General features: G+C 40.9%; 44 protein-coding genes. 22 read left to right on the top strand and 22 right to left on the bottom strand.

Annotated features, from left to right (window positions below):
- Positions 1–49 precede the first annotated feature (49 nt).
- The gene (locus tag ACM0OX_RS08435; RefSeq protein WP_414514477.1) at positions 50–898 is read left to right on the top strand and encodes a hypothetical protein; all 849 of its coding nucleotides are present in this window, start codon (positions 50–52) and stop codon (positions 896–898) included.
- 491 nt (positions 899–1,389) lie between these two features.
- Here the strand turns inward: ACM0OX_RS08435 and ACM0OX_RS08440 are convergent, their stop codons facing one another.
- Entirely contained in the window at positions 1,390–1,950 is a 561-nt protein-coding gene (locus ACM0OX_RS08440) for a single-stranded DNA-binding protein (protein ID WP_414514478.1), read from the bottom strand.
- A 296-nt stretch (positions 1,951–2,246) separates the two neighbouring features.
- Positions 2,247–3,503 carry an FAD-dependent oxidoreductase gene (locus tag ACM0OX_RS08445; protein ID WP_414514479.1) on the bottom strand — a complete coding sequence of 419 codons (1,257 nt, stop codon included), beginning with the start codon at positions 3,501–3,503 and terminating at the stop codon, positions 2,247–2,249.
- A gap of 262 nt (positions 3,504–3,765) precedes the next feature.
- Here ACM0OX_RS08445 and ACM0OX_RS08450 point away from each other — a divergent pair, with 262 nt between their 5' ends.
- Positions 3,766–5,067 (top strand): ABC transporter ATP-binding protein, encoded by a 1,302-nt coding sequence (locus ACM0OX_RS08450; RefSeq protein WP_414514480.1) that lies wholly within the window; start codon positions 3,766–3,768, stop codon positions 5,065–5,067.
- Positions 5,068–5,110: 43 nt separating this feature from the next.
- On the opposite strand, the gene cydB is transcribed toward ACM0OX_RS08450, so the two are convergent.
- Together cydB and ACM0OX_RS08460 are read right to left on the bottom strand one after the other, a co-directional pair.
- Positions 5,111–6,124 carry a cytochrome d ubiquinol oxidase subunit II gene (gene cydB, locus ACM0OX_RS08455; RefSeq protein ID WP_414514481.1) on the bottom strand — a complete coding sequence of 338 codons (1,014 nt, stop codon included), beginning with the start codon at positions 6,122–6,124 and terminating at the stop codon, positions 5,111–5,113.
- 265 nt (positions 6,125–6,389) lie between these two features.
- Positions 6,390–7,832, bottom strand: a complete 1,443-nt coding sequence (locus ACM0OX_RS08460) for a cytochrome ubiquinol oxidase subunit I (RefSeq protein ID WP_414514482.1) — start codon at positions 7,830–7,832, stop codon at positions 6,390–6,392.
- A 248-nt stretch (positions 7,833–8,080) separates the two neighbouring features.
- Between ACM0OX_RS08460 and ACM0OX_RS08465 the strand changes: the two genes are divergently transcribed.
- Positions 8,081–9,472 carry an AAA-like domain-containing protein gene (locus ACM0OX_RS08465; protein ID WP_414514483.1) on the top strand — a complete coding sequence of 464 codons (1,392 nt, stop codon included), beginning with the start codon at positions 8,081–8,083 and terminating at the stop codon, positions 9,470–9,472.
- Positions 9,473–9,545: 73 nt separating this feature from the next.
- Here the strand turns inward: ACM0OX_RS08465 and ACM0OX_RS08470 are convergent, their stop codons facing one another.
- Positions 9,546–10,298, bottom strand: coding sequence for an alpha/beta fold hydrolase (locus ACM0OX_RS08470; protein ID WP_414514484.1), 753 nt, complete (start codon positions 10,296–10,298; stop codon positions 9,546–9,548).
- Between the two features lie 67 nt (positions 10,299–10,365).
- Entirely contained in the window at positions 10,366–10,878 is a 513-nt protein-coding gene (gene fldA, locus ACM0OX_RS08475; RefSeq protein WP_414514485.1) for a flavodoxin FldA, read from the bottom strand.
- A gap of 557 nt (positions 10,879–11,435) precedes the next feature.
- On the opposite strand from fldA, the gene ACM0OX_RS08480 reads away from it, so the two are divergent.
- The 3 genes from ACM0OX_RS08480 (at position 11,436) to ACM0OX_RS08490 (ending at position 14,956) form a co-directional block, all read left to right on the top strand.
- Complete coding sequence (locus tag ACM0OX_RS08480) at positions 11,436–12,119, top strand: class I SAM-dependent methyltransferase family protein (RefSeq protein ID WP_414514486.1); 684 nt, start codon at positions 11,436–11,438, stop codon at positions 12,117–12,119.
- 317 nt (positions 12,120–12,436) lie between these two features.
- Complete coding sequence (locus ACM0OX_RS08485; RefSeq protein ID WP_414514487.1) at positions 12,437–12,739, top strand: hypothetical protein; 303 nt, start codon at positions 12,437–12,439, stop codon at positions 12,737–12,739.
- A gap of 1,065 nt (positions 12,740–13,804) precedes the next feature.
- A complete protein-coding gene (locus tag ACM0OX_RS08490) occupies positions 13,805–14,956 on the top strand; it encodes a histidine decarboxylase (protein WP_414514488.1) in 1,152 nt (383 codons plus the stop codon).
- Between the two features lie 74 nt (positions 14,957–15,030).
- On the opposite strand, the gene ACM0OX_RS08495 is transcribed toward ACM0OX_RS08490, so the two are convergent.
- Positions 15,031–18,414 carry an EAL domain-containing protein gene (locus ACM0OX_RS08495; RefSeq protein ID WP_414514489.1) on the bottom strand — a complete coding sequence of 1,128 codons (3,384 nt, stop codon included), beginning with the start codon at positions 18,412–18,414 and terminating at the stop codon, positions 15,031–15,033.
- 425 nt (positions 18,415–18,839) lie between these two features.
- Positions 18,840–19,724 carry a ParA family protein gene (locus tag ACM0OX_RS08500; protein WP_322639080.1) on the bottom strand — a complete coding sequence of 295 codons (885 nt, stop codon included), beginning with the start codon at positions 19,722–19,724 and terminating at the stop codon, positions 18,840–18,842.
- Between the two features lie 519 nt (positions 19,725–20,243).
- On the opposite strand from ACM0OX_RS08500, the gene ACM0OX_RS08505 reads away from it, so the two are divergent.
- The 3 genes from ACM0OX_RS08505 (at position 20,244) to ACM0OX_RS08515 (ending at position 21,918) form a co-directional block, all read left to right on the top strand.
- Positions 20,244–20,654: a 2TM domain-containing protein gene (locus tag ACM0OX_RS08505; protein ID WP_335180095.1), complete on the top strand. Its 411-nt coding sequence runs from the start codon at positions 20,244–20,246 to the stop codon at positions 20,652–20,654.
- 340 nt (positions 20,655–20,994) lie between these two features.
- Entirely contained in the window at positions 20,995–21,318 is a 324-nt protein-coding gene (locus ACM0OX_RS08510; RefSeq protein WP_094352173.1) for a phasin family protein, read from the top strand.
- Positions 21,319–21,396: 78 nt separating this feature from the next.
- Positions 21,397–21,918, top strand: coding sequence for an FKBP-type peptidyl-prolyl cis-trans isomerase (locus tag ACM0OX_RS08515; RefSeq protein ID WP_414514490.1), 522 nt, complete (start codon positions 21,397–21,399; stop codon positions 21,916–21,918).
- 185 nt (positions 21,919–22,103) lie between these two features.
- Here the strand turns inward: ACM0OX_RS08515 and ACM0OX_RS08520 are convergent, their stop codons facing one another.
- The 4 genes from ACM0OX_RS08520 to gloB all read right to left on the bottom strand — a co-directional run bounded on the left by ACM0OX_RS08520 (position 22,104) and on the right by gloB (position 27,322).
- On the bottom strand, positions 22,104–22,622 hold the full coding sequence (locus tag ACM0OX_RS08520; protein ID WP_414514491.1) for an alpha-ketoglutarate-dependent dioxygenase AlkB: 519 nt from the start codon (positions 22,620–22,622) through the stop codon (positions 22,104–22,106).
- A 24-nt stretch (positions 22,623–22,646) separates the two neighbouring features.
- A complete protein-coding gene (gene dnaB, locus ACM0OX_RS08525) occupies positions 22,647–25,520 on the bottom strand; it encodes a replicative DNA helicase (RefSeq protein ID WP_414514492.1) in 2,874 nt (957 codons plus the stop codon).
- A 176-nt stretch (positions 25,521–25,696) separates the two neighbouring features.
- The gene (gene rplI / locus ACM0OX_RS08530; protein ID WP_094352304.1) at positions 25,697–26,155 is read right to left on the bottom strand and encodes a 50S ribosomal protein L9; all 459 of its coding nucleotides are present in this window, start codon (positions 26,153–26,155) and stop codon (positions 25,697–25,699) included.
- Positions 26,156–26,548: 393 nt separating this feature from the next.
- The gene (gene gloB, locus ACM0OX_RS08535) at positions 26,549–27,322 is read right to left on the bottom strand and encodes a hydroxyacylglutathione hydrolase (RefSeq protein ID WP_414514493.1); all 774 of its coding nucleotides are present in this window, start codon (positions 27,320–27,322) and stop codon (positions 26,549–26,551) included.
- Between the two features lie 426 nt (positions 27,323–27,748).
- Between gloB and ACM0OX_RS08540 the strand changes: the two genes are divergently transcribed.
- The 8 genes from ACM0OX_RS08540 to ACM0OX_RS08575 all read left to right on the top strand — a co-directional run bounded on the left by ACM0OX_RS08540 (position 27,749) and on the right by ACM0OX_RS08575 (position 37,881).
- On the top strand, positions 27,749–29,113 hold the full coding sequence (locus ACM0OX_RS08540; protein WP_414514494.1) for a glycosyltransferase: 1,365 nt from the start codon (positions 27,749–27,751) through the stop codon (positions 29,111–29,113).
- 122 nt (positions 29,114–29,235) lie between these two features.
- A complete protein-coding gene (locus ACM0OX_RS08545; RefSeq protein WP_414514495.1) occupies positions 29,236–30,399 on the top strand; it encodes a glycosyltransferase family 4 protein in 1,164 nt (387 codons plus the stop codon).
- 41 nt (positions 30,400–30,440) lie between these two features.
- Positions 30,441–32,681, top strand: a complete 2,241-nt coding sequence (locus ACM0OX_RS08550) for an ATP-binding cassette domain-containing protein (RefSeq protein WP_414514496.1) — start codon at positions 30,441–30,443, stop codon at positions 32,679–32,681.
- Between the two features lie 68 nt (positions 32,682–32,749).
- Positions 32,750–33,967 (top strand): glycosyltransferase family 4 protein, encoded by a 1,218-nt coding sequence (locus ACM0OX_RS08555; RefSeq protein ID WP_414514497.1) that lies wholly within the window; start codon positions 32,750–32,752, stop codon positions 33,965–33,967.
- A 31-nt stretch (positions 33,968–33,998) separates the two neighbouring features.
- The gene (locus ACM0OX_RS08560; RefSeq protein WP_414514498.1) at positions 33,999–34,958 is read left to right on the top strand and encodes a glycosyltransferase family 10 domain-containing protein; all 960 of its coding nucleotides are present in this window, start codon (positions 33,999–34,001) and stop codon (positions 34,956–34,958) included.
- A 3-nt stretch (positions 34,959–34,961) separates the two neighbouring features.
- Positions 34,962–35,942 (top strand): Npun_R2821/Npun_R2822 family protein, encoded by a 981-nt coding sequence (locus ACM0OX_RS08565; protein WP_414514499.1) that lies wholly within the window; start codon positions 34,962–34,964, stop codon positions 35,940–35,942.
- A gap of 3 nt (positions 35,943–35,945) precedes the next feature.
- Complete coding sequence (locus ACM0OX_RS08570; protein WP_414514500.1) at positions 35,946–36,836, top strand: Npun_R2821/Npun_R2822 family protein; 891 nt, start codon at positions 35,946–35,948, stop codon at positions 36,834–36,836.
- A 16-nt stretch (positions 36,837–36,852) separates the two neighbouring features.
- Positions 36,853–37,881, top strand: coding sequence for an Npun_R2821/Npun_R2822 family protein (locus ACM0OX_RS08575; protein ID WP_414514501.1), 1,029 nt, complete (start codon positions 36,853–36,855; stop codon positions 37,879–37,881).
- Between the two features lie 58 nt (positions 37,882–37,939).
- Here the strand turns inward: ACM0OX_RS08575 and ACM0OX_RS08580 are convergent, their stop codons facing one another.
- From ACM0OX_RS08580 to ACM0OX_RS08590, 3 genes are all read right to left on the bottom strand, one after another.
- Complete coding sequence (locus ACM0OX_RS08580) at positions 37,940–38,314, bottom strand: hypothetical protein (RefSeq protein ID WP_414514502.1); 375 nt, start codon at positions 38,312–38,314, stop codon at positions 37,940–37,942.
- A 29-nt stretch (positions 38,315–38,343) separates the two neighbouring features.
- Positions 38,344–40,068, bottom strand: coding sequence for an ABC1 kinase family protein (locus tag ACM0OX_RS08585; RefSeq protein WP_414514503.1), 1,725 nt, complete (start codon positions 40,066–40,068; stop codon positions 38,344–38,346).
- A gap of 476 nt (positions 40,069–40,544) precedes the next feature.
- Positions 40,545–43,205, bottom strand: coding sequence for a M1 family aminopeptidase (locus ACM0OX_RS08590; protein WP_414514504.1), 2,661 nt, complete (start codon positions 43,203–43,205; stop codon positions 40,545–40,547).
- Positions 43,206–44,311: 1,106 nt separating this feature from the next.
- On the opposite strand from ACM0OX_RS08590, the gene ACM0OX_RS08595 reads away from it, so the two are divergent.
- The 3 genes from ACM0OX_RS08595 to ACM0OX_RS08605 all read left to right on the top strand — a co-directional run bounded on the left by ACM0OX_RS08595 (position 44,312) and on the right by ACM0OX_RS08605 (position 48,112).
- The gene (locus tag ACM0OX_RS08595) at positions 44,312–45,988 is read left to right on the top strand and encodes a DUF3352 domain-containing protein (protein ID WP_414514505.1); all 1,677 of its coding nucleotides are present in this window, start codon (positions 44,312–44,314) and stop codon (positions 45,986–45,988) included.
- Positions 45,989–46,230: 242 nt separating this feature from the next.
- Positions 46,231–47,151 carry a class I SAM-dependent methyltransferase gene (locus tag ACM0OX_RS08600; RefSeq protein ID WP_414514506.1) on the top strand — a complete coding sequence of 307 codons (921 nt, stop codon included), beginning with the start codon at positions 46,231–46,233 and terminating at the stop codon, positions 47,149–47,151.
- Positions 47,144–48,112 carry a PrsW family intramembrane metalloprotease gene (locus tag ACM0OX_RS08605; protein ID WP_414514507.1) on the top strand — a complete coding sequence of 323 codons (969 nt, stop codon included), beginning with the start codon at positions 47,144–47,146 and terminating at the stop codon, positions 48,110–48,112. Before ACM0OX_RS08600 ends, ACM0OX_RS08605 begins: the two co-directional genes overlap by 8 nt.
- Positions 48,113–48,343: 231 nt before the next feature.
- Here the strand turns inward: ACM0OX_RS08605 and ACM0OX_RS08610 are convergent, their stop codons facing one another.
- The 7 genes from ACM0OX_RS08610 to psbD all read right to left on the bottom strand — a co-directional run bounded on the left by ACM0OX_RS08610 (position 48,344) and on the right by psbD (position 56,346).
- The gene (locus ACM0OX_RS08610; RefSeq protein WP_414514508.1) at positions 48,344–49,216 is read right to left on the bottom strand and encodes a 6-carboxytetrahydropterin synthase; all 873 of its coding nucleotides are present in this window, start codon (positions 49,214–49,216) and stop codon (positions 48,344–48,346) included.
- A 149-nt stretch (positions 49,217–49,365) separates the two neighbouring features.
- On the bottom strand, positions 49,366–50,067 hold the full coding sequence (locus ACM0OX_RS08615) for a J domain-containing protein (RefSeq protein ID WP_414514509.1): 702 nt from the start codon (positions 50,065–50,067) through the stop codon (positions 49,366–49,368).
- 15 nt (positions 50,068–50,082) lie between these two features.
- Positions 50,083–51,045, bottom strand: a complete 963-nt coding sequence (gene cysK, locus ACM0OX_RS08620) for a cysteine synthase A (protein WP_414514510.1) — start codon at positions 51,043–51,045, stop codon at positions 50,083–50,085.
- An 84-nt stretch (positions 51,046–51,129) separates the two neighbouring features.
- Positions 51,130–51,567 carry an RrF2 family transcriptional regulator gene (locus ACM0OX_RS08625; RefSeq protein WP_414514511.1) on the bottom strand — a complete coding sequence of 146 codons (438 nt, stop codon included), beginning with the start codon at positions 51,565–51,567 and terminating at the stop codon, positions 51,130–51,132.
- 413 nt (positions 51,568–51,980) lie between these two features.
- Positions 51,981–53,723, bottom strand: coding sequence for an iron uptake porin (locus ACM0OX_RS08630; RefSeq protein ID WP_414514512.1), 1,743 nt, complete (start codon positions 53,721–53,723; stop codon positions 51,981–51,983).
- 490 nt (positions 53,724–54,213) lie between these two features.
- Positions 54,214–54,495: a 4a-hydroxytetrahydrobiopterin dehydratase gene (locus ACM0OX_RS08635; protein WP_414514513.1), complete on the bottom strand. Its 282-nt coding sequence runs from the start codon at positions 54,493–54,495 to the stop codon at positions 54,214–54,216.
- 795 nt (positions 54,496–55,290) lie between these two features.
- Positions 55,291–56,346 (bottom strand): photosystem II D2 protein (photosystem q(a) protein), encoded by a 1,056-nt coding sequence (psbD, locus tag ACM0OX_RS08640; protein WP_012409998.1) that lies wholly within the window; start codon positions 56,344–56,346, stop codon positions 55,291–55,293.
- A gap of 346 nt (positions 56,347–56,692) precedes the next feature.
- On the opposite strand from psbD, the gene ACM0OX_RS08645 reads away from it, so the two are divergent.
- Together ACM0OX_RS08645 and ACM0OX_RS08650 are read left to right on the top strand one after the other, a co-directional pair.
- Positions 56,693–56,965, top strand: a complete 273-nt coding sequence (locus ACM0OX_RS08645; RefSeq protein WP_012410874.1) for a hypothetical protein — start codon at positions 56,693–56,695, stop codon at positions 56,963–56,965.
- Between the two features lie 13 nt (positions 56,966–56,978).
- Entirely contained in the window at positions 56,979–57,656 is a 678-nt protein-coding gene (locus tag ACM0OX_RS08650) for an ABC transporter ATP-binding protein (RefSeq protein ID WP_114082780.1), read from the top strand.
- Positions 57,657–57,671: the final 15 nt, after the last annotated feature.

The following is a 57,671-nucleotide window of genomic DNA, read 5'->3' on the forward strand; positions in this document are numbered from 1 at the left end:
ACAAAATCGAGCTGCGAATTTTGGAATCACTGAGAATAGTAGTCCAGCATTGGCATTCTTTCAAGACAAACTTTACCTGACTTGGCGTGGAGCAGAGGAAGGTCTCTACTATGCTAGTTTTGATGGCAAAAACTGGTCTGAACAAAATCGAGCTGACAAATTTGGAATCAGTCAAAATAGTAGTCCAGCATTAACAGTCCATCAAGACAAACTTTACATGGCTTGGCGTGGAGCAGGTGCTGGGAAGGAAAAAATCTACTATGCCAGTTTTGATGGCAAAAACTGGTCTGAACAAAATCGAGCTGCGAATTTTGGAATCACTGAGAATAGTAGTCCAGCATTGGCACTTTTTCAAGATAAACTTTACCTGACTTGGCGTGGAGCAGAAGAAGGCATCTACTATGCTAGTTTTGGTGATAACAACTGGTCTACGCGTAGAAGATCCCCCAATTTTAGAACTCTAGTTGATGGTGGAATCTTTATCAATAATCCTGCTATGGATCTTTTCATAAGAGCTAAAAAACTTTATCCTGAGGCAAAAGAATTTGTGCTAGTTTCTTTGGGTACTGGTAATTTTCTCGAATCCCATCCAGAGTTAAAAAGAGTAGGTTTTTTGGGTTGGCTCAGACCTTTAATTTCTTATATGATGAAAGGTGTTTCAATCACAGTAGACGACCACTTAAAAAAATTACTTAGCGATTCAGATGATTCGATAAAAAGTAATTTAAATGAGGAAAGCTCATACTATCGATTCGAGCCACGTTTTGACGAAAATATTGCAATGGATGCAATTGATAAACCAGATATTCAGAGGCTGGAAGTGTTAGGGAATAAATTAGTAGAAAACAATAAAAGTAAGATTGAGCAACTTGTTAATCGACTTAAATTCAATCCATAGAGTATTGCATCCATAGAGCATTGGGAGGGGAGCATCTCACTTTTGTAAAAAGCCCTAGCGAATGGAATTCGCGGCTACACGAGACTTTACCCACCTACGCGGGTTTCCAATTTCTTAAGTCCGCGTAGGCGGACTTATTTTGTATAGCTGCGATTTCTAATCGCCAGGTATATTTGCAAAACTGAGATGCTCTCCATTGGGAGTTTACCGCTCCCTGTTTTCCAAACCAACTCCCTGTTTTTCAAACGTTTAATACCATTTATTTGTAAAGCTGCGCTAAATTTTCTTTCTTTGTATCCTACCCTTCGGAAATGGCTTTGCCGAATGCACTCTTTGCTGTTCGTTCATCATATACTTTGGCGCATCTTCATACAGAATTGGTATAAGCGATCGCAGACAAAAAAATAGCACATCCTAAAAGATGGCTATTTGTAGAAATTGTCTAATCCTAATGTTAGTTAGCAAATTGAATACACGCTCAACTACCAAATTTAAAAGGGAATATCATCTGGATCTGGTTCTTCCGCTTTCACTGCTGGATAAGTGGTTCGTTCATAATTTGTGGGTTGGGGTACGGGTTCGTAACTTGGCGCTTGAGTAGTAACGCCAACAGGATTTGTCGCTGGACGTGGTGACTCGTAACTGGGAACGTCTTTTTGTGCAGGACGAGATGCTGAAGATGGTTGTCGTGGAGCAGTTTCAGTGAATGATGGAGTTACGGTTGCTGAGGGTAATGGATCGGTATTAAAACTACCTCCAACAGATTGAATTTGCTGCACTGTCAATTCAGCGCGTTTTTCTTTAAAACCTTCCATCGCAACAGTATTCATAGTTAAACGTCCTACCAAGATGACGCGATCGCCTTGGTGGTAGTTTTGCTGAATTTCTGTCGCTAAATTCCCCCAGCCGACAACTTTCAGCGTGGCTGGCGGATCTTCTGGTTTCTGGGAATTGGGAAACTGCACTAGCATTTCCGTGACTCCCAGATTATCCGCTGTATAGCGGAGTTGCGGCTCGTTAATAATTTCCGCCATTAAAACGCAACTGTTCATTAAAATTACTCCTGACTGCAAAAAGTGCTGATTGAAAAAGAGGGGGTTTTTCTATGTAGTGCCAACTAATATCTAGATATGTTTAATTGTTTGCATTTTTTAATAATATTTGAACAAATTTTTTACATCCACTCTGAGTTTTTAGTTATTTCTAGCATAAAAGCCAAGCGATCGCTTTGAACAGCATTGAGTATACCGTTCGCCACCCTCGCTTGACTAAATTGAGCATTCAATTCTGCATAGAGTAGTATAATTGTACCACTTGTTGATTAAATAGAAAAAATTCTGGCCAAAAATTAAGCCTTGACGTGAACTGGAAAAACACCCAAGGCGATCAACCTGCCTGGAAGGTCGCGCAAGATGGGTAAGCGCAAAAACGCAGGTGGTACAAAGGTACGATTTGAGGTGATAACCGGGGCCAATACCCGCTTTTGGATCAAAGTTTGAAACGCCTGAATGATGCGTGTGGGCAACTCGCGTTGACCTTGTACTTTTGCTAGGTCACTAAGTTGTACTTGTCCGTTTTTGAGCGGTTTGCCAAGTACATTCGCCGCGACTACAGCATCCTGAATCGCGTAGTTAATGCCAACTCCACCAACGGGGGACATTATATGAGCGGCATCACCGATGAGTAACAGTCCCGGATGATACCAACGTTTGACGCGGCTGGACTCGACTGAGAGAAAAGCTATTTGTGACCAATCATGTAAATTTTGGATGCGTTGTTGGAATTCTGGCACTACTTCCACAACAGATTTTTTTAATTCCTCCAAACCCTCAGCCCGCAGTTGTTGATAGCCTCCTTTAGGGATGACATAAGCAAGTTGCCACTCATCGCCACGGTCAAGCATGGCGATTAGCTTACCTTGACCAAACCGCCCCATTCCCCCCTCTGGGTCTTCTGGCTGACGCGGTAGGCGAAACCAGAGGACATCCATTGGCGGTGAGGTTTCGATTGACTCAAACTCACCCAAGTGGCGTAAACGTGAGTGGCGACCATCTGCACCCACTGTCAGTATTGCCCGGATTTCATGCCAACCACCGCCTCCTCGATAGCGGACACCTTGAATCACGCCATTTTCGGTAATTAATTCCTGCACATTCGCACCCATCACCAGATGGAAACTAGGATATTTTTGTGCTTCTTGGGTGATGAACTCCAGGAATTTTACCTGGGGAAGCATTGTAATGTAGGGATAATGGGTTTTTAGATGACTAAAATCTGCGAATGTGACAGTATCTTGAGGAGTTTGAATACTAATTTGGCGCATTTTGGTATGGGGAAATTCTAGCAAGCGATCGCTAAGTCCCAATTCCTCCATAATTTCCATCACCGATGGATGAATCGTATCGCCGCGAAAGTCGCGATCGAAGTCTTTGTGTGCTTCCAGCAGCATCACAGAAATGCCTTGACGCGCTAACAACAGCGCCAATACTGCTCCTGCTGGGCCCCCACCCACAATGCAACAATCTGTGGTTTGTACGTCTACAATGTCATGGACAGGGTTAATGCTTGGGTCTTGAGAAAGATTTTTAGGTACATCGGTAGTCATCACAACACCTCCTGACAGCCCTAAAATTTAGAATAGTTTGCTTTTTATGGTAAAAACTATTTTTTTAACTTTTCGTATTTACATAGAACGTGTATTATGATGGGCGCTAAACTGTCATTGGTCATTAGTCATTAGTCATATTGTCCAATGACGCCAGTTGCTTCAACGGATAGCGCAGCGTTAGCGAGTACTCGAGCGTCGGGAACCTCCGCAACGCACTGGCTCCCCAATGCCCAATGCCCCATGACAATAATTAACAGTTGTGTCCCAAGTTATTTTAGAAAACGTTTATAAAAGTTTTTCCTCGCGTAAAGGGGAAAGTGTTAACTCACAAACCCAATCTCCTCTCACAACTGATGCAGCGCAAGAGCAGTCGGGAAGTGTCAACGTCTTGCGGCGGATTAACCTGACGATCGCAGATGGCGAGTTTATGGTGCTGGTGGGCCCTTCTGGTTGTGGTAAAAGCACTCTGCTACGGTTAATCGCCGGCTTAGAAGTGATGACTGGCGGTAATATTTGGATAGGCGATCGCTTGATCAATGACCTACCACCCAAAGAACGCGACATCGCAATGGTGTTTCAAAATTACGCCCTCTATCCGCACATGACGGTGTATGACAACATCGCTTTTGGGTTACGCCGCCGCGGAAGCAGAGGAGCAGAGGAGCAGAGGAGCGGAGGAGAAAATACTTCCTATCTTCGGACGTGGGCGGAAAATCTTTTTGTGGGGACGACCAGAAAGTTACCTAAAGGACTGCGCTACACTTCTGACAAAGAACGAGCGGTGGATGAACAGGTGCGTAGTGTTGCTCAACTGTTGCAAATCGAAACATTGCTGCATCGCTTACCCAAACAGCTATCTGGGGGACAAAGACAACGGGTTGCATTGGGACGAGCGATCGCACGTGACCCCCAAGTATTCTTAATGGATGAACCGCTTTCTAACTTAGATGCCAAACTGCGGGCGGAAACCCGCGCCCAAATTGTCAAATTGCAGCGTCAATTGGGGACAACGACAATTTACGTTACCCACGATCAAACAGAAGCGATGACGATGGGCGATCGTATTGCGATTATGTCTGAGGGTAAAATTCAGCAAGTTGCTTCTCCCTTAGAACTTTACAACCGCCCTGCCAACCTTTTTGTAGCAGAATTCATTGGTTCACCACCGATGAATTTTATTCCTGTAGAATTTCATGCCCCACAGTTGATTACTCATTCCCAGTTACGTTTCACCCTCCCAGAAATCTGGGGAAAAGCTTTACAAAAATATGATCGGAAAACTCTAATTTTAGGCATTCGTCCAGAACACTTCAACTTGAGTATGCCTGCTACCAAAAATCTACCCGTGCAAGTAGATTTAGTAGAAAATCTCGGCAATGATTCCTTTCTTGCTGTTAAGATTGCCGAACCAGGATCTCAACCTGCTACTACAGCAAAATCCCTACAAGTGCGAATCCCACCAGACCGATTTGTACAACCTGGTGAGCAACTTTGGTTATCTCTAACTCCAGAGAAAATTCACTTTTTCGACCCGGAAACTGAGTTAGCGATATTTCCCTAGAATCAATCTAAAATCTAAAATATAAAATCCAAAATTGTGTCACCTATTCCCCATAATGTGTGCCTGCCACTTTCCCTCGAAACACAATGTAATTGTAGATGTTGTAGAACAACATAATGGGAATCAGAAATCCAATGAAGATAATCATGAAGACTAATGCACTAGGTGCTGCCGCTGCCTGATAAATGGTAATACCTGGGGGAATGATATAGGGAAAAACAACTAATCCTAACCCGACAAAGGTAAGTAGGAAAAGCAGCACTGTCCAAACTAGGGGAGTAGTTTCTGCTTTGCGGTTCAGGCTTTGAATCAATAACCCAATCAGCAGCACACCTAACACTGGAATGATTGAAAATAGATACACTTCTGGCTGATGAAATAACTTTGCCCTGGCATTTTCATACACAACAGGAGTGGCGATCGTGATTAAGATTGCACCTAAAAGCGTTGTCCAGGCAGCGAGTTTGGCTGTGCGGTAATGGGACGCTTGTAGTTCTCCCTCAGTTTTTAAGATGAGATAGGTGGAGCCAATCAATACATAACCCTGGATCAATGTCAAGGCAACTAAGAGCGATCGCCAATCGAGCCAATCCCACATACTGCCGATAAAGTGACCCGCTTCATCCACCTTAATGCCTTCTAAAATGGTGCCCAAGGCGAATCCTTGAAATAGCGCCGCCATGAAACTACCGACTCCAAACGCCACATTCCAAAACACTTTGTTTGTAGAATGCTCTCGAAATTCAAAGGCCACAGCCCGAAAAATCAAGCCAAAGATCATCCCAAAAATGGGAATGTAGAGCGCATTCAAAATGGTGCCATAAGCAAGAGGAAATGCCCCAAACAATGCGCCCCCCATCAACACCAACCAGGTTTCATTAGCATCCCAAATATTACCCAAACTCGTCATTAAGATGTCGCGTCGGTCGTCATTGGAACTGGTTAGCGATAGGATACCTACGCCTAGATCAAACCCGTCTAACATGACGTAGAGAAATAAAAACAGAGCCAAGATAACAAACCAAACTTGTGCTAGAAAGTGTTCTAGATTCTCCATATAGTTACCTATTGATTTACCCAAGAAAGGCAGAGGGCAGGAGGCAGGAGGAAGAAAATATATTTTTTGCCCTCTGCCACTTTCTTTTAAAGCCCCTAAATTTATTTATGAAGAGAGTGACAGCAGATTTTTTTCAAGACACTCAGTGTAATAAAAAAGGTATTCTTGTTTCAAACCCCGAAATTTATTTATGGGGTTTACCTTCTACCTTCTGCCTCCTGCCTCCTGCCTCCTGCCTCCTGCCTCCTGCCTCCTGCCTTCTTATCTATTGCTCTGCTTCGACAGGACGTTGATCTGGAACAAATTCAGCTGGAGTAGTTTCTGCCGCAGGTTCGGTGTCAATGCCTGGAACCGGAAGTTCCAGATTGGGGCCTTGACGAATGATTCGACTACCAAAGAATAAAGCACAAATAAACAGGGCTGTATAAACTCCAGCAAAAATCACCAGAGATGTTAAAACCTCACTAGCAGGTAGGTGAGAAACTCCATCTGCCGTGCGAATTTGCCCATAAAGTACCCAAGGTTGCCGCCCAACACAACGCACAATCCAGCCTGATTCGACAGCAATGTAGCCCAGTGGAGCCGCCAAAATCCAGATTCGCAGTAGCCATTTCTGTTGAGCGATCGCTTCTGCTGAGAGTTTGCCCCGCAACCACTGAATCACACTGAGTCCCATCAATCCAGCTAAGAAGAAGCCAATGCCGCTCATAATACGGAAAGAATAATAAATCAAACCCACCATCCGGGGGCGATCTTCTGGCTTCCAATGTTTCAGTCCCAGAACGGGTTTAGAGAGGTTCTGTTTGAATTCCAAAATGTAGCCTAAGCCGTTGGGAATTGAGATTTCCCAGTCATTTTTCTCAGTCTTATTATTAGGTAATGCCACCACACTCCAGGGTGCGGGCTGTCCGGCTGGACTAGTTTCCCACTTAGCTTCCATTGCGGCTAGTTTGGTAGGCTGATAATCAGCTACCTGTTCGGCGCTGAGGTGTCCGATATAGATTTGTAATGGGGTGACTGCGATCGCAGTTGCTAAGACAATTTTAAGCGATCGCGCAAAAAAAGCCTCATGACGCTTGTTGAGAATATACCAGGCGCTAATTCCCCCAATTACAAACAGCGAAGTTTCCAGCGTCGCCAAAAACATGTGCGAGACGCTGTTGAGCATGAAGGGATTTAAGATTGCCTGAAAGTAATCATCAACAACAAACTTCCCGTTGACCATTTCCCCACCTGCCGGGGTCTGCAACCAAGAATTTGCCGCTAAAATCCAGAAGGTAGATAGGTTTGCGCCAAAGGCAACCATAATCGTGGCAAAATAATGAATCACTGGGTTTACTCGTTCCCAACCAAACAGCATAATCCCCAAAAATCCGGCTTCTAACATGAATGCCATCGAAGCCTCAAAGCCTAAAATGCTGCCAAAAAAGTCACCCACGGCTTCAGAAAACGGTGCCCAGTTCGTGCCAAATTGAAACTCCATCGGCAAACCGGATGCTACACCAATACCGAAGTTCAACACATATAACTTTGCCCAGAAACGAGCATGGTGGTAGTAATCGGGATTGCGTGTTTTGAGCCACATTCCTTCGACGATGACCAGATAAATCCCCATCCCAGTGGTGAGAACAGGCCATAGCATGTGAAAGATCGCCGTCAGTGCAAACTGCATCCGTGAGAGGGCAACGGTGTCCGAGAGAAAATCCATGAACTAACCTCTGAATTCGTTTAAATCTTTACTTGCACAGCATCTTTGGGTTATAGCCGAATGCATTAAAGATACCACTGGGAACACAAGAGGAGTACGAAAATTTTCTCCGTTATAACTTAGTCTGCCTACACGACCATTTTGTGGTACGCGATCGCGGTGCGACAAAGTTTGGAGTACCTCAACACGACTTTGGAGTACCTCAAAACGACTTCTAGGTATAATTTAAACTATTAGCCATATAAAGTATGACTACAAATTCGCCTGATCCTGAAGATTATCAATATCAATTTGGTGGTAGTCTTCCTGCTAATGCACCTACCTACGTCACACGCCAAGCTGATGCAGATTTGTATCAGGCTGTGAAAGCTGGAGAGTTTTGTTTTGTTTTGAACTCTCGACAAATGGGTAAATCTAGTTTGCGTGTCCGCACAATGCAAAGGTTACAGGGTGAAGGAATTGCTTGTGTATCTATTGATTTAACCGCAATTGGGACATCTGGGCTAAAGTCTGAACAAGAGAATTTAGTCTACAAGGGAGTGAGTCAGTTTATTAAGCAACAATTGTTAATTAATCTAGGCACGGTTGAACAACCAACACCAAAAGTAAAACAGAACAACTCCTCAGTGACTTGTGAAAACCCTGATGGTCAAGTTCCTCTTAACTCCCCCTTTTATATCGAGCGTCCAGAGGTGGAAATTAAATGTTATGAGTCCATCCTCCAACCAGGGGCGTTAATCCGCATCAAAGCGCCGCAAAAGATGGGTAAAACTTCCTTAATGAGTCGCATTCTTAACCATAGTAAACAAAAAGGTTATCGCACAGTTTCTCTTAATTTATGGAGTCAAGAAAATCTTACCGATCTCAATAATTTTTTACAGGCATTCTGTGCAACTCTGAGTTATGAATTAAGGCTAGAAGATAAAATAGATCAATCTTGGAAAAAACGCTTAAGCAGTCAAGTTAACTGCACTAACTATTTAAAAGACTATTTATTAAAAAATCTTGATGTTCCCCTTGTATTAGGCTTAGATGATATTGATAAAATTTTTCCTTATCCCGAAATTGCTCAAGAATTTTTTGCTCTACTCCGAGCTTGGCATGAAAACGGTAAAAACGAGGAAATTTGGCAAAAATTACGTTTAGTAATTGCTCATTCTCAAGAAGTATATGTTTCCTTAAATGTCAATCAGTCCCCCTTTAATGTGGGCTTATCTGTCGAAATAGGAGAATTCAACGCCACACAAATAAAAGAATTAGTCCAACGACATCAATTAAATTGGTCAGATACAGAAATCGGACAATTAAGGGGAATGATTGATGGTCATCCTTATTTATTAAGGACTGCTCTTTATCATATTGCCACAGGTAATTTAACTTTAGAACGGTTTTTGAAAGTTGCTCCCACTGATGAGGGATTATTTAGAGGCTTTTTACATCCCTATCTTTCATTGCTGGAAGAAGACAAATTGTTAAAAGCAGCGATGAAAAAAGTGATTGAGAGTGATATTCCTGTGAAGTTAGACTCTGAACAAAGTTTTAAATTACGCAGTCTGGGCTTAATTGAATTTAAAGGAAATGAAGTTCAATGCCTTTGTAATTTATATCGCCTTTATTTCCGAGAACGCCTATCCGAATGATTACACCCAGCTTGAGAGGATGAACTATCAATAATGAGTGGTAAAATGATTAGCGATCGCACTCTCAAAGTTACTAATTTGTAGAAGCACTAAAAGATAGTGCAGATGCTTCCAGTAAATGCGGATGGTGGTGTTGCCAAAAACTCAAAATCTCTTCACCAACCTGTTGAGGATAGAAATAGTGAAAAAAATGATATCCTTCTGAGCATTCCCAGAGTTTATCTTCTGGCTTCAACCAATTTAACCAGTCATGCAATACAGTTGAGTTGACTACCGGATCAGTCTTGCTACCACATACCATCATTGGCATAGAAACTCCACCCTTGGGTAAATAAACCAACTTAAATAAAGAGTGTGACGAGGGAGATTGTTCTAAATCTTTATCTAAGGCAGCAACTAACTTTTTAGTAGTATGAGGTGGTTGATTTCCAAATAGACTGCGAACGGTACTTGCTAAAACTAGCTCACGGCTAATGCTAAAAAGCTGTCGTTGAAAGTAATAGTGAGCTTGCCAATTGTTTGCAGGTTGAGCCGCTACACCCAGCAGAGTGAGCGATCGCACTTTTTGCGGAAATCGCCGCGCAAAGGTTAAAGCGATCGCACCACCCATACCATGACCGGCTAAATGCACGGGGCGATCGCCCCATTCTAAAAACTCATATAGCAAATCCACAGCTTGATCTATGGAACTCGCTTCATCTTTGGTTTGCTGGTATTCCCACTGGGCGACATTTATATACCTAGATAAATATTCAAGTAATGGTTTATCAAAACGCTGCAAAACAGGACTGGCACTTAACCATAAAATATCAAATGAATCAGACATAAATACCTATAACTTCTAAATTATCAACTTCAATAAAGGCGCACAGCTAGCTGTGCGCCCCAAATCTCTACAAACCAAATTCTGTCTTCAACTGAGCAACCCAAGTTTTAATTCGCTCATCTGTTAGATCGGATTGACTACCTTCATCAAGTGCTAATCCAACAAACTTGCCATTTTTCAAAGCTCTAGATTGATCGAATTCATACCCCTCAGTTGGCCAGTAACCAACAGTTTTACCACCTCGTTGGGAAATTTTTTCTTCCAGAATTCCTATTGCATCCTGGAAGTTATCGCTATAGCCATATTGGTCTCCGTCACCAAAATAGGCAACCAGCTTACCACTAAAATCTATTTGATCTAGATCGGAGAAAAAGCCTTCCCAATCGCTCTGAAGTTGACCAATATCCCAAGTAGGAGAGCCAATAATCAGCAAGTCATACTCATCAAAAGTGCTACTATCCGCCTCGTAAATGGGATGTAATGTCACAATATCATCACCAAACTCATCCCGAATTTTTTCAGCATCAGATTCAGTGTTGCCAGTTTGAGTACCGTAAAACAAACCAATTTTTTTTGACATATTGACACCTGATAAATAGTTGTGTGCTTTACTGAAAAGTCGCCCTGAGAGGTTGGTTAATCCAGCGTTTCCTGCCCATCAAGGCATCGACTCCAGTGTTTGAACAGCCACGCAAGTCAAAAGCCTTATCTTTTCAGAAAGTTTGCAAATAGCTGAAATACATTGCCTACTTAATGAGTATTAGTCTCAATAACTCTGAAGATATACTACCAGACTTATTGAGAGTCTTTTTCATTTAATTGAGTAAAGTTTTATTAAGCATTTCAGAAAAAAACCGAAAACTAGACGAGGCAGCAAGAATTCTCCTACCTTAATTGATCGGAAACCTCGCACTTACTCGAATAGAAGTAGTGAGATGAACGCCTGAACAAAAAGCATTTCTCAGTTACTGGAATTTAGACTAAAAGCGATATAAGACTTGATCTTGGAAGAGTTATGTGATACTGTTTTTTGGCTGACTTAAATACGGTAACTGTGTCGAGTTACTGTATTTTATATTAAGAGTGAATAATGCACTCTGCAAGAAGATAGTTTAAATTAAACGGAAATTGCCCCTTATGCCAAAAGACTGGTTTGAATGGCACGATCTCTACAATAGTGAACCAAAATTGCAGCAGCGACTGCAAATTGTTCGGGAATATATTTCTCATAGTTTGGATGTATCTTTACCGGGAATCATTCGTGTAGTCAGTGTTTGCGCGGGTGATGGGAGGGATTTATTGGGAACGCTATCAAACCACTCCCGTGCAAAAGATGTGTATGCACGACTCGTTGAACTAGACCCGAAGTTAGTGGAACGTGGAAAACTAGCTATAGAATCAGCTGGTTTGGCAAAGCAAATTGAGTTTATTAATGGCGATGCAACAAATTCTTCCAACTATGCAGGAGCAGTGCCAGCAGACATTGTGATTGTGTGTGGTATATTCGGCAATTTAGCTGACGAAGCTGAACTGAATCGCTTACTTCGGAACCTAAGTTTATTAAGTAAAAAAGGTTCCTCGATCATTTGGACTCGCGGTGAGACTAAAGGTATTCGCCATTCTGATACTGTCCGCAAACTTTTGCGTGAAGCTGATTTTGAAGAAGTTAGTTTTAAACTCACTCCTACAGGAGATATGGCAGTAGGACTTCATCGTTATCTCGGTGAAGGTTCGGCTTTACTAGAGAATCAACAGTTATTCGTGTTTTCCGGCACCCCAAATAGAGCAGCAGAGCCAGTTTTTCAAACCTCTGGAGAATGAATCAGACTCTTTTCTAGAAGAATTTACTGATATCAGTTTTCAGCTATTTAATCAAGAAAATTGATAAATATAGGACTTACGCAAAAACCCTCTCAAACTCTCATTCCTCCGTGAACTCTGCGCCCTCTGTGGTTCGTTTTCCGTTACCCGTGCGTAAGTCCTAAAATAGTGCGATCGCTGCTAAAAATATCGATAAAGCATGTGGAGACGCGATAAATCGCGTCTTACGATATCCTCACAAAATATCTCTGATAATTACTAGTTTCAAAAATCACCTCGTTAAAGGAAGCTAGAGGGAGTAAGTTTTTTGTGCATTTATGAAATTAATCCAAATACTAAAACTAGCCGTCGTTCCTATTTTGACTGTATTGAGCTTTGTTTCTACATCAAATACAGCACTAGCTGACTATTTAACTAGTGAGGGATCAGGAGGTAATTACCGTTATGAATTATGGTCTACAGATGATAATAATAATTACTATTTGAAAATTTGGCTATATGAACCAAGTCCACAAAGTGACCCATACACCACAACTACAACATTTTCTTCTAGTAGAGAAGCTTTAATTTATTTTGATTGTAATTACGCTAATAAAAATTTACCAGAATGTTCTCAATGATCATTTGAAACCCCCCTCAATATAATTCGTAATTGTTAATTCGTAGTTCGTAATTAAAGAAATTAATTAACCTAAGTTCGAGGTAAGGAAAAGGACAGGTAGTAATCTGAGAATAACAACAAATTCAGTAACCTGCCCTATGTTTAGTCCCGTTAATTTTTGCGTTAACGTTCTTTGTGGATTAATCGCTTATTGTCATCAACCTAAGAAACCTAGCCTTCAACTGGAACGGCTTTTACCTACTCAACTACTTAACCCGAACTCAGGTTAAATAGTTGAGTATTTTTTTATTTAGAAGTCCCTTACAGCAGTTTTGTTTTATATGAAGTACAAAGCTACGGTTTTGAGGCAGGAGCAAGGAAGTAGACAGTTGATGGGCAAGTCCTGCATTTTGTACCTCATTTACTTGAAAACAGCTGTAATACCATTTCACGAAATGCTTGATACAAATGATTTATCTCTAACTCTTTCCCCCTGCCCCCATTCGGCTCCGGTTCCATCAAGCGACTTGTCATGAGCGCAGCCTCTCGCAGAGAAGGGCGTAGTCGAAGTAAGTAGAGATGCTCGGCACAAGTCACGGCAAGCCTGCTATCCTGCTGCTTATTTGTATCAACCTTAAAGTGAAAAAGAATATAGAGACGAGCAGTGCTAAGTCTCTATTATGGTTCTGTATAACGCATATTTAATTTCTGGAAATGTCTTTTTAGCTTGATGAAGTCCGCTTATGCGGACTTCGTTTGTATAGCCTAGTCATTCCCAGAAATTACGCAACTGGCACAAAGTTAAATATGTGATTAAATCAGGTTGCAGTCAACGACTGAAAAGATATTTTACGTAATACGCATTATGGTTATCTCGTATTATGCAGAAGTTCTCAGTGTAATATACTTTGGTAGAAAAAATTTGGGTATTATTACTGAATCTTTGTCAGTATTTTCACTGTATTATCTACAGTTAAAGAGCCAAACCAATAGATTATTAAGAAAATCTAAAGGTATGGATTAATACGTAGAATGTAGTTTAAAACATCCATTAACTCAATCAAAATTTAAGAGATACAAAGATATGTCAAATAAAGTCGCTAAGGAATTGGCTGATTTTCTGCTGCAAATTGAACAGCGATCGCAGCTTCATGCAGGCTATCCATATAATTTAAGTTGTGATTACAGTGCGATCGCTAAATTTTTCAATCTTCTATTAAATAATGCTGGAGATCCATATATTGAACCAGATTTTGGTCTCCATTCTCGTAAGTTTGAGCAAGAAGTATTATCTTTTTTTGCCCAACTCTATAAAATTCCAGAAAATGAGTTTTGGGGTTATGTTACTGCTGGCGGAACTGAAGGTAATTTATATGGAATATTCTTAGCAAGAGAAATCTATCCCGATGGTATTCTTTACTCATCACAAGATTCTCATTATTCCATACCAAAAGCAGCAAAACTATTCCGCATTCAACATAATATTGTTAACTCACAAATTAATGGAGAGATGAATTATGAACATTTTGAAAAACTCATTAGCGAAAATCGTAATTATCCTGCGATCGTCAATTTGAATATTGGGACTACTGTCAAAGGCGCAATTGATAACTTAGACAAAGTTCTCGAAATCTTAGAACGCAATCAAATTAAAGATTACTACATTCATTGTGATGCTGCCCTTTCAGGATTAATATTACCCTTTCTAGATGGCGCTCCACAAGTTAACTTTCAAAAACCCATAGATAGTATAGCTATTTCTGCTAAATTCATTGGTTCACCCTTACCTTGCGGCGTAGTTTTAACCAAGAAAAAATGGGTAGAAAAAGTTGAAACAGAAATTGAATATATTGGATCATCAGATACAACAATTCTCGGTTCTAGAAACGGTCATACCCCTCTGATTCTCTGGTATGCAATGAAAACAAGAGGTTATGATGGATTAGCCAAAGAAGCAAAGACTTGTATAGATAATGCGCAATATCTTTTCCAACAACTTAAAATCAGAGAATATCCATGTATGCTCAATAAATTTTCTAATACCGTAGTGTTTCAAAAACCTTCTCAAAGGTTAATTAAAAAGTGGCAGTTAGCGATTTATGAAAATTGGGTACACATTGTAGTCATGCAAAATATCGATCGGCACAAAATTGATACTTTTGTTAACGAACTTTTGTTAGAAGAAGGGTTGCAGGGTAACGTAGACAATTTCCAACTACAATCAGCGCTACATTAAGAATAGATTGTCAAGTGAAATTTATTGCCCAGTTTGACAAAGTGTTTCTCTAAACAGAATTTGCTCCCAAGATTTTATCTTTTTAAAAAGTTTTTTCCGCACAAATTAGCAGCAAGTAGTATTTCTACTTCTGCCTGTTCCATAGGTGGTAAGAAAAAATACCCTTGCCCATAATCACATTGTAAAGCCTTCAATTGTGCTAATTGGTCTACAGTTTCTATGCCTTCTGCTGTTACAGACATATTTAAATTATGAGCTAATGTCACAATCGCTCGAATAATTTCTAAATTTTCTCCTCGACTACCTATACTGGTGACAAAAGAGCGGTCAATCTTAATGGTTTTGATTGGTAGGCGATGTAGATAACTCAAGGATGAATAGCCAGTTCCAAAATCATCCATGTGCATTTCAACATTCAGCGCTGTTAACTGGGAAAGCACAGTGGTAGCTAATTCAAAATTATCCATCAACAAGCTTTCAGTAATCTCCAATTTCAAACAGCATGGCTCCAGTCCAGTTTGCTGCAAAATATGTTTAACCTGTTTAAACACATCAGGTTGCGTAATTTGTTTACCAGAAAAATTTACGCTAATCGTCAGAGGTTGTGAGGTTGGAAATTGTTTATGCCATTTGTGCATTTGGTGACAGGCTTCATAAAGCACCCATTGACCAATACTAATAATCATTCCAGTTTCCTCAGCCAAAGGAATAAAATCTTGAGGGGAAATAAGTCCTCTTTCTGGATGATACCAACGTATCAATGCCTCGAATCCAATAATTTTGCCAGTTGTTAGTGAAACAATTGGCTGGTAATCAAGGCGAAATTCTTCTTGTTTGAGCAGCGCATTTCGCAGAGCAGTTTCTAACTCTAAGAGCAAAGCTGCACCCTTGTGCATCTTTGGATCAAAAACCTCATAACGTGCCTTACCAAGTGATTTGGCACAATACATTGCCACATCAGCATCGCGTAAAATCTGCGCTGCTTGTTCATAATCCGCTCTACTTAAAGCAATGCCAATACTAACATTAGTAAACACCCGATGCTCATTTAATTGAAATGGTAAAGCTAGCACCTTTTTAATTCGCTCGGCTACTTGTATTGCGGTGTTGATATCTTCAATTTCCTCAATTAAAATTGTGAATTCATCTCCGCCAAAACGAGCTACTATATCTCTGCCTCGCAGAACTGACTTGAGCCGATGAGAAATTGAAATCAAAAGTTGATTTCCTAGTAAATGTCCAAGGCTGTCATTAACAACTTTAAAGCGATCTAGGTCTAAGAAGAGTACGGCAAATAAATAATTATTTTGCTGTTTAGACTGTTCTATTGCCTGCTGCACCCGCTCCATAAATAATTGTTGATTAGGTAATCCAGTTAGCCCATCATGAAGACTATTGTGCAGTAATTGTTCTTGTGCTTCTTGACGTTTAACAATGTCTTGTTGAAGTTGTTGATTAACTCTAATTAGTTCAATAGTGCGTTCTAACACCAACTGCTCAAGTTGATAACGATACTGGACTAATTCTTCTTCTGCTATCTTCCGCTTGGTGATGTCACGAACAATAACAATATATTCTCGTAGCAGAGAATTAAATGGCTGGGAAATCGTCGATTCAACAATTCGCAAACCTTGGTTAATTTTCAAGCTTTGCTCACTTCTAGTAGACCATTGCTCCGGTTTGCCACGATAGCATATTAGAAGTTGATTCAAGTTTTGCCCAAGCAACTCTTGAATACTTGTTTGAAATAATTCTTCAGCAGCGGCATTTGTTTGAGAAATTTTCCCATCTTCATCTAATACTAAAACAGTATCTGGAACAGTATCTAGAGTAGTGATAAATAGGTTTCTTGCTTGTTTGCGTGCTTCATCAATAGCAATAATTTGTGGTAAAGTTGTCCAGCAAGCGATCGCAACCCCTGTAAAAGAAAGTGTCACTAATAAAATCGCTAGGAAAGAATTTTGAGGATTATTAGACAGTCTATCTAAAAAATCGCGAATAACCCAACTGATTGTGGCAGTAATACAAATCAATGATACTAAAACAATCACTTGTAATACTACAAAATCTGGATTATTTCTACTAGACTTAGTATCGTAACGCTGTGTCCACCAATTTGGGTTTAATGGCGCAAATCTTAAGCGACGTAGCACTAAATCTCCGCTCATCAAAATAATGGGTAATAATAATCCCGCTAAGAAATCTCTCCAGTTCCAAGCTAAACCTCCCACTATTAGAACTACCGCCTCTACCAAGAAAAAACTAAGTGACCACCAAGGCCATAACACGTATGTTTTGCCACGACACATCCATAATCCCAGATGTAGACCCATAATAGACATGAGATAACAGGTGCCTGCTACTGTGACAAGTTGAGGTACATTTCCCAAATTTAGACAAAGCAAACTGAGGATAAAGGTAACTAAAATAGCAGGCCCAAGGACACCTTGACGGGAAACTAATGTAAATATAGGAGCAAGCTGTCTGTCTAAGGCAAGCTGGTATAATATGCGAGGAGAGTTAGAAACTGCTGTAGCAGAACTTAGAAGGCAAGATATAGTAATCAGAAGTGTTGCTAGAAAGGGGGCAAATTCACCCCAAAAAGGCTTAGAAGCTGCTACTAAATTTAAGAACGCATCGTCACCTATTGTGGGATTGGGAGCCGAACACATTAATACCCAAGAACCACCTAGAAACACCGGAGGAATTAACCAAGCAGCTACGGTTAAAAACTTTAAAGTTTTATATGGATGGCGACTATCAGCAACAAAAGAAGAGGTGGTTTCACAAGCATAAATTGAATAGCTAGCTAGAAAAAACCACTTTGCCCATTCTTGAAAGCTCAGACTATGTGTGCTAGTTGGGAGAAAATTAAAATTAGCAGATGAGAAAGCTAACCATATTACGCCTTGAACACAAAACAATAACAGTAATAAAATCGCTGGGAATACAAAAAATAAATGTAGAAGCGCTAAAGCACGAGTACCACTGAACGCTAAAATAAATGGAATCGCTGTAAATAAGACTTTTAAGAAAGTTTCTGGACAAGCAATACCTAATGTTTCAAAATTGACTTTAATTAGGTTGGTGAGAATAATTGCATACAGTGCAGGTGCTGCTGCCCAGCTAAAAAAGTATCCTAATGCGACGTAACGGCCTAAGCCAGGGAAGTTCTTTAATAGCCTTGTGGTATAGTTTGGTGTTCCTCCAGCAACATCCGACCAATGCCTACCTAGACTTTGTACCTGCAAGTTAAGCAAAAAAGAAATAATCGTGCCAAAAAACCAAACTAAGATAGCTTTCGGCCCTAACGCTGCATGAATGATTGGGGCAGTACCAATCCATCCAACATGACCAGTTAATCCAAAGCCCCAGGTTTCGAGATAACTTAGAGTCCGTGGTAGGCGCATTAGCAAGTGCTGATTGTTCTCCGCCCGTGCAGAATCGTTACTAACCATTGTTTCTTAGTGAGATTTACTGACCTTTTCACTCAATAGCTGAATCTCACCGATTATAGCTTCCGTATAACTGCTGAACTTTAGAAAAGGATAACTCATTTGTCACTGAATTGGGAATTTTAGATTTTAGATTTTAGATTTACTCCATACCTAAAGTATTTTTCTTCAAGAAAGAATTTTAACTTTAGGATTTGAGATTTGTTCCATGTAGCTTGTTTCTCGCAGAGTAAATAGAAATTCTCTTTTTTCAGACCTTTGTGAAAATCGAAAGGTTCAGATTTCCGACTTAATTTAATAGACATCTCCAGAAATTAATTATTTATTGCCTGAAACCATTGTAAAGACGTAGCACTGCTACGTCTTTACATTCATATCTCTAATTTCATAAATCAGAAATCATGTTGTTCATCAATGATTAACTGGAGCTATAGCTTTTGCAACAACTCCTGAGTTAATTGCAAGAAAGCTTTTGAACCTGCTGATTGAGGAGCATTTAAAACAGCTGGCATAAAACTATCAACAGCTTTAGCAACATTGACATCAACCGGTATTTGTACCTTACAAATTTTATCGACACCAAAATCTTCGACAACGCGGTGCATTACTTGTTTATAGTATCTACCAGTGAGCAGGTTAGCGCTGGACATACTAAATACAATTCCCAGCATTTTTATATCTATCTTAGTTTCATGTCCGTGACTGTCTTTTAATTGGGCAATCCGTCTTTCTAGCAATTGAATACCCACTACAGATAATGGTTCGGGTTTAGCAGGAAGTATGTAGAAATCGCTGGCGGCTAAAGCACTACGAGTCAAGAGATTATAGCCAGGGGCGCAATCGAGAAGGATAAAATCATATTCTTGACGTACTGGTTTTAAGATGTTATTAATTAAGACCCTTTCAAAGCGATTCCAAATAGTTTCAAAGTCCTGTTCGCCTAAAGCCGTTGCTTGCTGATGCAGCATTTCTGAAACAACAAATTCATCATATAAATCGATATCTCCTGGTAATAAATCTAGTCCAGGAAGATTACAAACCTGGGATTGAACAATATCCTGAATTGTGAATTTTGCTTGTGGATCTGGATTGATAACTTCGTCTATCAGATACCTAAATGTCTTACTTTGTTTACGAAGCTTGGCAAAATCTAAAGGCGACATCAAACTGAGTGTGGCGCTAATTTGGCTGTCTAAATCAAGAACCAGCACCCGCTTGCCATGATTTTTAGCTAAACAGGTAGCTAAGTTGACCGTGAGGGTGGTTTTACCTACACCACCTTTCATATTGGCAGTAGCAATTACATATCCCATTGATTGAGTCCTCTATTGACGCATTCCCATCTACTAGTCTGTCAAGAAATAATTGAGGGTGTGGATTGTTGGTAGTTAGCGCTAAAGCACAAACTACCAACCGATCAAATCAAACTTGACAGACTACTAGGTAGCGTACACCCCTGCTGATATCTTAAATCTTCCATTAAATTTAATATTTTTGGAAATTCAAAATATTGATTTCAGCGATGTTTACTCGATTGAGGCAGCAAAATGTAGTTGGGTTTTTACCTGGAATTGTTCTACCAGAATCCTTTGCTCCATAATGACAATGTTTGGCTTAATGCCGTAACAGCGATCGCTCTTATCAAAGCAATTATAGAGGTATTGACAAATACAGTAGCCCTAAATCAATTGTGAGAAAATAATAGTGTTGTGAATATCACTAAGTATTGGGTGCAAAATGTGGATGCATTTGCTAATTGAATTGAACGAAGCGGATTGATAATTTCGTGAAATCAAAGGCGCATTTACACACAAACTTATAAGGTAATTAAAATGACTTACGATTCAGAAGATGTAGAACAAATCCTGCAAAAAGCACTCAGTCGTAAAGACAAAGGTGAATTTTCACGAGAACAGCTTTTAGAAATGGCATCTGAGTTAGGTATTTCTTCTAACATTTTGGAAGCAACTGAACAAAAGTGGTTGGCTCAACAAGAAGAGGAACGTTTACGACACAGATTTAATACTTTCCGACGCAGAGCCTTTTGGACACACTTTGTTTCTTTCCTAGCAGTGAATTTATTCCTCATTCTCTTAAATTTAATCACTAGTCCTAGTTATTTTTGGGCTATTTTCCCAGTATTAGGATGGGGGTTAGGATTATTTTTTCATTGGTGGAGTGTTTATCAGAGTAAATCAGAGGATTACGAAATCGCTTTTCAAAAATGGCGTACACAAATTTAACTTCTTCTTTAACGATCGATCTTAGATATTCAGCGATCGCTGTTGTCTAAATTTGTGCCTCCTTCTAGATAAAATCTTCCCATAAACTACTCACATTCACCGCCAGGGGTGAGTGTGAGCTTTGTAATTTATAGGGAATTGCCTATAACATCGTAAATTAGGTAAATTTGGGCAACCTTAAACTTGAGGAGTTGTATAATCACGACCTTCGATCCTTATCCTTGTGCTTGCCAATTTGCCAAAATAGAGCTGTAGGCTAGAATAACTACGCTTTAAGAAGCTTGATTGCCTAAACTCAGGAGCAAGGGTCGGCTGGTTAATAAGATAAAAGGAAGAGAGTATGGACAACAACAACTGGTTGCAACAGCTAATGATGGTAGGCCTTGGTACAACGTCTATAGTCGCAGAAAAACTGCGGCAAGTCAGCGATGATTTAGTCAAAGACGGTAAGCTCAATCCTGAGCAAGCCAAGGCGGTAATAGATGATATTGCCCAACAGTTAAAGTCGGAACAGGGAAACTTCGATGTGCAAATGCAACGGCAAATGCGAAATATGATGCAGGATTTGGGGGTGGCTCGCCAGTCAGAAGTGGACGAGTTGAGGGGTAGAATTGACCGTTTAGAGCGGCAATTGCGCGATTTAGAAAATAAGCTTTGGCGTTAGAATGTCCTTTCTGATTTAAACTAAATGTGTCTTGTTGGTAATCTTTTTGCCAGGATACCTAAGTAAGGAGAACTGATTTTGAAACCAATTTTCCTCAGCGTGGCCTTCATGCTGGTGTGTGTTGTGCTTTTGGTTGTGGGGCAAGTAAGCAGTAAACAGAATACTGCCATTGCTGCCGAGTTAATCCAAACGCCGCCAGCTTCCACAACTGTAACTGAAAACAATATCTTAATTGCGAGTAATACTATGTCTGATGCTAATGCCGTAACCACTCCCTCTGGATTAAAGTATGTGGAGTTAAAAGAGGGGACTGGAGCGACTCCTAAACCTGGACAAACGGTTGAAGTTCACTATGTCGGCACTCTAGAAGATGGTACTCAGTTTGATAGTTCACGCGATCGCGGCCAGCCCTTCAGCTTTAAAATCGGTGCTGGACAGGTAATCAAAGGTTGGGATGAAGGACTTAGCACCATGAAAGTAGGTGGCCTTCGTAAGTTAATCATCCCATCTGAATTAGGCTATGGCGCTCGTGGTGCTGGTGGCGTGATTCCACCCAATGCAACTCTAATTTTTGAAGTGGAATTGCTGGGAGTAAAATAGCGACTAGGGACTGGGGATTGGGTACTGCGGACAAGGGAGAATTATTAAAATAAGTTTCTATTCTCTCTGTTCTGAATGCCCAATGCCCTATCAGATAAATTAGGTATTTAAGAAGATAGATGGGGCAGAAGTATAGCTAGAAAATATGAGAAAAAGTATCTGTAACTTTGATCGGATTGCCGCGACTATACCAACAATCTAAAAGTCAAACTGATACGTCCTAATGTTTCTGGTTGCTTAATAATTCCATGCTTCCAGTATTGCTGTGTCTTCTGAGGCATAAAAAGTAGAGAACCACTTTTGAGTAAGTAACTATGTTCAATGCTTTTGTCTTGTTTATTCTGAAATGTAATTATTCTTTCAGCCCCTAACGAAATAATAGAGATACCAGTATCGTCCATTAGTTCATCAATTGAGTCGGAGTGAAATCCCATTGTTGAGTTACCATTTGTATAGTAATTTACTAAACAATTGTTTGGTCGAAACCCAAAGTTTTTTTCAAGCCTATCAATAATAGGAAGTAACTCATTCAGCATCGGGCATGAGTCGTAAGAAATGTTTGAGTAGTTATATGGTGAACCAAAGCTAGCTGTTTTTCGTGCCCGTATACGCTCATCCCAGTTAATTATGGATATAAGACTATCAAATAGAGAATGACTATTTGGCAAAAATACATCATTAATGAGTAAATCAGGCTCATTCATTGCTCAAATAATTACTTAGTCTGACTAAATTTTTAAATTTTGAAACTTTGTAAATTGTGGATTAAACAAAAGTTTTGCAGTACCCGTAGGCCCGTTGCGATGTTTAGCTATAATTACTTCTGCAATGCCGCGATCGGGAGTATCGGGAGAGTAATATTCATCGCGGTACAACATGATTACTAAATCCGCGTCCTGTTCAATCGAACCTGATTCTCTTAAATCTGACAACATTGGGCGTTTGTTAGTACGCGCTTCTACCCCGCGGCTCAACTGAGATAAAGCAATTACTGGAACAGATAATTCCCGCGCTAAACCTTTGAGTTGACGCGTAATTTTTGACAATTCTTGTACGCGATTATCACCTGCTCCTTCCATCAATTGCAAGTAATCTATTACAATTAATCCTAATTCAGTTCCTATTTCAGCTTGCAGTCTTCTTGACTGACTACGCATTTGTGTAACTGTAATATTCGGCGTATCATCAATATAAATTGGCATCTCGGAGAGGATACCAATAGCGCGGCTTAAAGGTTCCCACTGCGTTTGACTCAGGCGACCAGTTCGCAAATAACTACTTTCAATTTGCGCTTCACTAGCTAATAAACGTTGCGTCAGTTGCTCTTTTGACATTTCTAAGCTGAAAAAAGCAACTGGTAATTTATAAGAAGCGGCGATATTATGAGCAAGGTTTAAGCAAAAGGCTGTATTGTGTACACAAATATCATTAGCAACAAAATTGTGTGTTTCTGGAATTGTTAAGTCATAAACTTGTTTGTTACCCACCGACTCAATTGCAACTATTTCATCCCAATAAATATCACTAGTTGCTAACTGTTGAAGTGGTAAATTATCTAAAGCTGTAGCTAGTATCCAAAGTCTTTCCCGCTTGAAAGCACGTTTACCAACATGCATATTTGTTGGCCCTTGAATACCAGCCCGTCTAGCTAAACTACTCCAAGTTTCATTGCCTTTTGCTACTGCTATTTGTTCCCAAATCTCTACAGGTATCAAGTCACGATTAGTTTGATATCTTTTTTGAGATATTGCATCTGCAACTTTTGCTATTGCTTCTTCTTTACTAAAGATACCTATTTCTGCGATAAAAGTTTTGATAGATAAGGCATCAGTAATATCTAATTGCCACGCTGGTCTGCGGGTATTTTTATACTTAACAGACCTTTTTTTGAGTGATGCAATAATGCCAAATCTTAATAAAAGATGTTGAATTTGTCTTGCTAGTTTCTCGCTGACTGTTGCATAGCCTAACTGTGATTGACCGCTAGTAAGTAGTGCAGCCCATCCATCAGTAGCAAAGAGACGATTGAGGAATAAGGCTATTTGCGATCGCTCTAATTTAAAAACGATGTTTGGGATAGTTTTAGAATGAGCATCTTTGCCCCACAAACCTAATTCTTCTAACCAAAGTGTTAGCGAATTCTTCCGAGATTTGCTCATACAAGCAAATCCATGAGATACAAACTCTTCTAAATCTAATTGTAAAATTTCGCACAATAGCTCAAAAGTTTCTAAAGTTGGTACACACTCTCCTTGCTTCCAAGCGCAAAGTAAAGTAGGGCTGACTCCAACCAATTGGCTTATTTCTTTTCCTGTCAATGACTGCGATTGAATCGCTAGTTTAAAACTTTTAGCAAAAATCTGTCTTTGAATTGCAATAAATTCCAAGTCTCCACGTACACAAAGTGATGGTGTGCGTGTTCCTTGAGAATCTTGCCAGCGAATTTTTAAACCAACAAAATCAGCAACTGCTTGAGAAAATTCTGCTTGCAATAACGGATTACTATTTGTAAATCGTGGAGTGCAGTTTGTTAAACCACCATCGCCAATTAAGTATGCTAATAACTTTACTTCGCACTCACGGATAGTTTTTGTACCAAATACATTTATTTTTCGCGGAACAGCAATCTTATCGCCAACTGTCAGATTTTCTAATTTTTCCCAGCCTTTAATAGTCAAATATGGGTGAGTGATTGTAGTTTCAATAGACCTACCTAAGCGAGTTGTTACTCGAAAAACTGGTTTGATACCATCATCTACAAATGCACAGGGTTGAGTAAAGGTAAATTTCCAGTCGTTGTTTAGCGTCAATAATGAGCCACTTGTGTTGAGCGGAGTCGAAACATGACGTTGTTTATATAATTCTTCAATTGTGGTAATTGTTCCATCTGCCAAAACTATTTCTGAATCATGGCTGAGGCATTTTCCCATTGATGGCCTGCCAGCAACAATAATCAAATCAGAACGCTGAAAGCCGCTGGTCATGGCATCTAAATCGTAAAATCCGCAGGGAATCCCAGGTAAGGCGATGCCTTGGTTTCTATCTTCAATATCCTGGAAATTATTAATTAGAGTATCAGAAATGTGAACTAAACCCGATTGGGGACGCTCTTGAGTAACACCGAAAACTTTCTGTTCTGCCCGATCTAAAACTTGTGGTAACTCGGTTTCTGTTTCGTAACCAAGATGTACAATTTCATTACCAGCTTTAATTAACTGTCGCCGCAGGTATTTTTCCATGACTAACCCTGCTAAGGCGTCGATGTTAACTGCTGACACTGTACGGTCTACCAGAGTTGCTAATTTATTTCTACCACCAATTCGGGCAAGCAAATCATGATCGGTCAGCCAACTTGTAACTGAGAGTAAGTCTGTGGGTTTACCTTGGGCGTGGAGCCTTACAGCTGCTTGATAAATATCTTTGTGAGCGCTAATGTAAAAAGCTTCGGGAAGGAGGCGATCGCTAACTCGACTAATCGCTTCTGGATCTAGCAAGATACCCCCCAAAATCGCTTCTTCCGCCTCAATATTTTGTGGTGGGAGGCGTAGCTTACCGCCATAGGCATCGCTATCATCGCCTTGAAAACTCAATTCTTCAGCCATAAACGATTTTAGTTTTGAAGATTTTGCTAGAGACGCGATTAATCGCTCGCGTCTGTGTAGGATTAGAGACGCGATTAATCGCGTCTGTACAAGAGTTAGGAGTTATTCACTTTTACTTACCTTGCTCCCTCATCCTCATCCCCTACATCTTTACGTCCCTTTGTCCCTCTGCTGAGTTAGCTAGCGACTACTTGAATATCGACTTGCGCCGCTACTTCCGAATGCAGCTTAATTTCGGCTTGATAAGTACCAAGGTGGTTAATATCGGGAATGGTAATTCCACGCCGATCGATTTCCTGACCGGTGGCTGCCTTAATTGCATCTACAACATCTTGGGTGGTGATAGTACCGAAAATTGCTTCGTTTTCACCAACTGGCTTGGCAATTGTCAAGCTGCCAACTTTTTCTAAAGATTCTTTTTGCTCAAGAGCTTGTTGTCTGAGTTCTAATTGCCGTTGACGCTCTTGTTCGCGACGGCGTTCTACTTGCTTGAGAATACCAGGAGTGGCATTGGTTGCCAATTTCTGGGGAATCAGATAGTTACGAGCGTAGCCAGGAGCTACTTCCACTAAATCGCCAGATTTTCCTAGCTTGCTGATATCCTGATTTAAAACTAACTGCACGCGTTTCGCCATCGTTTTTCGTTTTTCCTGTAAAATCTGATTAATTTGGGTGGGTTTGAGCAGCATAGCTCACTAAAACAGTGCTGTTAGCTGTAGCAGGGCGTTGAGCCAGTGCTGAGTAAACAGTCCTTAATAACGAGTGTTTTTTCAGAACTTAGAACTCCTGAAATGAGTATATTGTCTCAAGTAGCTTTGCCCATACCCTAAAGCTTACAGATCCTAGCGAAAGGAAGGGTGCGATCGCAACTATTAGCGCTAGAAAGTTGGAGGAGCAGGGGAGCAGGGGAGCAGGGGAGCAGCACTTCTCTACGAGACGCTACGCGTAGCTTGCTTCCACGAAGTGGTACGGCTACGCTCAGTGACCAAGGGAGCAGGGGAGAATAATCAATGCCCAATGCCCAATATCTAAAAGTTATTTTTCATTTCCCGTATCCGCGCAAAGGTTTGTACTCCATCGCTACCTTTAACGGTTGATTGTAATGATGGCTGATCCCAACGTAAAAAGGGATTGGTTCGCTTCTCCATTCCCAGCAATGAGGGTATGGTAGCTTCTCCTCGACTACGATAAGTTTTCACTTCATTGAAGCGTTTTTGTAAGTCGGCATTGTCGCCATCCACAGTAAGAGCAAATTGCAGATTTCCTAAAGTGTATTCGTGGGCACACCAGATACGCGTATCATCTGGTAGAGAGCGTAGTTTGGTTAAAGAATCTACCATTTGGGTTGGTGTTCCTTCAAATAAGCGACCGCAACCGCCAGAAAATAAGGTATCGCCGCAAAATAAATCGCCTGTCTCACCAGCTTTTTCGGGGGGAAAGTAGTAAGCGATGTGAGCGCGGGTATGTCCGGGAACAAAAATAACTTCAGCTATGCGATCTGCAAACTGGACGCGATCGCCTTGTTCCAAAAATACCTGCTGTCCCGGAATTCGTCCGCGATCTTCGACGCCACCGTAGACTGTTAGTTGCGGGAAGTGTTCTATTAATTGCTGATTGCCACCTACATGGTCATTGTGGTGGTGTGTGTTGAAAATTGCCACCAACTCAACTTTTAACTGTGCAAGTTGCTTTAGTACTGGTTCAGCCTCTGCTGGATCGACAACCGCAGCAATTTGTTTCTGGCGATCCACCAGCAAAAATATGTAGTTATCTGAGAGTGCCTCAAGCCTGATTACTTGCATTAATATCTCCCTTTCAAGTAAGTACTTTGGAATTTATCAGCAATCTTAAATATCTCAGTGAGAAAAGGTTGAGAAAGTCCATAAATACTATGATAGTACACAACCGTAATAATACTTAAAAATATGACAAGTAACTATAAATTATGATTTGAGTATATCAGTAAAATTTCTCTGGGAGGAAGTGTAAAAGCTAAGTTAGATTTATTCTGTTCTTTTTGTCCTAAATTGTCTTTTTTACTCAAAAACACCAAATCAGTCATTGAAAATTTTTACTTGTACATACTAACTATTAATACGGATAATACGGAATCTTATAGATTCACTTTGGGTTATTTATAAAAGATAGATGTTAATAACAACTAGATAGAGCAATCGATCGTGGTACAAAAAGATGAGCTTTCCAATTTTTTCTTTGCAGGTTCATAAATGAAGCTAATCCATACAACTAGCTGGTATTTTCCTGATACATCAGCCGGTGCTGAAGTATACTTAGATTCACTACTGCATGGCTTACAAGTACATGGACTAGAAAGTATTGTTGCTGCTCCTAAACAAGGTACAGAAGAAGATGCCTACGAATACAATGGCATCTCAGTTTATCGTTATCCTGTTTTCCCTAACCCCAGCAAGATAGAGGTACACAAGCAGCTACCCCACGGCGGCTTTGAAACTTTTACTAATTGGTTAGAAAACAATCGAGCCGATGTATACCATCAACACTCATGGCGATTTGACTGCGGTTTACATCATCTGGCTCTCGCCCGCCAATTAGGGATGGCTACTGTAGTCACCGTCCACATACCTGAGCCTATATGTCTGCGTGGTACGATGATGCGCTGGGGTGAAGAACCTTGCAATGGGCTGATTGACTCTGTTAATTGTAGTCAATGTTTGGGAGTAGCAAAGCAAGTATCGCCTTGGATGCTCAAGGCTTTAGGTCAAGTTCCCTTGGATGTTGGCATCGCAGCAGAAACAAAATTACTTACCTCTAAAAGTTTCAAGCTGCGTCTACTTGGTAAAACTCTTGGTATTCCTACCCTAGTGTCTCAACATAGACGCAATTTGATGCAACTAGCAAAACTAGCCGATCGCATTGTTGTAACGAGTAATTGGCAATACAATGCTTTTGTTGCAAACAATGTTCCTCCCGAAAAACTTACTGTTTCTCGACAAGGTGTTGCTAACACTTTCAAACGTGAAGTAATACCAAATAAACTACAAAACTCTACATTAAAAATCGGCTTTTTGGGCCGCTGGCAAGAAACTAAAGGGGTACAAGTTTTAGTAGAAGCCGTACATAGTCTACCGAATGATGTACCTGTAGAGTTAATTCTCCATGCTACTCATCCGGGAAAATACGGGGCTGCCAATCGTGAAAAAGTTATGGCGATCGCGAGCAGCGATCGCCGGATTCGGATTGCTGAACCACTTTCACGCGAAGCAGTACCAGAGGCATTAGCAGGTTTCGATATACTAGCAATACCGTCGCAGTGGTTAGAAACTGGCCCCATAGTTGCTTTAGAAGCACAAGCTATGGGCATTCCCGTACTAGGTTCAAATTTAGGAGGAATTGCTGAGTTAGTCCGTCACGGCATTGATGGTTGGTTGGTTCCAGCCAAAGATGTCCAAGCATGGGCTGAAGCGATCGCAACTTTAGCCAAAGACGCCGATTTACTAGCTAAATTACGTCAAGGTATCCAGCCAGTACGTACAATGGATACTGTTGCCTCAGAGATGTTGGCACTTTACCATGAAATCTTAAAAATTCCTCAGAAAAATTTTGTATCTTGATGGATTGACACCTAATTTATTTAGTTGCTCCAACTCCGACAAAACAAATTAAATTAATATTTGCAGATTTAGCAACATCTGACAAACCCTGAGAAAATTAAATAAAAATAAGTATAAAAATAGTGAGAAAATTTTCTAAAATCTCCTTGTTGGTTTCAGATTTATCAAGTGCAGCGATTCTGCGTGCATACTTGATAGCAAAAGCTCTCAATCAGTTAGGATATGAAGTTGAAATTATGGGGTTTTTATTTGGAAAGAACTTCTATTTAAATTTACCATCCGAATTCAACGTTTATAACTTACCAGGCAAAGACTTTCCAGAGTTTTTTGGAGAAATTCAAAAATTTTTACCAAAAATCAATGGCGATATAATTTATGCTATCAAACCCCAAATAGCAAGTTTTGGAGTTGGACTATTAAGGAAAATATTCACTAGAAAGCCATTAATTTTAGACATAGATGATTGGGAACTCAGCTGGCATGGCGGTGATAACTGGCATTATCATCCTACACCCAAAGAATTAGCTAGGGACTTATTGAAACCACAGGGCGCACTCAAAAATCCTCATCATACTTTATATGTGAAATGGATGGAAGGTTTGGTAAGTCACGCTGATGCTGTGACAGTGCATACTAAATTCTTGCAGCAGCGTTTTGGTGGTACATTTGTTCCGAATGGCAAAGATGTTTCCTTATTCGATCCCGCTCAATACGATCCTGAATCCAGTAGAGATCGTTATGGTTTATCTGAATATCGGATTTTAATGTTTCCCGGTGCGCCAAGACCTTATAAAGGTTTAGAAGATGTTCTCATGGCGCTCGATAAACTTAATCAACCAGACTTGAGACTAGTAATTGTAGGTGGTAGTCCTTATGATGATTATGATAAACAACTTCAACAAAAGTGGGGACGTTGGATTATCAAATTACCTAAGTATCCAGCCGACGTTATGCCTGATTTGGTAGCAGCTGCTCATATTGTAGTTGTTCCCCAGCGAGATACTCCAGAAACTCGCGCTCAATTTCCCTTGAAGTTGACAGATGGGATGGCAATGGCTAAACCTGTATTATCAACACGTGTTGGAGATATTCCCCAACTTTTAGGTGATACTGGTTATTTAGTCGAGCCTGGTTGTCCTGAGCAAATTGCTGAACAAATTCAATTGATTTTTCAGAATTTAGAGTCAGCAAGCCAGAAAGGTATCAAGGCAAGAGAAAGATGTGTCGAACACTATAGCATAGAGGCTATGGCTTCTACGCTCAAGTCAGTAATTGCTCAATTGTGAATATTATTAATAATTAAGTTAAATTGGCATAAAAATACCCAATGTCTACCAGAAAACTAATACTAAGATTCGCCAAACCCTATCCAGGTTTAATTTTCCTAACAATGCTGTTGGGATTTTCTGGAGCTTTATTTAATGGTGTCGGTGTGACTTTGATTGTGCCAGTAATTTTGAGAATTGTTGGACAACCAGTAGATTTAACTGGTTTTCCTCCGATTCTGAAAGCTGTGATGTTCCCATTTGATAATCTTCCCGAAAATTATCGAAATTTGGGAATGGCTGGAACAATTATATTTATAATTTTATTAAAAAACTTATCTAGTTATTTTAGTATTTTAACATCGAGTATTTTCACTCGGAGATTAAATGCGGATATTCGCGAAGCTAGCTTAGAGTTATTGCTAGATATTGATATAGACTATTATTCAAAAACGAAAGTAGGCGATATTATTAATCGCCTTGGTTCGGAAACTGCCCGTACTTCTAGCGCTATCGGTAGTATTATCAATTTAATTATTTTAATAATTACAATTTTAGTTTTTGTTGGGTTATTATTAGCAATTTCTTGGCAGCTAACAATCGCAGCAACAATTTTATTGGGTTTTATAACATTAATCAATCAATACACAATTAGTAGAGCGAAGAAATTTGGTCAACAACTATCAGAAATGTCTACATCTTATTCCATCAGTGTTTTAGAAACATTGAATGGAATTCGTTTGGTAAAGTCAACCGCTAATGAAGACAGAGAATATCAAAAGATTACCAAATTAATCCGCGATCGCGAAAAAGCAGATTTTCAATCTCAGGTAAACTCACAAGCGATCGGGCCGATAAGTGAGGTCATGGGAGTAGTAGCCTTACTTCTAATTGTATTCTTGAGTAAAACTTTTTTTGCCAACCAGGTTTCTTTCATTTCAACAGTACTACTGACATATTTATTAGTATTACTGCGACTGCTGCCTTTGGTCTCTCAGTTAAATAGTCTTCGTAGTAGCTTTGCCAATAGTGCTACTAGCGTAGAAATAGTGAGTGATTTTTTAAGTCGCGATCGCAAGCCGTTTATGAAAAACGGTAATATTATATACACAGAATTAAAAGAAGGAATACGTTTCAATTCACTTACCTTTGCCTACCCTAGTCATGAAAAGTTAGTCCTGAAAGATGTAAGTTTATTTTTACCTCGTGCTACAACTCTCGCTTTGGTAGGTGGTTCTGGTGCAGGTAAATCCACCTTAGCTGACCTCTTACCCAGATTTTACGATCCGACATCTGGCAGTATCTCTATCGATGGCACAGACCTGCGTGATTTTGATATCAAATCTCTCAGAACACACATGGGGATTGTCAGTCAAGATACATTTCTCTTTAATGACTCGGTGCGAAATAACATTGCTTATGGAAGACCTGAAGCTACAGAAGATGAAATTATCTCAGCAGCCAAACGAGCAAATGCTTATGAATTTATTGATAAATTACCTCAAGGATTAGACAGCCAAATTGGCGATCGCGGCGTCATGTTGTCTGGTGGACAAAGGCAAAGATTAGCGATCGCTCGCGCCCTCCTGCAAAATCCAGAAATTTTGATTTTAGATGAAGCCACCAGCGCTTTAGATACCGTTTCCGAACGCTTAGTACAAGCTGCACTCGACGATCTCAGTCGCGATCGTACAACCCTGGTAATTGCTCACCGCCTTTCCACAGTCCAAAAAGCCGATCAAATTGCCGTTTTAGATCAAGGACAGGTGGTAGAAGTGGGAACCCATGAAACACTTTTACAAAAAGGTGGTTACTACTCACGCCTCTACTCAATGCAATTTGCCGATCAGACTGAAGTTTCCACCAAAACTAATCCTAGCTTTAACCGCATTTCTCACGAACTGCGTACAAGGCTTAACTCAATGATTGGTTTCCTGGGACTATTAGTTGACGATTTAGTAGACAATTCTCAAGAACGCCAGGAATTAATTGACCAATCATACAACTCAGCTTTAAGAGTTCTCAATGCCATCGATCTCTTCAGCGATGTAGTTAACCTGAAAATTAACTGGCAGTTATCGTCAGATATAGACCAAAATCAAGATGAACATAACCAGTATCAAAACTTTAGTCATATCTCAGATGAGTTTCGCACGCGTCTCTATCCTCTGATTAGCTCTCTGCACTTGCTAGTCGATAAATTAGAATCCGAACCCCAAAAACAAAATCTATTAATTGCAGAATCTTATCAATCTGCTATTTACCTATTAGATATATTAAAACTTTTTGAAAATAAAATTTAATTTTAGTTAATGTCAGGAACAAAAATACTTATACCACAATCTTTAAAAACCTATCATCCCCAAAAAAAATGATAAATTCTTCAAAGAAAAATCAATATATTTTTTACACCGGAGAGCTATCATTCAAGCCTGACACAGCACACGAAATTCATGATGTTCTTTGTGCTAACGCCGCAGCTAACTTAGGCTACTCATCAGTTTTAATTTATCAAGATAAAAAAAATTCTTCTGTTAATTTCCTATCGTTAATTTATCCTTATCAACCCAAAAAACCTGGAAGAGAATTTATCGAATTTTACGATGTGCAAGAAAAGCTCAAAGTTGCAGCATTGCCAATGCCTTGGCCTATCGATCGAATCGGTGGTAAATTTACTAACTCCAGTACAGTAGTAACCAAATATTATTTACCAGTTCATATCCTACCTCATACTAAAGTTGTCCATACGCGAGATTGGAACTTTGTGAAAGCCGCAGTCAAAAATAAAGTTCCTACAATCTATGAACGTCACTACTTTCAAGACCGAAAATTTGAGCAGGATATCATCCACAGTCCCTATTTTAAAATAGCGATAACTCAGTCAGAACCCATCCGGCAAAGTCTAATAGAAAATGGAATGCCACCGGAAAAAGTAGTTTGGCTACATAACGGATTCAATCAATCATTTTCAATCAGACAGCCCCAAGAAGCCGAAAGGTGGCGGCAAGAATTACTTATCAATGGACGTAAGCATTTAGCTGTCTATTCAGGCGCTTTGTATCCTTTCAAAGGAGTCGATCTCTTAATTGATTCTGCTAAAAAATTGCCAGAAATTCAGTTTATCATCACAGGAGGAACAGAAGCACAAGTACAAGCATATCAACAAATAGCCAGAGATAAAAATGTCGAAAACGTTAAATTCTTAGGCTGGATACTTCCACGAGAACGATTAGTCAGCTTGTTTCAAGCAGCTGATATTTTGGTTCATCCTCACTGCGCTGGAAAATCAGCAGATTTCACGAATCCAGTTAAGTTTTTTCAGTACATGGCTGCTGGCACTCCTATAGTTGCAACTGAGATTCCACCTTTAATGGAATTCAAAACATCGCCTTTGATTGCCAGTTGGTGTACACCAGATAACCCGCATAAACTTGCCCAATCTATTCAACATACTTTAGAAACTTATCCGAGAAAAATAGAGGGTTATGCAGCTAGTATAGATTTTGCCCAGCAATTTTCTTGGGAGAATAGAATTACCAAAATATTAAGCTACGTAGAAGAAGATCAACGTCCACCAATTTTAGGGTAACGGTACAAAAATAACCGAATAAATACGATTTATGACTATTAAAACTGTTGGCATGATTAGCAGCTATTCAGGTCTTGCTAAAAACAAAGATTGGTTATGGCAACAAACTCCGCACTACTTTGGTGTTTGGAAGAATATGCAAATGTTGAAAATGGCACAAAAACCAGATTTTATGTTGCTATATCAATTTGATTTTCCCCAAGCATCGCCGCAAAAATCTTGGTTAGATAGTTTTCGCAAACAGCAGCAAAAACCAGTAGTAAATGTTGAATCTCTACTGCGTGGTGTCAACAAAGAGCGAATTATTTATTTGCTCAGAGAACCGCCTTTAGATGAGGTTGTAAAAATAACTAATCATAATTATCAAGAAGCCCAGAAGTATTGCGGGTACGTTTCTGGCCCCGATGATTTTGCCCCCATTCCTGACTATATGCCTGCTATTTGGTATCACTCAAATTCATTTCAAGATTTAAATGAAATGCCACCGCCCCCAAAAGTTGCCCCATGTAGTTGGATTACTTCGGGAATTAGCCGCACAGCCAACCATCGCCAGCGTTTAGATTTTTTACAATCTTTGCAATCTAGTGGGATGAAATTTGATTTGTATGGGCGTAACTTACCAGAATGGGCGAACAGTTCGGGAGAACTAGGTAACAAATGGTATGGCATGGCACCATACTATTACAATTTGGCAATTGAAAACTATGCTGATAATAATTGGTATGTGAGTGAGAAACTTTGGGATAGTTTACTTGCTTGGTGTTTACCAATTTACTATGGTGGTCCGGCTGCTGATAAGTTATTGCCACCGGGTAGTTTTTTGCGGTTGCCCAGTTTAGATGAAAAAGGCATTGCTTACATCCAAGAAGTGACAGCTACACCTGATGCTTGGTATGCTGCCAAAGATGCGATCGCAGAAGCACGTCAAATCATTTTACACAAATTAAACTTGCTGAACTGGTTATCAAACTTTGTTGAGAAACACTCATAAATTATGAATGGTATTTGTACCCTTGGCAATGATTATGTTTTCGATCAACTGGTGGCTTTGCTCAACAGTATTGATCTTATCTTAGGGCCAGAAACTCCCGTTTGTATCTATCCTTTCGACGATCGGACACAACGGATTGCTGACGAAATAGCTAAACGCCCTAATGTATTTCTTTACGATGACCAAGAATCAATCAACCGCTGGGATCAATTTATGCTCACAGCAGCCCCAGAACGATTGAATCGGAGTAAATCCCGTCTTTATGGCGCTCATCGTCGTTTTTGCGCTTTTGATGGGCCATTCGAGAAGTTTATCTATTTAGATGCAGACACCTTGGTAATGAAGTCACTTGCAGGAGTGTTTGAAAAGCTAGATAATTATGATTTTGTGGTCTACGATTTCCAATTTACAGACGTTAGTAAAATATATAATGTTAATTCTCCTAAATTATTAAAAGTTTTTGAGCAAAAACGCATTGATTCCGAAATATTTTGCTCAGGCTTTTATGGCGCTAAACAAGGGCTATTTGACTCAGAAAAAAGAGATTGGCTAATATCACATTTACAAAATGGCGAGTCAGAAATTTTGTATGGCGGTGCTGGCGAGCAACCATTAATCAACTATATGGTAATGAGGTCTAATCTTTCTATTTATAACTTTGCTCGCCAACTACCAGATAATCAAAAAACAGGATGTTCTGCTAGTTCTAAACACTTCGAGGAACGAGAACATATTCTTTACGATCGCGGTAATCAACTAACTTATCTCCATTACATTGGGATTCCTCCTAATATCAATCAAGCAGTCTGTGCTGGAGAAAATATTCAGTTTCCCTATCGAGAGTTATTTCTCTATTATCGTTACTTACACGAACCAGAAAAGCGTCCAGTATTTACCAATCCTCCTAAAAATTATAATGACGCTCCAGTGCCAAATTTACTTACCAGAGCTTTGCAAAAACTTAAGTTAATTAACCAAGGATAATTTATGAGTAGGGGCATTTATATAGTTGCCAATGACCGCGTTATCGATAATGCTATTGCTTTACTCAATAGCATTCGTTACTATGACCCAGAAGTTACCATTTATCTCATACCTTTTAATGACAATTATCACAAGGTAGCAGAACAGCTTGCTACCTTACACAACGTCCAAATTTTCCCAGATTTAGAACTTATTGAAACATTTACCAAACGCATTGGAGAAATTTTTGACCGAGATTTCCTCGCCTTACCCAACAAAATGCGAAAACTGGTGGCGTGGTTTGGGCCTTTAGATGAATTTATTTATATTGATACGGATATTGTCGTTTTTGAAAAAATTGCTGACAATTTAGACAAACTTTCAGAAGTCGATTTCTTCTGCTGTGATTACCATCATGCTAATGAAAAGCTGCGAAATATTTTTTCCCCATTTGTGAAAGAACAGCAAATTTTTTCCGATGCCCAACTTCAAGATGTTTTCAACAGTGGTTTTTGGGCTTCGAGAAAAGGAGTTATTACCGAACAACAAATGGATGAAGCTTTACGCGAGTGTGCAGCACATCGCGAATATTTCGATTTTTCTCAAGGAGTTACAGACCAACCAATTCTAAATTATCTTGTTCTCAAACTAATTTCTAAACGTGGAAATCTCGTCAAAATTCCTGGGGGAGGGCCTGGTAGTTGGGCAGGTTCGCAAAATTTTCAACAGCAAGATTACGCCCTCTATGACCGAGGACAACGACTGAAATATCTCCACTGGGCTGGTACGCGGATGAAAACTGGTAGTCCCTATTGGCAATTGTGGGAACACTATCGCTATCTTCATGAGGGTAAATTTGCCTTCATTCCCAAGCTGACTCGCCGTTTATTTCCCTTTGTTTCTGCGCGTACTTAATATTAGGAGTATCCCAATGATTGATGGTATTTACACCTTAGCGAATGATGTTGTCTATGACCAACTAGTTGCTTTGCTCAACAGCATAGAAGCTAATGCTGGTAGAGAAATTCCTGTTTGTGTAATTCCATATAATGACCAGCTAGACAAAGTAAAGGCAGAAATTGCATCTAGAGATAATGTTACTTTATTTGAAAATTCTGATTCCATAGCCTACTGGGAGGACTTTGGCTCTCGGATCTGGAAAGCTCACCCAAGGGCGTTAAAGCTATGGCGAGAATATGGCTTGCCAGATAATTATCGCATAGAAAGACATCGAAAGCTCTGTTGTCTAGATGGCCCATTTGACAAGTATATCTTCTTTGATGGAGATACCTTGTTGATGAAATCACTCGATGATGTTTATCAAAAGTTAGATGAATATGATTGGATTACCAATGACTTTCAATATAGATCCGATTTAAATTATATTTTCAACTGGACAGAAGATAAGCTAGGTGAGATTTTTCCGATAGAAGATATTAGGAATCAAATTTTTTGTTCTGGTTGGTTTGCTTCTAAAAAAGGTGTTTTTGACGATGCTAAGTTAGCAAATCTACTAGCAAACTTAGAAGCAGGTGAAGCTGATGCTCTGGCATGGGCAGATTCCGATCAAACAGTTCTCAACTATTTAGTTTTACGTAGTGGAATTTCTTACTACAATTACGCCTATCACGGTAAAGCGACTGGTTGCCATTGGACTTCTAAATTTGATGTTGTAGATAATATTCTTTACGATCAAGGGCAGAAATTGACATACTTACACTATATGAGTGTATCTTCTTCAGCTTTTACGAGGCTTTGTGGGGGTGAAGATGTTGATATTGCTTACCGCGATGTTTTCTTATATTATCGCTATTTAAAATCACCTGAAAAACGTCCTCAAAGCTTTAAGCGCCCAAGCAAGCTAACACTTCTGCAAAAGTCCACTAGTAGTTTTATTCAACAAAGAATAAACAATATTAAGCTAAAGTATCGCAACTTTAAGCATAGAATTGCTCAATAAACATTAAAGAGAGTTTCAGACTCTCTTTAATTTTGAATTATTAATTTCCTACTCTTTTCTAAGAAAAAGAATCTAAATCTAAAGATTGCATACCTTCGCGTTCTATAAAGGTCATCATACTTCCCAACTGCAACCAAACTAGCAAACAAGTAAACAGACTAATTGGTAGACCAACTCCTAAAGCCAAGGATGAGGGAAAGCCAAATATCTCTAAACCTGAAGACATAAATAGACAAGTACCGCCTGTTATGCCGATAAATGGTACAAGTAATTGTTTCAGTGAGGAACGTGGCTGAGTATTTTCTGCTCGTTCGCTTGGCCAGTTCTGCACAATTACTTTCAAAGTGCCAGATAATGCCAAACCAGATGTTAATGCTATCAAAAAGCCAACAAGTAGGAGAAAGTAAGGCGGTTGCTCAGGAAAATAATACATGAAAACTCCTAATTTATATTCAAGATTTTTTACTTTTTATTTGTTGACTGGTTCTCAGCAAAAGACCCAATTAATGTCGCTTTTGGCAGGATAGCGGCTGCCCCTTCTCTGGATAACTCTGTTAAAATCCCGATCGCTACATTTAATAAACGATCCGGTTTTAAGTCATCTTTAACTAGGTTCCACAGGCGTTGGACATCTTCGGTGTGCAGGCGGTCATCTTCGGTGAGAGCAAGCACCAACTGTCGCCGAAGAAACTTGCCTTCTTCCGACATTAAGTATTGGAACCCCATCTGCGCTGTGGGCAATACATCAAAGTTGTTATCACTACGAGCGATCGCAATCAAATTCTCTAACCGCTGCCACTGAAATTTACCATCTTTGAACAACACATTCAATAATCGTCGTCGTAATTCCGGCGATTCTCCTGTCAGCAACCGCCGCGCTATATAGGGATAACCCACTTCCACAATTTTGAAATCGGGGTTAAGGCTAAGGGCAATACCTTCTTGGGTAACTAGAGAACGAATAATCAAAGCAAACTTTGCCGGGACTCGGAAAGGATATTCGTACATCAGTTCCGAAAATTCATCGGTAATAGTTTTGAAGTTAAAATCCTTGACATTTTTACCAATAGCGTTTCCTAGCACTGCTTCTAATGCTGGCACTATCGGGCAAATATTCGTATCTGGAGTCAGAAACCCTAATTTTACAAAGTCTTCGGCTAAGTCGGTGTAGTCTTTATTCACCAAATGCACTAGCGCATCTACCAATGTTTCTTTGGTGCTTTCTTCCAACTGATCCATCATGCCGAAGTCAATATAAGCCATACGACCATCGGCTACAGCAAACAAATTGCCGGGATGAGGGTCAGCATGGAAGAAACCATATTCTAAAAGCTGTTGCAATCCTGATGTAACACCAATTTGGATAATCGCTTCTGGGTCTACACCTGCTTCGCGGATGCGTTGAGTATCCGTCAACTTAAAGCCGTCAATCCACTCCAGGGTTAGAACGTGGGTATTGGTATAACGCCAATAAATGCCTGGAACTTTTACTTGTGGGTCATTGTGGAAGTTGCTAGCAAATTTCTCGGCGTTGCGGCCTTCATTAATATAGTCAATTTCCTCAAATAATTTCGTGCCAAACTCGTCCACAATTAAAGTTAGGTCGTGACCGAGATTTAAAGGCAACCAAGGAGCTAGCCAACCTGCTGCCCAACGCATCAGATATAGGTCGCGTGTAATTACCGGGTGTAAGTTGGGGCGTTGCACCTTCACGGCGACTTCTTCACCGCTGATCAGACGACCCCGGTACACTTGACCCAAGCTAGCAGCTGCGACTGGATGAGGTGACAGTTCGCTAAAACTTTCGTGAATTGGACGGCCTAGTTCACTTTCGATAATCTGGTAAGCGATCGCATTATCGAAAGGTGGTAACTGGTCTTGTAACTTGATTAGTTCTTCTAAGAAATCTTTGCGTATCAGGTCAGGTCTGGTGGAGAGGGCTTGACCAACTTTAATAAAAGTCGGGCCGAGGCGGGTGAGCAGTTCTCGCAACTGGATAGCTCGTTTACCCTTGTTTTGCTCAACTTTATCTTGCCACTCGTCCCACTTCAGACTGAATATAAATCCTGCAAAGGAGGAGATAATTCTCAGCACTCGCCCCCAGGCTAGCCAAGGACGGTAACTATAGTAGCGAGCGATCGCATCTGGATTATAGAGTTTTAGTTGAGCAGGTTGATACTGACCCACGCCTTTTTTTGCCTCTTCAACTGAAAAATTTACAATGATTGTTTTTCTCCTAACCCACAAGTTAGTTGCAAGTTCAGGATAGCGGTAGTCTTTTATCTAAAACAACTAGAACTATACCCTTTGGGGATAATGTTCGACGCGATTTTAGCATCTGTTACTGCCTACATTTGTTTATCTTTTTCTTAATTATACTTTATAAAACTACAACTACTTATCCATCTTTTTGATGATTTTATCTTTTCTTAACTTTAATTTATATAAATATAAATATGTATCTATATATGCAAATTGAAACTCAGTAACCGCTTACAACATAAAGATCCCCGACTTCTGTTAGAAGCCGGGGATCTTGGTACTATGTTTATTTATACCTGTGATTTGAGTGGAAAATAAAATTACAGCATCAACTAAAACCGTGGTAATTGGTAATAGCTTTGCCACAATTACCAATACCGAGTTTTAATTATCATGTAGTGCTATTTAGATTTGGCCTCCAAGTTTTCTAAACGGCTTCTCAGTTCCTGGTTTTGTTGTTTGAGTTGGTCGAAATCTTCACGCAGTTGACGCAGGGTTTTTTCTGAACCAATGTTCTTTTGCACCTTGGAAATTTCTTCTTCAGCAGAGCGACGTACACGCCCATCAGCTGTTTGTTCAGCTAGCGATCGCAAAATCCCCACGGCTTTAGGTGTTTCCATTTGCCCTAATGCTGCTGCTACTGACACTTGCGTCAAAAAGAAGCTTTCTTTAGCTAATTCTGTTAATTTTTCTAAAATCCGTTCCAAATTAGCCGGACTTTGACCTACAGAAATCTTTCCTAAAGCGCGAATTGTGGCTAAACGTAGGGGTTGTGGCACACCGAGTTTGGTGTATTCGATTAGCAGATTCAAAGCTGCTTCTGAGGTTTTGAATTCAGATAAACCGGCGATCGCACCACTCCGCACGACTTCATTCCAACCCGCCTTTTCTTCTAAAACGCCTTTCAGCAGCTTTAATACCTTGTCTTCCTTGGGTTTTTCTTCCAAGTTTGATGAGGCGTAGGCGAAGCCCCTCGCAGAGATCGCCCCGATTACACGAGAAGCTGCTGCTTCCACGTAGTAGCTGGGATCGCCTTTTTGCACTAAACCTCTGACAACTTTATAGCTTTCAGCTGTTTTGAATTGAGTAAGTGCTTCCACTACAGCTCGTCGTACGTAAGCATTTTTATCTTTTAACCCAGCAATTAAGCCATCAAAGGCTTGATCTAAATTGATTTGGGCTAGTTGTTTCGCCACTTCCACGCGCACACCCCACAATGGGTCATTTTTTAGCGATGCAGACAGTGCAATGATTGCTTCTAACCCACCTTTTTTTGCCAAAGCTGCTGCTGCATAACTACGCGAAATCGGGTCGGGATCGAATTCTAACTGTGCTTTTAACTCCGCGATTGGATATTCTAAAACTACTGTTTTTAGGTAATTATTTCCAACATCAAAGCTAATAAATTGGGGTTTATTTTCTAGAGGAAAGTAGAAGCTTTGTTCGCGTTCATTCACCCGAACGGTAAAAGTTTTGAGTTGCGAGTTAGGAGTTATGAGTTTGGAATTATTTTTAACTCCTAACTCCTCACTCTTCACTTCTTGTTGGGTATAGCCAAAACCAATAGGTATTTTTAAATCAAACAAATCCTTACTGCCATTTTTACCTTCATCAGCTTGGGTTTGAGTGACTGTAATTTTTGCTAAATTAGCATCTCCATCCCAAGAGTAAGCTACTTTAAAATCGGGATGACCACCACGATAAACGTATTGGTCAAATAGGAACAAAAGATTACGTCCGGTTGCCTTTTCAATCGCTCTGAGTAAGTCTACTGTTTCTACGGTTTTGTGGGCATTATCTTGGACAAATGTTTGAATTGCCTGCCAAAACAACTCATCTCCCAATTGGGCCCGAATCATGTGATATACACAAGATCCTTTTTCGTAGATGTGGCGATCGTAAAGTTCAATAGCTTCTCGGTAAACGTGCGTTACCATTGGACGGCGATAACGACTGCTATCTTCGCTTAAGTAACGACGAGCTTCCAATAAACGATAGTAAGCTGCTTCTTCTAAACTATATTCCTGTTCTGTCCACATCACCTCAGAGTAAGAAGCCATCCCTTCTTTAATCCAAGCATGAGACCAATGCTTAATGACCACCAAATCACCAAACCACTGGTGCGCGAGTTCGTGGACAACTAAACTTTCAGTGTTGCGGTTATCTAAGGCGGCGCGTTCATCCAGTAAACATCTGTCTGTTAACAGTGTTGTAGAAGTGTTTTCCATTCCGCCAAAGATGAAGTCATCAACGCAAACTTGGGCGTATTTCGGAAAAGGATATGGATAACCATACTTTTGACTCAAAAATTCGATCATTCGGGGAGTTTTTTCCATGCTGCGTTTAGCATCTTCCTCCCGTCCCTTTTCTACATAGTAGGTGACAGCTTTACCGTTCCACTCATCTCGAATTTCAGCAAAATCACCTACTGCTAAAGTCATCAAGTAGGTAGGATGAACTTGTTGCTGTAACCAATGATAGACTTTGTAATCACCATCTTCTGTGGTGTCAATTAATTCGCCGTTGGAAATCGCCACGAGAGGGTTGGGAACGCGGACGCGAATTTCTGAAGTAGATAGTTGTCCTGGATAGTCAAAGCAGGGAAACCAAAAGCGAGAGTCTTCGTCTTCACCTTGAGTCCAGACTTGAGTAGGCTTGTTTGGGTAGTGCTTATCTGGTTGAATAAAATAAATACCGCGTTGCGGTTTTGCCACCGAGTAGGCGATCGCAATCAGCAAGCGTTTACCAATCTGGGTTGGCTGAGAAAGTTGGATGGAAAGCTGTTCGCCGTCATAGTCATAATTTTGTGGCACTTCGTCCACCTGCACAGACTTGATATTTAGGTTGACAGCATCCAAAGTCAAACGATCAATACCATTACGGATTGGCAAGAGGCGAATGCTACAACTGCCCTGATAGCTTTGCTTGGGGATATCCAAGCTGAGATCGAGAAAAATATGCTCTACCTGTCCGGGGCGATCGGGGTTGTAGTGTGGTCTTGCTCCCGGTAACTCAAAAGGTTTGTGTCCGTTATTATCTGTATCAAAATAAGACTGCGACATTGATGCTTACTGACCTTGTAATCCTGAAAAGTCTGGCTTGGTTGGATGTAATTAAGTAAAATAGGGGTATCTGATGTATTTCCCTCAACAGGGCATTATGGAGGTGACTTCTCACCTTTGGGATTGGCAGATTGAAATTAATCTCACCCGAATTTCCAAGATCGGCTACCGATCCTGGGATTTTTTCCATATCCCTGCCGCATTTACTTTTGCTGATGTTCTGCACTTTTTTGGTATTGAGTCAAGAGTCTCTTGCACCTCGATAGATTCTCATTAAGTACAAATACTCCTAATTATTTTTATAACTTTAGGATAGCTTGCTGTTGAACACGCTATTTTGTTTAAAACGAACAGCATATCATTTGCAGATTCGCTCCTCATCTGGTTGAAGTATTTTTGAGAGTAATTTTAGACCGCTAATTTGTAGGATTACTAATTTTATCAGTAAATACCAACTGGAGTTGAAACTAAATGCAGGATACCAGTTGTGTGAGAGTACAATAACCGATTTCTGTCTCCGTAAAAACTCCCATATTGGCAAGTGCCCGTAAAAGTCGCTCAGAGAGAACGCTTGTAGATTGACGTTGCGCTTCTCAAATCTTCTTAACCTCTTTAACAAATCGGCGTAGGCGTAGCCCGTCGTAGACATCGCTAGCTTGTTTGCTGTATAGATGGACTGCGAGATCCAAGTGTTATAACAATCCCTAAATCATTCGTAAATAATGAGATTTCCAACTTTTTAGAAAAGTTGGGAATTTCAGTCTTGCAATTTTCACAAATCAGAGAGGATTGCGATGTATTTCATTTGCAGAAACGCCATTTGTGGTGAAAAATCACTTTTAAGTTGGATGTTTGCTAATTGAGACATCATATTAACTGAGAATCTTTATGATTAAGATCCTATTAATGATGCATATCAAAAGCAACATCAACAAGCAGGAAGTAGACGTGTAGCTTGTCAACGAGTGTGCGGCTGAATCCTTTTGTGATGGGTTAGTCTAAACTCCAGTAGCGATGGATTAGCGAAAATTACTAATAAATCCGAAAACTCTACAGTGACACTTGTATAAATCTCGGTGACAATCTGAGCAAAAGAGGATAACAAAATGCCTGAAAGTAAATCAAAATTTCTCATTCCTGCTGTTGGTGCTGCCGTTGTTGTCGTAGGAAGTATAGCGGCTTACACGTACTTTAAAAGCTCACCAGGAGGTAGTTCAGACGCTCTAGGTAGTGCTAAAGTAGTGCCTTCAACAGCACTGATGGCAACTTATATTACTAATGACTCTGAAGCCTGGGCAAAATTAAAGCAGTTTGGCACTCCAGAAGCACAAAAGTTAGTAGCAAAAGGTCTGGAAGATTTCAATAAGCAAATGTTCAGTGACAGTAACATTTCTTATGAAAAAGACATAAAGCCTTGGGCTGGTGGTGTGATGATTGCTATATTGCCACCAAATCCCGTCAAACCAGCACAGTTAAACGTGCCCTCTGGGGCACCTAATGTACCAACAAATTTACAGCAGGAATCAAATATCCTGATAGTGGTGGGAATCAAGGACAAACTCAGCGCGTTGAATTTTGCTAACAAATTGAAGTCACAAAAAGGGGTGAAATTACAGGAATCTGACTATCAAGGTCAAAAAATTGTTGAAACTACACAAAATGGCAAGCCGACGTATAGCGTAGTTTTAAATGATAGTCAGTTGGTATTAGCCCCCGAAAAGCAAGCTGTAGAAAAAGCAATTGATACCTTTAAGGGACAGTCTTCTTTTGCTAGTAAAGAAGGTGCTAGCAGCATTCTTAAAGGAGTGGATGTTAAAAACAGCCTTGCCCAAATTTATGTACCAGACTATGCCGAGATGATACAGCAATTAACCGCTGGAAATCCCCAGGCAAAGCAGTTACCGCCACAAACCCTGACGCAACTGAAGCAGATAAAATCTGTGGTAGCGGGTGTTGGAGTTGATGATGCGGGAGTACGGGTAAAAGCGATCGCTAATTTAGATCCGCAATTAAATAAATTTCAGTATCAATCAAGTCCTGGGAATATAATCGGGCAATTTCCTGCCGATACCTTTGCTCTGATTAGCGGAAATGGCATCAGCCGTGGTTGGGAAGTGCTGGTAGAGCAGTCAAAAGATTATCCAGAAATGAAGCAAGCTCTGGAACAAGCGCGAGGACAACTGAAATTCGCCAATATAGACCTAGATAAGGATATTTTTGGCTGGATGAATGGGGAATTCGCCTTTGGTGCGATTCCATCAAATCAAGGAGTGTTAGCGAATGTTGGTTTTGGAGGTGCTTTAGTATTTGATACTAGCGATCGCAAAACTGCCGAAGCCACCTTGACAAAATTGGATGCTCTTGCAAAAACCCAACAAATCAACGTCGCCAACAGAAATATCGGTGGTAAAAACGTAACTGAATGGCAAATTCCCCGACAAGGAGCTTTATTGGCACATGGTTGGCTGGATCAAGATACTGTATTTGTAGCTCTTGGTGGCCCCATTGCTGACGCAGTTAGCGATCGCAAGAATCCATCTCTTGACACTAGCGACGCTTTCAAAGCCGTGACTGGTTCTTTGCAAAAGCCCAACGGCGGCTATTTCTACCTAGATATGGATAAAACTAAAACTGTGCCCCCGATCAATAGTTTTGTATCATCTAACGCCGATACCATCACCATTTTGAATTCCATTCGCGGTATTGGTTTTACCGCTATTAGCCCTGATAAATCCACCAGTGAATTAGAGATGTTGTTAGCTCTTAAGCCTAGTGCAAAGTAGGGAATGGGTCATGGGGATTAGGTGACAGGTTACAGGTGATAGGGAATAACCTTTTGGATGCGAGATGGGGAAACTGTTTTAGGTTACAGATCATAGAGAATAACCTTTATCCTCTACCCTATAACCTGTAACCTATTCCCTTCTTCACTCCCCATTCCCCAGAATGTTTTTCAATTTGCATCTAGACTGGCCTCCAGCAACTATGTCATAAGTAGAAAAAGCTGTTAAATGCAAACTAATTTATGACTGCTGCTGTAAACACTAATCCTGGTTTAGCTTCCCGCTTGGTGAATGGCATACTGGCAATCCAGCCTTTAGCTAACCTAGCCAAGCATCAAGCTAGACAAATGATGATTAAACGTGCCGAGAGAATTGGTGTGCCTTGGACGCAAGAAGTCGAAACACTACAAGCGCGTGATTGGAAGGCTGATTTAGCTCAAGTAGAAAATCCTCAGCTTTCCTACCCAGAATACTATTTGAGGACATTCCATGCCTACGAAGGTGGAAACCTCAGTTGGAAAGCTGCTTGCGAGTTAGAGGTTGCTGCTCGTACTGTCCATGCTGGAATTTGGCAAGATTCTGGAGCAGAAGGAGATGCTAAACTGCGCCAAAGTTACCACGATATCCTCAAAGCGCAAATCCCCAATCAACCCCAAGACATCCTAGATTTGGCTTGTGGTGTGGGTTTGAGTACATTTACCATGCAAGAAATTTATCCTCATGCCAAAATTACAGGCTTAGACTTATCTCCCTACTTTTTAGCCGTTGCCAATTACCGCGCTGGGCAACGTCAAGCTAAAATTAACTGGCTTCATGCCCAAGCAGAATCTACCGGCTTACCTGATGCCTCGTTTGATTTAGTTTCCATTTTCCTGATGTGCCACGAATTACCCCAATCAGCAACCCGACAGATTTTAGCTGAAATGCGGCGTGTGTTGCGTCCGGGTGGCTATTTGGCAATCATGGATATGAATCCCAAATCTGAAGTTTACAAGAAAATGCCAGCCTACATTTTGACTTTGCTCAAAAGTACTGAACCTTATTTAGATGAATATTTTGCTTTGGACATTGAGCAAGCTATTGTTGAGGCGGGTTTCCAAACTCCTACTATCACTAACAATACCCACCGTCACCGTACAGCGATCGCTCAGGTGAGTGGTTGATTTATCTCTACTGTTGTGGGCAGCAATACCACCCTTACTGCTGCTCGGCTACTATTATTGTCGGATGCCATTTGCCCCACCTCTGTTAAAGTTACTGATGTTCTTTATCATTGGGGCAATATCTGGTTTTTTAGCCCTTAGACTCGAATGGGATTTTGAAAATGTAGCGAACTCTTTTGTGGACTGGCATCAGATTAAGCGAACGCTTCTTGGTACAGCCTTGCGGCAGCTTGTGGAAATAGGCCCAATTGAAGAAGGCTGCAAGTTAGCTGCGGTTGTTATCCCAACTTACTATCTGCAATGCAAGTATCGATTACTTCACTCTAGCGTTTTCCTCTTTGCGATCGCAGTTTCCCTTGGATTCACTGCCGAAGAGAACTGGATTTACTTTTTCCACGGTACAGCATCAGTTTTTGAACGTACTATCGGCACGCCAGTCCATGCTATGTTCTCTGCACCTTGGGGATATGCATTAGGAATTTATATTTCTTCTAAAAATCGCTTAAATCGAGACAAAAAGTTTATTTTTAGGGCTTGGCTAAATTCTGTAATCTGTCATGCCCTAGTTAATGTCCTATCTAGTGCTTGGGGTTATTCATTACCCTTACGTTTCCTGAGTTACGGTTTATTTCCATTTCTGTTGTGGATGTTTTGGCGGCTGGAACAATTACTGCGAAAAGTGCAAGGTAAACCTGTAATTACCCTGGTTTCAGAACGTACACTCCAGCGCCGTTACTGGCAGAGGAGTTTAGTGTTGTTTGCTCTCGTGCTGGGTGGAAATGCTATTTTTGGGCTGTTTCTCTTAGTCAGGACTGTTAGTCCTTTGAGTCCGTCAAAGTTTTTTGACACTGATATTTTGTGGTTTATATTTAGTCGCTTTTTACTAAATCTCTTTTTAGGAGTTTTAGCGTGGGGCATTTATCGCTATTTGCGACATTCCGCCCGTCGTCGGTATTTTTAAAATATGATTTAGGAAAAGGCTAGGGGGTTTCTATGCAAACAACTCCAGTGCGTTGGACGACTGCTGATCTGGAGCTATTTGCTAGCGATTCTCGTTCCGAGACACTTCGTGAACGCAGAAATCGCTATGAGATTATGGTTTTAACTGCTTAGTTAGTAAACTTTTTTAGGTGGGCATTGGGCATGGGGATGAGATAAATTCCCTATGTCCTATGCCTAAATTTTCAATTACCTAAACGCTTGCCAATACTGGCTGACTCGCGGCTGCACTGGCTAAATCTGATTCAGACTCAGTACAGTAGATTTCGCAGGAGTTATTGGGACTTTCAATCAGCTTCACTTTGTAAAGTTTAGCTCCCAATTCTTGAATAGGCGATCGCAGTAAATTACTAATGTAAAGTGCGATATTTTCAGCAGTGGGTACAACTTCGGCAAAGTAGGGAATATCTTTGTTTAAAAATGTGTGATCGAATGGCTCTAACACATAATCTTCTACCACTTGATTCAGGGCACCTAAATCAACAATCATGCCAGTACGCGGGTCAATTTTACCTTTGACAGTAACTTCTAGATGGTAGTTGTGTCCGTGACCGTTGGGACGAGCGCACTTACCATAAATCTCAGTGTTTTCTTCGTTACTGAGTTTAGGATGAGCTAGCCGATGTGCGGCGCTAAAGTGAGTACTGATGGTGAGGTAGGCTTCCATTGCATTTCCCATATAATCTGCCCAAAGTTCAGGATGTTCAAATAACTGCACGCGGACTAGAGGCAAATGAGGTGCTAGCCGTTGCCAGATAATCCGTGCAATATTCTCAGTGGTAGGCAGAGTTTGTTGAAATTCTGCCCACACATCATTGAGATAAGAGAAGTCCAATTGACTGGTAACTTCCCGTTTAATTACGTGTTTCACATCAGACAAGTTCAGCACCATGCCATATTCATCCAATTCCCCGGCTAGGGAGATGAATAAGACATAGTTATGTCCGTGTCCTGGAAATCTAGAACCAGCACCAAATTTCTCAATATTCTCGGCTTCACTCAGTTCTGGCAACCAATAACGATGACTTGCTGCAAACTGGGCGCGGCGATTAACAATGCATTGCATGAGTACACTATGAGCAGAATTTAAAATTTCTTAATCTTTTTCTGTTTACAGCATAAACTAATTCCTAAGTTATGTGTCATTAGTCATTTGTCATTTGTCCTTTGACATTCAGTGATATTGACTTATACCTAATGCCTACTGCCCAATAATTATGTAACAGATGCTTGTGCTTCACAGTGCAATCTCGAAGCTATACGGAATAGTTCATGACCTGTGTGTAAATAACGCTCATCGTAGTTCAAAGGAAAATAACCTAATTCATCAAGTCCATCTGCTACTTGATCGAGACTGTAGTAAAGGTGAGCCGCCGTTCTTGCGAGACTGGGGGGATTTGGCAGGGAGCGAAAAGTAGTTTGTGCCTGCTTGAGGTCATCTCGACAGGTTTTTAAGTATTCTTGAAATTCATCTAACAACTCATCATCAAAGGGATCGGCAGCTAATTGCTCCATTTGTTCTTCTAACGAATAAAGAATCGTACAAAGCAAGCGATTGACTGGTTGATAAACTTGGCGTAGCCACTCTTCAACTTGCTCGTCAACATCCCGTCCAGTTTTTCTTCTTGTCTGGTAATGATTTTGCGCTGATGCTGTACGCTGTTGGCGATCGCTATTTAATTTTTGGGAGTCATCTTGCAGTTCTTGGTCATAATTGCGGCGATTTTGGTTGTCGCCTAAGACCTCATAAGCTGCATTGATGCGGATAATTTGCTCGCGATCGGCTGTTTCCTGATTACTGTCAGGATGAAACAACTTAACCAAGCGGCGATAAGCTTGCTTAATCTCCGCAAGGCTTGCACTTGGACTAACTTTGAGAGTTTCGTAATGGTTAGAAACGTGGTTATAATTGACCATTAATTCAATGTATCGTTAACTGACGCTAGTGGCTAACCTTGCCTCCAGGTCTTGGAACAACGGTGTACTCAAATACCTCTCACCAAAGCTAGGCTGAATCATCACAATTAAACGTCCCTTATTTTCTTGACGTTGGGCGACGCGAATTGCTGCACATAAAGCTGCTCCACTGGAAATGCCAGATAGTAGCCCTTCTTCTTTTGCCAAACGCCGACTATAAGCGATCGCTTCTTCATCGGTGACGGTAATCACTTCATCAATCAATTTTATCTTGAGTACTTGGGGAATAAACCCAGCACCAATTCCCTGGATTTTGTGGGGGCCTGGTCGTCCCCCAGATAAAACTGGGCTATTGGCTGGTTCAACTGCGATCGCCTTGGAATTAGGCTTGCGTGCTTTAATCACTTCTGCTACACCAGTGATCGTACCACCTGTACCCACTCCTGCCACAATGATATCGACTTGTCCATCGGTATCTTCCCAAATTTCAAGGGCTGTAGTTTCCCGATGCACTTTTGCATTAGCTGGATTGCGGAATTGCTGCAACATATAGGTATTTGGTGTAGTATTAACTATTTGCTGCGCTCGTTGAATTGCCCCACTCATGCCTTCCATTCCTGGTGTTAGTTCCAGTTCTGCTCCATAAGCTCGCAACATTGCCCGACGCTCTCCACTCATCGTCTCTGGCATTGTCAAAATTAATCGATAACCCTTTGCTGCTGCTGCCATTGCTAGGGCAATTCCGGTGTTTCCAGAAGTGGGTTCTACCAATACTGTCTTTCCAGGAGTAATTAAACCTTCCTCTTGGGCAGCATTAATCATACTTACCCCAATCCGATCTTTGACTGATGCCGATGGGTTCATACTTTCCAGTTTCACCACAATTTCTGCAACACATCCTTCTGTTTGAGGAATGCGGTTCAACTGCACTAGGGGTGTACGACCAACAAGTTCTGTAATGTTACGAGCTATTCGCATAAATTAGTCCTTAATTATTAATTATTTGTTATTGGTCATTAGTCATCAAAAAATGACAAATGACAAATAACAAATGACTCTTGACTAAATGTAGTACATGATATCTAATTGCCGCCGCGAATCTCGTTTTTCACAAAGTTCCTGGAGCGTATATTTTTGCAAGACGGAATTTGCCGCGCGACTTGCTTCTTGCCAAATTTCTTCTATAACTGAACTGTCTATGCTTTTGGAATTAACGTTTTCTTCACCAGCCCGCGCCTCTAAGCCTTCTAAACATTCCAAAATCTCAAAAAGGATGATTTTTCGGGGTTCTCGCGTTAATAGATAGCCACCTTTTGATCCACGCTGACTTTTAACTATACCGCCACGCCTCAAGGTTGCTAGTAGCTGTTCCAGATAGCGATCGGGTATGTTTTGTTGGGCTGCAATTTGTCGAATTTGCAGCGGTTCGCCGCTTTCGTAATGAGCGGCCATCTCTAATAAGGCGAGAATTGCGTATTCCGATTTACAGGATAGTTCCACAAGCAACAATAAGTTAGGGGTAAAAATTAGGAGTTAGGAGTCATTCAATTTGAATTTGAGACTTTGGCGTGAGCGCTCAGTCGAATGCTTTTTCCTTCAATCTCAAATTCAAAATTCAAAATTTCAAATTGGTAGAGTTAAGATGCTACGCAATATGTAGCTTTATACCGCCAACTTCTAGTAAAAAAGCTCGCTCATAAAAAGCTGTTCGCGGTGTAAGTCACTTGCAGAGTGGGCATTACTCTGGTCTATTCATGTCAAACCCGCCATAATTCATAACTTCTAACTCCTAACTTTTCTAGTATACTCCGGTTAACTACTGGGGTTTATCCATTATTATTAACGAAAACAAAAAACCCCGCCTAATGGCGGGGAGAAATAGAGTTAAAAATTGTCAGTGGATAATCAACACTCTAGAAGGTGAAGGTAGTTCTGAGCGTACCGATAATAGCATCATCGTTATCGCTGTTTTGACCAGGAGAGGTCAACCAGATTACACCAGGAGTTACAGAGATGTTATCCGACACACGATACTTGTAGAAGCCTTCAAAGTGGTAGGGTATATCATTGTTGCCACCAAAGCCTGGGCGGTTAAAGGAATAGGGTTCTGCACCAGCAAAAACACCTAAAACGTTACCTTTTTTACCGAAATCAGGTAAGGCTACCCCTAAACCGTAGCTCCAAGCTTGATAATCATCACCTGCACCTACACCTGTAACGTCATGGTAAGAGACGAATCCACTAATGGACAGTTTGTCGCTAGGTCTAAACGCAGCCGACACACCGTAGGAGTTGCTGCTAGCTGGGGTTGCTGTATTTGTTGGAAGACCGGCTGCATTACCTAAAAAGTTAGCTTGTCCAGTACCTACATCAAAACCTCCAGTTGTTCCGTCTGTACCAGAGTCAAATAAAGCACCACTAGCGCTATATCCGTGGACGTAGGTAGCAGCTAAAGCCACGCGATCGCCTACACTAAAGTTCAACTGTCCTAAAGCGGCATAGTCACCGTTGGTAAGACCTGAACTAAGAGCCGGATCGTTAGCTTGTGATGCCAAGTAACCCGCAGTGATTGAGCTATTACCTAAAATACCACCACCTTTACCAAGGGGCAGATTGAGCGCTATACCAGCACCGCCACCAATCCGATAGATGGGACTTTCAGAAGCAAAGGTAGATAAAGCGCCGTTACCACCGTCAGTATTGTCAAAAAAGTAAGGATTGTTGACAGCGGCATATTGGCTGTGTCGTCCGCCACTAGCTGCGAGGTAAACTTGGGCTGGGCCTACGGGGGCTTCATAAGTCAAGCGGTCTATCCTGACGCTGTTGTTACCAGCGCCGATACCAGCTTGAAATGTTTGTGTGCCTTCAGCAGTACCAATCGGATTATTAGCGTTGTCAAATTGTGTAAAGGCTGTTGCATTACCAGCTGCGAGACGAGTATGTAAAACGTCTTTACCAGTGAAGCTGGTTTGCAAGTCTAAACGTACCCGGTCTTGGAAGACAGTATTGTTGTTGTCACCAGTGTTACCTCCAAACACATCAGTAACACCAAAAATGGCTTCGCCGACTAGTTTTGTGGTGGTGGAGAACTGATTCGCTTCCAATTCAGCAGTCCGGGCTTCTAAGGAATCTACCCGACCGCGTAGGGTTGCCAATTCTGCGGAAAATTCTTCTTGCAACCGTTGTAAGGTAGCTAAATCTTGTTTAGTTACCAAGTCAGCTGTTGCTGTGGCAATCAATTCGTTAACCCGATCCAAACAGGCGTTCAAACCAGCGGCAAATTCATAACGGGTCAAAGCACGATTACCGCGATAAGTGGCATTCGGATAACCTGCAATACAACCATAGCGCTCAACCAAGGACTGCAATGCTTGGAATGCCCAGTCAGTAGGTTGTACATCGGAAAATTGAGAAACCGATGTTACTTGAGACTGAGAATTGCCTTGGTTGCCTTCGTTGCTGTAGCGATTAACTTGATCTATGGTTGTTTGAGCCAATATTTCTGGCTGTTGGGCAACTTCGGTTACACCTAGTTGTTTGGCTGTTGATACTTCTGTGGTTGGGTTTGGGGCCGCCATTGCTGTTGCCGAAACTAACAATGTTGCTCCCAAAACTGCTGGGCTAACCACTAAGGATTTCCATAAGAGATTAGACATTTTTCCTTTACTCCTCACACCTTGTTTAGATAATTGGTTTCGTTACACCTAATTCTCGAAAATGCGACATCTCATTGAAACCTATGGATGAGGCATAGTTGTCACTACTACAATTCTAGTTTTTGCAAAGCTAATAAACGATTAACTTTGGGTTAAAAACTGATGTGATTAACTTATGCAAAAACATATCTTTATATCATAACATTATAAAACATCCGATCTAGATGGCAAGATTGCAGCGATCGCCTTAATAACTGTCACACATACTTATCTAAATATCTAAGCAGGGAGTAGGGCTTGGGTCATTCACTCTCTATACAGGCTAAATTGCTGAAAGTTTAAGACACTTAGCAGTTTGCCATCAAAAATCACTTCTTCCACTTACCCCTGGTAGAAATTTCATGCCAGTTAAAACACACTGACTCGGCTATATAAACCATATATCGCAGTGATTTTCTGTAGTCTGGCACAAGATGTTAGAAGAAATCAGTTAGTTTATCTGGGAAATCACCCGTGCTACATCAAAGTCTGGCTGCGTCAATCCGCCTGCATCATCTGTTGTAAGTGTAATCTTCACTTTATTGTAGGAAATTTCTATATTTGGATGATGTCCCGCTGATTCAGCCGGCTCAACCAGCTTATTGACAAACTCAATTGCTTCAATAAAATTTTTGAATGTGCGGGTAATCTGCAACTTGGAGTCTTTTACAGTCCAATCTGACAGAACCTTTGCCTGTTCTTGAATTTCCGCTTCAGTGAGTAGTTGTGGCATGTCAATAAATTCCTACTTAATATATTTGTTACAACATTTTGCATCTGACAAAGGCAAACTACTTTTATTTTCCACACAGAAAGTATGGGAGGATAAACTCAGCCACAATGCGTGTGTCTAGATTTAAATCAGACTTGGTAGATAGACGCTATTTCTCGCATTTGGTCATATACTCCAAGGTTGAACACAAGATATTTATGCTTTTTAAGAAAACTTAAATAAATACGTTGGCACGTTGGCTTTGTTCATAGCAGCGATCGCTATCTATCTTTTAAAAGCAACCATTGATAAAACAAAAATCACCCCTAAAAAACTATCCGCCCTGATTTAGATCGGACGATCTAAGTCAGAGCGGTCTAGCGGGTCTTCAGGTTGCAACCAGACTGCCGGAAGGAACTCCGAGCTTGCCTAGCTAATTGAGCTAACTTAGTATCTCAAAGATAACTAAGGCTAACTTTTAGAGAACAGCCCCGGCGCGCAGCCGGCTAACTGCAACCTGATGACCCATGCATTTACTACTTTCTATCATGGGCATCACCTCCTTATTGCCTAAGCGGTCTTAGTTTTAAAAGGGCAGAGTATTTACTCTGGGTTTATAACCTTCATCTAACATAACACATAAATTTAGAGATATTAACCAATATATAAAAAATCTCCCACCTTTTTGATGGGAGATTACTGCATAATAGTGAAAATTGACACTTTATTGGCTGATTACAAGGAGATTATTTTATCTGGGTGTGTCAATTTTTGCCAACCACAACTCGAATTTAAGTCATGGTCAAATTTGAATTCTTAGAGAGCGTTACCGCGAGGTAGAACTTCTTCAGGGAATACAAATTGTTCGTGGGGTTGATCTTGAGGAGCCATCCAAGCGCGGATACCCTCGTTCAGCAAAATGTTTTTGGTATAGAAGGTTTCAAACTCAGGGTCTTCCGCCGCCCGCAATTCTTGGGAGACGAAATCATAAGCCCGCAGGTTGAGTGCTAAACCGACGATGCCGACGGCGCTCATCCACAAGCCTGTGACTGGTACGAACAACATAAAGAAGTGCAACCAGCGCTTGTTAGAGAAAGCAATACCGAAAATCTGTGACCAGAAACGGTTTGCCGTCACCATTGAGTAGGTTTCTTCCGACTGGGTGGGATTGAAGGCGCGGAAGGTGTTAGCACCATCACCGTCTTCAAACAAGGTATTTTCGACTGTCGCACCATGAATGGCGCACAATAAAGCACCACCCAATACACCCGCAACACCCATCATGTGGAAGGGGTTGAGTGTCCAGTTGTGGAACCCTTGCAGGAATAGCAGGAATCGGAAAATTGCAGCCACCCCAAAGCTGGGTGCAAAGAACCAGCTAGATTGTCCCAAAGGGTACATCAGAAATACGCTGACGAACACTGCAATGGGAGCGGAGAAAGCCAGAGCGTTGTAAGGACGTATCCCTACTAGACGCGCAATTTCAAATTGCCGCAACATGAAGCCAATCAAACCGAAGGCTCCGTGTAGGGCAACGAATGGCCACAAACCACCCAATTGGAACCAACGGGTGAGGTCGCCTTGGGCTTCTGGGCCCCACAACAGCAATAGGGAGTGTCCCATGCTGTCGGCGGGGGTGGATACTGCCACTGTCAGGAAGTTAGCACCTTCTAAGTAGGAGGAGGCTAATCCGTGGGTATACCAAGAGGTGACGAAGGTGGTGCCGGTCAGCCAACCGCCTAGTGCTAGGAAGGCGCAGGGGAATAGTAGTATCCCTGACCAACCTACGAATACGAAGCGATCGCGTTTGAGCCAGTCGTCTAGAACGTCAAACCACCCTCTACTGGGCGCACGTCCAACTGCGATGGTCATTAGAGCAAATCTCCAAATGTTTATAAGTACAGGTTGTATCTGTATTATAGATGGCTAAATAAAAGCCTTCTATAAGCAGAAAGTTAACCGGGTTGTTAACCAAGTTTACAATTTTTTACACACCTTTAATCATATTAGGTGTAAATCGCTAATTTTTCTAGGGGTTTTGTAATAAAAATTAATTTTTTATCCAGATGAGGTAGATAAAGCAGAAGAGTAGAGAGGAAAGAGGTAATTTGAATTCTCCCCCCTGCGCCCTGCCCCTCTGCCTCTTCCAATACCCATTTCCCTAGAATCAGTCAGCTGACGCTAAAATGAGTCCACAGTTAAATTTGATTATTGCTAAATGTTTACCATCGATTTAAGCATCAGAAACACTGCTTTCCCTATCTCGGTACAACGTAAGTCAGCAGAGGATGCTGAGGCTGTCTATCAGCTAATTTTGGCAGCAATCCGTTCTGGGAATCCTGACATTGTGGAACTCAAGTGTGAGGGCAAGACAGAGAAAAAAATTGCTGTCCGCGCTAGTGAAATTTCTGGGGTGCAGATTGTTCAGAAAGATGGTACAACCCCTGGTGGTGGCAGACCACCTGGATTTTTCGCTGTAGCTGCTGAGTAACCAAGGTTGACAAATGGCTCAAGTGGGCATTGAGGTCAAGGATTTAAATTTCAGTTGGCCAAATGGAGAGAAAGTTATCAAATCTTGCTCTTTAGAAGTACCCAAGGGTGAGTTTTGGATGCTCTTGGGTACAAATGGCAGTGGAAAATCAACGTTACTTAGACTGCTGGCGGGGTTATTGGCTCCTGAATCTGGCGAAATTCGGGTTTTGCACCCCGTTGGCTTTGTCTTCCAAAATCCAGACCATCAACTAGTGATGCCAACGGTTGGTGCTGATGTGGCTTTTGGATTGGTGGAAGAAAAGTTGCCACCTGCTGCCACTAGAGCCAGGGTTGAGGAGGCGCTGGGAGCGGTAAATTTGCTTACCCTCCAACGACGACCTATTTATGCACTCTCTGGCGGACAGAAACAACGAGTGGCGATCGCAGGTGCGATCGCCCGTCGCTGTGAAGTCTTATTATTAGATGAACCCACTGCCTTACTAGATCCAGATAGCCAGTTAGATTTAGTTGCTAGTGTCCGTCGCCTTGTCAAAAGTCGAGGGATCACAGCCTTGTGGGTAACACATCGATTAGACGAGTTAAATTACTGTGACGGCGCTTTTTTGTTAGAAAAAGGCTCTCTGGTAGATAAAGGTGAAGCCCAACGCCTTAAACAACGTCTGATGGAGGTACACAGCGAAGCCTCTTAATTGAGTGCTGAGTAA

It is taken from the genome of Nostoc sp. PCC 9305, from assembly GCF_963920915.1.
Classification (GTDB): Bacteria; Cyanobacteriota; Cyanobacteriia; order Cyanobacteriales; family Nostocaceae; genus Nostoc.

Coding starts and splice junctions, on each gene's coding strand:
- ACM0OX_RS08500 (WP_322639080.1), bottom strand. CDS start 19,724: ATGGGATATGTAATTGCTACTGCCAATATGAAAGGTGGTGTAGGTAAA.
- ACM0OX_RS08520 (WP_414514491.1), bottom strand. CDS start 22,622: ATGAATGAGCCTGATTTACTCATTAATGATGTATTTTTGCCAAATAGT.
- ACM0OX_RS08580 (WP_414514502.1), bottom strand. CDS start 38,314: ATGTATTATTTTCCTGAGCAACCGCCTTACTTTCTCCTACTTGTTGGC.
- ACM0OX_RS08540 (WP_414514494.1), top strand. CDS start 27,749: ATGAAGCTAATCCATACAACTAGCTGGTATTTTCCTGATACATCAGCC.
- ACM0OX_RS08470 (WP_414514484.1), bottom strand. CDS start 10,298: ATGTCTGATTCATTTGATATTTTATGGTTAAGTGCCAGTCCTGTTTTG.
- ACM0OX_RS08555 (WP_414514497.1), top strand. CDS start 32,750: ATGATAAATTCTTCAAAGAAAAATCAATATATTTTTTACACCGGAGAG.
- ACM0OX_RS08465 (WP_414514483.1), top strand. CDS start 8,081: ATGACTACAAATTCGCCTGATCCTGAAGATTATCAATATCAATTTGGT.
- ACM0OX_RS08495 (WP_414514489.1), bottom strand. CDS start 18,414: ATGGTTAGTAACGATTCTGCACGGGCGGAGAACAATCAGCACTTGCTA.
- ACM0OX_RS08510 (WP_094352173.1), top strand. CDS start 20,995: ATGGACAACAACAACTGGTTGCAACAGCTAATGATGGTAGGCCTTGGT.
- ACM0OX_RS08645 (WP_012410874.1), top strand. CDS start 56,693: ATGTTTACCATCGATTTAAGCATCAGAAACACTGCTTTCCCTATCTCG.
- ACM0OX_RS08630 (WP_414514512.1), bottom strand. CDS start 53,723: ATGTCTAATCTCTTATGGAAATCCTTAGTGGTTAGCCCAGCAGTTTTG.
- ACM0OX_RS08550 (WP_414514496.1), top strand. CDS start 30,441: ATGTCTACCAGAAAACTAATACTAAGATTCGCCAAACCCTATCCAGGT.
- ACM0OX_RS08615 (WP_414514509.1), bottom strand. CDS start 50,067: ATGGTCAATTATAACCACGTTTCTAACCATTACGAAACTCTCAAAGTT.
- ACM0OX_RS08460 (WP_414514482.1), bottom strand. CDS start 7,832: ATGGATTTTCTCTCGGACACCGTTGCCCTCTCACGGATGCAGTTTGCA.
- ACM0OX_RS08650 (WP_114082780.1), top strand. CDS start 56,979: ATGGCTCAAGTGGGCATTGAGGTCAAGGATTTAAATTTCAGTTGGCCA.
- rplI (WP_094352304.1), bottom strand. CDS start 26,155: ATGGCGAAACGCGTGCAGTTAGTTTTAAATCAGGATATCAGCAAGCTA.
- gloB (WP_414514493.1), bottom strand. CDS start 27,322: ATGCAAGTAATCAGGCTTGAGGCACTCTCAGATAACTACATATTTTTG.
- cydB (WP_414514481.1), bottom strand. CDS start 6,124: ATGGAGAATCTAGAACACTTTCTAGCACAAGTTTGGTTTGTTATCTTG.
- ACM0OX_RS08485 (WP_414514487.1), top strand. CDS start 12,437: ATGAAATTAATCCAAATACTAAAACTAGCCGTCGTTCCTATTTTGACT.
- ACM0OX_RS08575 (WP_414514501.1), top strand. CDS start 36,853: ATGATTGATGGTATTTACACCTTAGCGAATGATGTTGTCTATGACCAA.
- ACM0OX_RS08635 (WP_414514513.1), bottom strand. CDS start 54,495: ATGCCACAACTACTCACTGAAGCGGAAATTCAAGAACAGGCAAAGGTT.
- cysK (WP_414514510.1), bottom strand. CDS start 51,045: ATGCGAATAGCTCGTAACATTACAGAACTTGTTGGTCGTACACCCCTA.
- ACM0OX_RS08600 (WP_414514506.1), top strand. CDS start 46,231: ATGACTGCTGCTGTAAACACTAATCCTGGTTTAGCTTCCCGCTTGGTG.
- ACM0OX_RS08595 (WP_414514505.1), top strand. CDS start 44,312: ATGCCTGAAAGTAAATCAAAATTTCTCATTCCTGCTGTTGGTGCTGCC.
- dnaB (WP_414514492.1), bottom strand. CDS start 25,520: ATGGCTGAAGAATTGAGTTTTCAAGGCGATGATAGCGATGCCTATGGC.
- ACM0OX_RS08590 (WP_414514504.1), bottom strand. CDS start 43,205: ATGTCGCAGTCTTATTTTGATACAGATAATAACGGACACAAACCTTTT.
- ACM0OX_RS08505 (WP_335180095.1), top strand. CDS start 20,244: ATGACTTACGATTCAGAAGATGTAGAACAAATCCTGCAAAAAGCACTC.
- ACM0OX_RS08610 (WP_414514508.1), bottom strand. CDS start 49,216: ATGCAATGCATTGTTAATCGCCGCGCCCAGTTTGCAGCAAGTCATCGT.
- ACM0OX_RS08480 (WP_414514486.1), top strand. CDS start 11,436: ATGCCAAAAGACTGGTTTGAATGGCACGATCTCTACAATAGTGAACCA.
- ACM0OX_RS08570 (WP_414514500.1), top strand. CDS start 35,946: ATGAGTAGGGGCATTTATATAGTTGCCAATGACCGCGTTATCGATAAT.
- psbD (WP_012409998.1), bottom strand. CDS start 56,346: ATGACCATCGCAGTTGGACGTGCGCCCAGTAGAGGGTGGTTTGACGTT.
- fldA (WP_414514485.1), bottom strand. CDS start 10,878: ATGTCAAAAAAAATTGGTTTGTTTTACGGTACTCAAACTGGCAACACT.
- ACM0OX_RS08490 (WP_414514488.1), top strand. CDS start 13,805: ATGTCAAATAAAGTCGCTAAGGAATTGGCTGATTTTCTGCTGCAAATT.
- ACM0OX_RS08440 (WP_414514478.1), bottom strand. CDS start 1,950: ATGAACAGTTGCGTTTTAATGGCGGAAATTATTAACGAGCCGCAACTC.
- ACM0OX_RS08565 (WP_414514499.1), top strand. CDS start 34,962: ATGAATGGTATTTGTACCCTTGGCAATGATTATGTTTTCGATCAACTG.
- ACM0OX_RS08560 (WP_414514498.1), top strand. CDS start 33,999: ATGACTATTAAAACTGTTGGCATGATTAGCAGCTATTCAGGTCTTGCT.
- ACM0OX_RS08445 (WP_414514479.1), bottom strand. CDS start 3,503: ATGACTACCGATGTACCTAAAAATCTTTCTCAAGACCCAAGCATTAAC.